The sequence below is a fragment of the Streptomyces olivaceoviridis genome (genome assembly GCF_014650115.1).
In the GTDB taxonomy this organism is placed as follows: Bacteria; Actinomycetota; Actinomycetes; order Streptomycetales; family Streptomycetaceae; genus Streptomyces; species Streptomyces olivaceoviridis.
Genome location: NZ_BMUI01000037.1, coordinates 1 through 57671 on the forward strand (window position 1 = coordinate 1; position 57671 = coordinate 57671).

34 protein-coding genes and 9 pseudogenes (1 of these 43 running past the window's edge) are annotated in these 57671 nt (G+C 72.5%); 32 read left to right on the top strand and 11 right to left on the bottom strand.

Annotation, left to right across the window (positions count from 1 at the left end; all coding sequences use genetic code 11):
- Window positions 1–421 precede the first annotated feature (421 nt).
- The 6 genes from IE273_RS38180 to IE273_RS38205 all read left to right on the top strand — a co-directional run bounded on the left by IE273_RS38180 (window position 422) and on the right by IE273_RS38205 (window position 10229).
- Entirely contained in the window at window positions 422–2026 is a 1605-nt protein-coding gene (locus tag IE273_RS38180) for an amino acid permease (RefSeq protein ID WP_189819730.1), read from the top strand.
- 100 nt (window positions 2027–2126) lie between these two features.
- Window positions 2127–3080, top strand: a complete 954-nt coding sequence (locus IE273_RS38185; protein WP_229887966.1) for an urea amidolyase associated protein UAAP1 — start codon at window positions 2127–2129, stop codon at window positions 3078–3080.
- A 1-nt stretch (window position 3081) separates the two neighbouring features.
- On the top strand, window positions 3082–4098 hold the full coding sequence (locus IE273_RS45010) for an urea amidolyase associated protein UAAP2 (protein WP_189819731.1): 1017 nt from the start codon (window positions 3082–3084) through the stop codon (window positions 4096–4098).
- Entirely contained in the window at window positions 4095–7811 is a 3717-nt protein-coding gene (gene uca / locus IE273_RS38195) for an urea carboxylase (RefSeq protein WP_189819732.1), read from the top strand. The genes IE273_RS45010 and uca overlap by 4 nt, the downstream gene beginning before the upstream one ends.
- A gap of 5 nt (window positions 7812–7816) precedes the next feature.
- Window positions 7817–9484: an allophanate hydrolase gene (locus IE273_RS38200; RefSeq protein WP_189819760.1), complete on the top strand. Its 1668-nt coding sequence runs from the start codon at window positions 7817–7819 to the stop codon at window positions 9482–9484.
- A gap of 61 nt (window positions 9485–9545) precedes the next feature.
- Window positions 9546–10229 carry a TetR/AcrR family transcriptional regulator gene (locus IE273_RS38205; protein WP_189819733.1) on the top strand — a complete coding sequence of 228 codons (684 nt, stop codon included), beginning with the start codon at window positions 9546–9548 and terminating at the stop codon, window positions 10227–10229.
- Window positions 10230–10778: 549 nt separating this feature from the next.
- Here IE273_RS38205 and IE273_RS38210 read toward each other — a convergent pair.
- Window positions 10779–11687 (bottom strand): annotated as a pseudogene (locus IE273_RS38210) (IS701 family transposase); the annotation flags it as partial.
- Between IE273_RS38210 and IE273_RS38215 the strand changes: the two are divergent.
- Window positions 11651–11995 (top strand): annotated as a pseudogene (locus tag IE273_RS38215) (transposase); the annotation flags it as partial. The pseudogenes IE273_RS38210 and IE273_RS38215 sit on opposite strands and share 37 nt — an antisense overlap.
- A gap of 314 nt (window positions 11996–12309) precedes the next feature.
- Here the strand turns inward: IE273_RS38215 and IE273_RS38220 are convergent.
- The 6 genes and pseudogenes from IE273_RS38220 to IE273_RS44180 form a co-directional block, all read right to left on the bottom strand.
- Window positions 12310–12787 (bottom strand): annotated as a pseudogene (locus tag IE273_RS38220) (IS5 family transposase); the annotation flags it as partial.
- Window positions 12788–13024: 237 nt separating this feature from the next.
- Window positions 13025–15304, bottom strand: a pseudogene (locus IE273_RS38225) (ABC transporter permease).
- Window positions 15205–15633, bottom strand: a complete 429-nt coding sequence (locus IE273_RS45555; protein WP_506005286.1) for an ATP-binding cassette domain-containing protein — start codon at window positions 15631–15633, stop codon at window positions 15205–15207. The pseudogene IE273_RS38225 and the gene IE273_RS45555 overlap by 100 nt, the downstream one beginning before the upstream one ends.
- Window positions 15537–16016, bottom strand: a complete 480-nt coding sequence (locus IE273_RS38230) for an ABC transporter ATP-binding protein (RefSeq protein ID WP_506005285.1) — start codon at window positions 16014–16016, stop codon at window positions 15537–15539. The genes IE273_RS45555 and IE273_RS38230 overlap by 97 nt, the downstream gene beginning before the upstream one ends.
- Window positions 16013–16537 (bottom strand): PadR family transcriptional regulator, encoded by a 525-nt coding sequence (locus tag IE273_RS38235; protein WP_189819735.1) that lies wholly within the window; start codon window positions 16535–16537, stop codon window positions 16013–16015. The genes IE273_RS38230 and IE273_RS38235 overlap by 4 nt, the downstream gene beginning before the upstream one ends.
- Before the next feature lie 633 nt (window positions 16538–17170).
- Window positions 17171–17287 (bottom strand): annotated as a pseudogene (locus tag IE273_RS44180) (DUF2267 domain-containing protein); the annotation flags it as partial.
- 152 nt (window positions 17288–17439) lie between these two features.
- On the opposite strand from IE273_RS44180, the gene IE273_RS38245 reads away from it, so the two are divergent.
- Window positions 17440–19038 carry a phytoene desaturase family protein gene (locus tag IE273_RS38245; RefSeq protein ID WP_189819737.1) on the top strand — a complete coding sequence of 533 codons (1599 nt, stop codon included), beginning with the start codon at window positions 17440–17442 and terminating at the stop codon, window positions 19036–19038.
- A gap of 661 nt (window positions 19039–19699) precedes the next feature.
- On the opposite strand, the gene IE273_RS38250 is transcribed toward IE273_RS38245, so the two are convergent.
- The gene (locus tag IE273_RS38250) at window positions 19700–20074 is read right to left on the bottom strand and encodes a hypothetical protein (protein WP_373309465.1); all 375 of its coding nucleotides are present in this window, start codon (window positions 20072–20074) and stop codon (window positions 19700–19702) included.
- Window positions 20075–20089: 15 nt separating this feature from the next.
- On the opposite strand from IE273_RS38250, the pseudogene IE273_RS38255 reads away from it, so the two are divergent.
- From IE273_RS38255 to IE273_RS44190, 3 genes and pseudogenes are all read left to right on the top strand, one after another.
- Window positions 20090–20430 (top strand): annotated as a pseudogene (locus tag IE273_RS38255) (helix-turn-helix domain-containing protein); the annotation flags it as partial.
- Entirely contained in the window at window positions 20426–20902 is a 477-nt protein-coding gene (locus IE273_RS44185) for a hypothetical protein (RefSeq protein ID WP_229887968.1), read from the top strand. The pseudogene IE273_RS38255 and the gene IE273_RS44185, both read left to right, overlap by 5 nt.
- A 517-nt stretch (window positions 20903–21419) precedes the next feature.
- Window positions 21420–21608: pseudogene (locus tag IE273_RS44190) on the top strand (DUF6207 family protein); the annotation flags it as partial.
- 228 nt (window positions 21609–21836) lie between these two features.
- Here IE273_RS44190 and IE273_RS44195 read toward each other — a convergent pair.
- On the bottom strand, window positions 21837–22037 hold the full coding sequence (locus IE273_RS44195) for a Ku family protein (protein ID WP_229887977.1): 201 nt from the start codon (window positions 22035–22037) through the stop codon (window positions 21837–21839).
- Between the two features lie 172 nt (window positions 22038–22209).
- Here IE273_RS44195 and IE273_RS38270 point away from each other — a divergent pair, with 172 nt between their 5' ends.
- The 15 genes and pseudogenes from IE273_RS38270 to IE273_RS38335 all read left to right on the top strand — a co-directional run bounded on the left by IE273_RS38270 (window position 22210) and on the right by IE273_RS38335 (window position 41119).
- On the top strand, window positions 22210–23556 hold the full coding sequence (locus IE273_RS38270) for an aminotransferase class I/II-fold pyridoxal phosphate-dependent enzyme (RefSeq protein WP_229887970.1): 1347 nt from the start codon (window positions 22210–22212) through the stop codon (window positions 23554–23556).
- A gap of 182 nt (window positions 23557–23738) precedes the next feature.
- Window positions 23739–24458 (top strand): glutamine amidotransferase-related protein, encoded by a 720-nt coding sequence (locus tag IE273_RS38275; RefSeq protein ID WP_189819739.1) that lies wholly within the window; start codon window positions 23739–23741, stop codon window positions 24456–24458.
- A gap of 97 nt (window positions 24459–24555) precedes the next feature.
- Window positions 24556–25353, top strand: coding sequence for an aldolase (locus IE273_RS38280; RefSeq protein WP_189819740.1), 798 nt, complete (start codon window positions 24556–24558; stop codon window positions 25351–25353).
- Entirely contained in the window at window positions 25353–26291 is a 939-nt protein-coding gene (locus tag IE273_RS38285) for a dihydrodipicolinate synthase family protein (protein ID WP_189819741.1), read from the top strand. Before IE273_RS38280 ends, IE273_RS38285 begins: the two co-directional genes overlap by 1 nt.
- Before the next feature lie 175 nt (window positions 26292–26466).
- A pseudogene (locus IE273_RS38290) lies at window positions 26467–26741 on the top strand (IS5/IS1182 family transposase); the annotation flags it as partial.
- 483 nt (window positions 26742–27224) lie between these two features.
- Window positions 27225–27618: pseudogene (locus IE273_RS44200) on the top strand (NACHT N-terminal Helical domain 1-containing protein); the annotation flags it as partial.
- A gap of 11 nt (window positions 27619–27629) precedes the next feature.
- A complete protein-coding gene (locus IE273_RS38295) occupies window positions 27630–27770 on the top strand; it encodes a hypothetical protein (RefSeq protein ID WP_189819742.1) in 141 nt (46 codons plus the stop codon).
- Window positions 27771–28317: 547 nt separating this feature from the next.
- Window positions 28318–28932 carry a DUF1326 domain-containing protein gene (locus tag IE273_RS38300; RefSeq protein ID WP_189819743.1) on the top strand — a complete coding sequence of 205 codons (615 nt, stop codon included), beginning with the start codon at window positions 28318–28320 and terminating at the stop codon, window positions 28930–28932.
- Window positions 28929–29696, top strand: a complete 768-nt coding sequence (locus IE273_RS38305) for a DUF2182 domain-containing protein (RefSeq protein WP_229887971.1) — start codon at window positions 28929–28931, stop codon at window positions 29694–29696. The genes IE273_RS38300 and IE273_RS38305 overlap by 4 nt, the downstream gene beginning before the upstream one ends.
- Before the next feature lie 1382 nt (window positions 29697–31078).
- Entirely contained in the window at window positions 31079–31684 is a 606-nt protein-coding gene (locus IE273_RS38310) for an ATP-binding cassette domain-containing protein (RefSeq protein WP_189819744.1), read from the top strand.
- Window positions 31681–32541, top strand: coding sequence for an ABC transporter permease (locus IE273_RS38315; RefSeq protein ID WP_189819745.1), 861 nt, complete (start codon window positions 31681–31683; stop codon window positions 32539–32541). The genes IE273_RS38310 and IE273_RS38315 overlap by 4 nt, the downstream gene beginning before the upstream one ends.
- A 116-nt stretch (window positions 32542–32657) precedes the next feature.
- Window positions 32658–33761, top strand: a complete 1104-nt coding sequence (locus tag IE273_RS38320; RefSeq protein WP_189819746.1) for a terpene synthase family protein — start codon at window positions 32658–32660, stop codon at window positions 33759–33761.
- Window positions 33762–33924: 163 nt separating this feature from the next.
- A complete protein-coding gene (locus IE273_RS38325; protein ID WP_189819747.1) occupies window positions 33925–34665 on the top strand; it encodes a Type 1 glutamine amidotransferase-like domain-containing protein in 741 nt (246 codons plus the stop codon).
- A 140-nt stretch (window positions 34666–34805) separates the two neighbouring features.
- Complete coding sequence (locus IE273_RS38330) at window positions 34806–37940, top strand: type 2 lanthipeptide synthetase LanM family protein (RefSeq protein WP_189819748.1); 3135 nt, start codon at window positions 34806–34808, stop codon at window positions 37938–37940.
- A gap of 263 nt (window positions 37941–38203) precedes the next feature.
- Window positions 38204–41119, top strand: a complete 2916-nt coding sequence (locus IE273_RS38335) for a helix-turn-helix transcriptional regulator (protein ID WP_189819749.1) — start codon at window positions 38204–38206, stop codon at window positions 41117–41119.
- 304 nt (window positions 41120–41423) lie between these two features.
- Here IE273_RS38335 and IE273_RS38340 read toward each other — a convergent pair whose 3' ends face one another.
- Window positions 41424–41630 (bottom strand): hypothetical protein, encoded by a 207-nt coding sequence (locus IE273_RS38340; RefSeq protein WP_189819750.1) that lies wholly within the window; start codon window positions 41628–41630, stop codon window positions 41424–41426.
- Window positions 41631–42481: 851 nt separating this feature from the next.
- On the opposite strand from IE273_RS38340, the gene IE273_RS38345 reads away from it, so the two are divergent.
- Window positions 42482–43477 carry a helix-turn-helix domain-containing protein gene (locus IE273_RS38345; RefSeq protein WP_229887973.1) on the top strand — a complete coding sequence of 332 codons (996 nt, stop codon included), beginning with the start codon at window positions 42482–42484 and terminating at the stop codon, window positions 43475–43477.
- Between the two features lie 92 nt (window positions 43478–43569).
- Here IE273_RS38345 and IE273_RS38350 read toward each other — a convergent pair whose 3' ends face one another.
- Window positions 43570–52407, bottom strand: a complete 8838-nt coding sequence (locus tag IE273_RS38350; RefSeq protein WP_189819751.1) for a non-ribosomal peptide synthetase — start codon at window positions 52405–52407, stop codon at window positions 43570–43572.
- 362 nt (window positions 52408–52769) lie between these two features.
- Between IE273_RS38350 and IE273_RS38355 the strand changes: the two genes are divergently transcribed.
- The 5 genes from IE273_RS38355 to sbnA all read left to right on the top strand — a co-directional run.
- On the top strand, window positions 52770–53249 hold the full coding sequence (locus tag IE273_RS38355; RefSeq protein WP_229887974.1) for a cobalamin B12-binding domain-containing protein: 480 nt from the start codon (window positions 52770–52772) through the stop codon (window positions 53247–53249).
- Entirely contained in the window at window positions 53236–54519 is a 1284-nt protein-coding gene (locus IE273_RS38360; RefSeq protein ID WP_189819753.1) for a methylaspartate mutase, read from the top strand. The genes IE273_RS38355 and IE273_RS38360 overlap by 14 nt, the downstream gene beginning before the upstream one ends.
- A 68-nt stretch (window positions 54520–54587) precedes the next feature.
- On the top strand, window positions 54588–55601 hold the full coding sequence (locus IE273_RS38365) for an asparagine synthetase A (protein WP_189819754.1): 1014 nt from the start codon (window positions 54588–54590) through the stop codon (window positions 55599–55601).
- Window positions 55598–56824, top strand: coding sequence for a glutamate synthase-related protein (locus IE273_RS38370; RefSeq protein WP_189819755.1), 1227 nt, complete (start codon window positions 55598–55600; stop codon window positions 56822–56824). The genes IE273_RS38365 and IE273_RS38370 overlap by 4 nt, the downstream gene beginning before the upstream one ends.
- A protein-coding gene (gene sbnA / locus IE273_RS38375) for a 2,3-diaminopropionate biosynthesis protein SbnA (RefSeq protein ID WP_189819756.1) crosses the window boundary here: on the top strand, window positions 56821–57671 show its 5' portion. Its footprint extends 97 nt past the window's final position; only the first 851 of its 948 coding nucleotides appear in the window; the start codon lies at window positions 56821–56823; its stop codon lies beyond the right edge, outside the window. Before IE273_RS38370 ends, sbnA begins: the two co-directional genes overlap by 4 nt.

A 57671-nucleotide genomic window follows, 5' to 3' on the forward strand; every position in this document is an offset into this window, starting at 1 on the left:
TCGGCGGCACCCCGCCGCTGCACCCGCGAGGGCCCACGCCGCTCCCCCGAGACGGCCCTGCCTGCCCCCCTGAGACCGGCCCTGCGGCCTCAAGCGACCTCTGCCTGCGCTGCCCGTGCCACTCCGCGGAGTGAGGCGTGGACTCACCAGGGGGATGTCGGCCCCGAGGACGAGGCCGGCCGGAAGGCCGTAACCCCTACCGGTGGCAAGGTCACGCGGCCGTGGTCATGACCTGCCTCAGCCGGCGAGCGGTACGCGCAGTGGCATGTGCGCCGGGTTCGCGGCGGGCTGACCGGGTCACGCCGTACCCGGCACCGGATACACGAAGTTAACGCCCGGGACTCGGGCGCGAGACCGGTGCGGTCGAGCATCGCCATACCTGTCAAACGACAGGTAACCGCAACCGATCGGAGGTGCGGCGATGAGCCGGCCCGAATTCGTCTCTCGGCAGCGCCCTGACGGTGACGTCACGACCAGTTCCGCCGACGCCGGCTACCAGCAGGAACTTCGCCGCGGAGTCGGCGGCTTCGCGTCCTTCGCCGCGGGCTTCTCCTTCGTGTCCATCCTCACCACCGTCTTCCAGCTCTTCGGCCTCGGCTACGGCCTCGGCGGCGCGGCCTTCTTCTGGACCTGGCCGCTGGTCTTCGCGGGCCAGTTGCTGGTCGCGCTCTGTTTCGCCGAGCTGGCGGCGCGCTGGCCCATATCCGGGGCGATCTACCAGTGGTCGAGCCGGCTCGCCGGCACCACGGCGGGCTGGTTCACCGGCTGGATCATGATCATCGGGCAGATCCTGACGGTCGCGGCGGCAGCGATCGCGGCGCAGGCGGTGCTGCCGGGCATCTGGTCCGGCTTCCAGCTCGTCGGCGGGCCGGGCGCCGATCCCTCGCTCGGCTCCCCGACCGGCGCGCGGAACGCGGTCCTGCTGGGCTGCCTGCTGCTGGTGGTCACCACCGTGGTGAACATCCTCGGCATCCGCCAGATGGCCGCCGCCACCAGCTTCGGCGTCACCGTCGAGATCATCGGCGTGGTCGTGCTGGTGCTGGTCCTCTTCTTCCTGCCCGAGCGGGGCCCGCAGGCCGTGCTCCACGACACCGGCTGGTCCGGCCACGGCGGCTACGCCGGTGCCTTCCTCGCCTCCTCGCTGATGGCCGCGTACGTCATGGTCGGCTTCGACTCGGCGGGCGAACTGGCGGAGGAGACCCACAGCCCGCGCCGGACCACCCCCCGGACCATCCTGCGGGCGCTGATCACCTCCGGTATCGGCGGGGCGCTGCTGATCCTCGCGGGGCTGCTGGCGGCGCCCAGCCTGACCGACGGCAAGCTCGCCGCCGGCGGCCTGTCCTGGGTGCTCACCGACCGGCTCGGCGGCGTCCTGGGCCGACTGCTGCTGTGCTGCGTCGCGGTGGCCGTGTTCGCCTGCACCCTGGCCGTGCAGAGCTCCGGCGCCCGGATGATGTACTCCATGGCGCGCGAGGGCGCCCTGCCGTTCCACCGGCACCTCGGCAAGATCTCCACCCGTACCGGCACACCGGTCGTCGCGTCGGTCGTCGTGGGCGTGGGCGCCGCGATCGCCCTGCTGGTCAACGTCCGCCAGTCGGCGATCTTCACCGCCCTCTCCAGCCTCTGCATCGCCATGCTGTATCTGGCCTATCTGGGCGTGACGCTGCCGCTGCTGATTACCCGGATCCGGCACCGGCGCACCGGCGGCCTCCCCCGCGGCGTCGACGAGACCGGCCGGCCGCTGTTCTCGCTGGGCCGCCGCGGGATCGCGGTCAACACGCTCGCCGTGCTCTACCAGACGGGCATGACGGTCAACCTGGCCTGGCCCCGCCCGGAGATCTACGACCTCACCGGCGGGACGTGGTGGCTGCGGTGGAGCGCCCCGCTGTTCATCGGGCTGAGCCTGGCCGCCGGCGCCGGCTACTTCCTCGCCCGCCGGCTGCACCGCCGTATCGAGCTGAGGCACGTACCCCACACGCACGTCGAGCCGCCGGCCGAGGCCCGGACCGTCACCGAGCCGGCGTGACCCCGACCGCCCACCGCCGACCGCCCGACCACCTGATCGCCCGACCACCTGATCGCCCGACGTACAGATGACTCACCGACGAGAGGATGACGGGACATCCATGAACACGGCCGAAGGGTCGACGGCCGGCGCGCCGCCGTACGACCAGCACCCCACCGCACCGCTCACCGCCCCGCTCTCCGGACAGCCGACCGAGGGGCGGGCCGCCGCCCGGGTCCGGGATCTGCACCTGACCGACAGTGTCCGCAGTGCCCGCGTCGACGCCCGCGCGCAGGGCGGGCAGGCCGGCACGTGGATGCCGTACCTGCCCGCGTCCGGCAGCCCGTGCTGCCCGCCGGGGGTGGACCCGGCCGCCCTCGTGTGGGCGGAGACGGTGGCACCCGGCGGCTACACCCACAAGGTCCTCGCCCGCGGCACCCGGCTGCGCTTCGACGACCCGACCGGTGACGCCTGTGCCCACCTGCTGCTCTTCAACGCGCTGGAGCCCGTCGAGCGGCTCAACGTCGCCGACACCCAGAAGATCCCGTGGCAGGCGTACCTGGGCGAGAACCACCCGTTGCTGTCCGGCGACGGCCGGGTCCTGGCCGTGGTCAGCGGTGACTCCTCCGGCCGGCACGACGCCTTCTGCGGTACGAGCACCGACGCGTGGAACGCGCACAAGTACGGTGACGCCCGCCCCGAGGGGCCGTCGCCGTCCGGCCGCGGACTCTTCCTCAAGGCAGCCGCCAAGCACGGTCTGAGCCGCCGCGATCTGCCGCCCGGCGTCTCCTTCTTCCAGGGCGTACGCGTCGAGGCGGACGGCACCCTCGCCTGGCAGGGCAGCGCCGGTCCGGGCACGTATGTCGAACTCGTCGCGGAACTGCCCCTGTTGGTGCTGGTCGCCAATGTCGCCCACCCGCTGGACCCGCGGCCCGGCTATGTCGTCGGGCCGCTGCGGGTGCACGCCTGGCGCGGCGAACCGACCGGCCCGCACGAACGGCGGTTCACCGCCACGCCGGAACTGCACCGGGCGTACCTCAACACCGCCGACTACTGCGAAGCCAGGGGGCTGTGACATGGCGACCACGACTCGGACCGAGAACACACCGACCACCCGTCCGACCGCCGCGGGCGGCACCCTCGCCTCCACCGTGCCGGTGGGCGCCGTGTACGCGGAGGGCTCCGCCCTGGACTGGGGAACGAGCCTGGTCGAGGGCGCCGTCGTCCTGGACGAGGTGGTGGCCCCCAACGCGCCGTGGTCGGCGGTGGTGGCGAAGGGACACGTCCTGACCATCGTCGACGTCGGCGGGAACCAGTCGGCCGACTGTCTGCTCTACAACGCCGCCGATCCCAGGGAGCGCTACAGCGTCCCTGACACCCTGGCCTGGCAGGGCAACGCCTACGTGCGCACGGGGACCGTGCTGCGCAGCGACGAGGGACGCCCGCTGATGACCGTCGTGGCCAACGAGATCGACCGCCAGGACACCATCGGCGGCGCCTGCGGCAAGGAGTCCAACACCCTGCGCTACGGCCACCACGTGATGTTCCAGCACGGCTGCCGCGAGAACTTCCTCGCCGAGGCCGGCCGGCGCGGCCTGGGGGTGCGCGACCTCGTCTCCAACCTCAACTGGTTCATGAACGTGCCCGTCGAGGCGGACGGCGCGCTGGGCATCGTGGACGGCATGTCCGCACCGGGCCGCCGGGTCGCGGTGCGCGCCGACATGGACGTCCTGGTGATCGTCTCCAACTGCCCCCAGATGAACAACCCGTGCAACGACTTCAACCCGACCCCGCTGCGCATGATCGTCACGGACCCGACGGGGGCCGACGAGCCGGGCGGCAGGGATGGGGGTGGGCCGACGGGGGGTGGTCCGGGTGAGGCTGGCCCAGATGGGGGTGGCCCGGTTGTCGGTGGCCCAGGTGGAACTGGCCCCGGTGGGGATGGCCCAGGTCGGGCTGGCCCAGCTGCGGGTGGTCCGGGCGGGGAAGGGCCGGTGGCCGGGGGCCCGGACCCGGCGGCCCCCGTTGACCTCGGCGTGTTTGCCCCACCCTGCCCGCACACCGCCCGCACCACCTCGGAGGACGCCGCGTGACCCGCCCCACCGTTGTTCTCGTCGCCAACCGCGGTGAGATCGCCCGACGTGTCATCCGTACCGCCCGGAAGATGGGCCTGGGCACCGTCGCCGTGTTCTCCGACGCCGACCGGGCCGCCCCGCACGTGCGCGAGGCCGACCATGCGGTCCGTCTGGGGCCGGCGCCGGCCCGCGAGTCGTATCTGCGCGGCGACGCGATCATCGAGGCCGCGCTCGCGCACGGCGCCGGCATCATCCACCCCGGCTACGGCTTCCTCTCCGAGAACACCGCCTTCGCCCGTGCCGTGGAGGAGACCGGACTGCGTTTCGCGGGACCGACCGCCGACCAGATCACCGCCTTCGGCGAGAAGCACACCGCCCGCACCCTGGCCAAGGCGGCCGGAGTCCCGCTGCTGGCCGGTACCGAGCTGCTCGCGACCGCGGAGGAGGCCGTCACCGCGGCCGGGTCGATCGGGCTGCCCGTGATGGTCAAGGCCACCGGCGGTGGCGGCGGCATCGGCATGCAGGCCTGCGCCACCGCGGACGAGGTGCGCGATGCCTTCGCCCGCGTCGCCGCCCTCGCCGAGTCCAACTTCGGGTCAGCCGGGGTATTCCTGGAGCGCCTGGTACGCCCCGCCCGCCACGTCGAGGTGCAGGTCTTCGGCGACGGCACCGGCCGGATCGCCGTCATCGGCGACCGCGACTGCTCGCTGCAACGCCGTAACCAGAAGGTGATCGAGGAGGCCCCGGCCCCGGCCCTGCCCGCCCATGTCCGCGCGCTGCTGCACGACTCCTCGCGGCGGCTGCTCGCCTCGGTCGGCTACCGCGGCGCGGGCACCGTGGAGTTCGTCTACGACCCCCTGCGCGAGGAGGCCGCGTTCCTGGAGGTCAACACCCGGCTCCAGGTCGAGCACCCGGTAACCGAGCAGGCGTACGGTGTCGACCTCGTCGAACTCATGCTCACCCTGGCCCGGGACGGCGCGGTCGACGACGCGGTGTTCACGAGGGAGTGGACGCCCACCGGGCACGCCGTGGAAGCGCGGGTCTATGCGGAGGACCCCGGCCGGGACTCACAGCCCTCCTCGGGCCTGATCACCCGGGCGGCCTTCCCCGGCCAGGGCGCCGACGGCATGCCCGGCGTCCGCGTCGACGGCTTCGCCGAGACCGGCCTGGAGGTCTCTCCGTACTACGACCCGATGCTCGCCAAGGTCATCGCCCAAGGCCCCACCCGCGACGCCGCGTTCGACGTCCTGGGCTCGGCTCTGGCCGCCAGCCGGGTCGACGGCGTCGTCACCAACCTGGGCCTGCTGCGCGCGCTGACCGTACGGGAGGAGGTGCGCGAGGCCGTGCACAGCACCAGCACCCTCGCCACCACCGCCGATCCCGATCCGCGCATCGACGTCCTGGTGCCGGGAGCGATGACCACCGTCCAGGACCTTCCCGGCCGACTCGGCTACTGGCACGTGGGCGTACCGCCGAGCGGCCCCTTCGACCCCGTCTCCTTCGCCGAGGCCAACCTGGCCGTCGGCAACCCGGCCGAGGCGCCCGCACTGGAGGTCACGGCGGGCGGGCTGACCCTGCGCTTCTCGGACGCCACCGTGGTCGCCGTCACCGGGGCGCCCGTCCCGGTCACCGTGGACGGCACCGCGGCGGCCCTGTGGGAGCCGGTGCCGGTCCCGGCCGGCGCCACCCTCGTCCTCGGCGCCTGCCACGGTCCCGGCCTGCGCAGCTATGTGGCCGTCCGGGGCGGCATCGACGTACCCGAATACCTGGGCAGCGCCTCGACCTTCACCCTCGGCGGCTTCGGCGGCCACGGCGGCCGGGCCCTGCTCGCCGGAGACGTCCTACGGCCCAGGGCCGACGCGGACGTAGACACCACCACTGGCTCCACCACCGACACGGCCGCCGGCACCACCACCGAAACGACCACCCGCGCGACCACCGACACGACCTACCGCGCGACCACCGACGCCATCGCCACCACCGGTGCCCCCACCCCACCCCACCGCCGCCCCGCGATCACCCCCCACTGGCAGATCGGTGTCACCGAAGGACCCCACGCCGCACCCGAGTTCTTCACCCGCGAGGACATCGACACCCTCTACGCCACCGACTACACGGTGCACCACAACTCGGCCCGCACCGGAATCCGGCTGATCGGGCCCAAACCCCGGTGGGCGCGTCAGGACGGCGGTGAGGCCGGACTGCACCCGTCCAACATCCACGACACGCCCTACGCGGTGGGCGCCCTGGACTTCACCGGTGACACGCCGATCATCCTGGGCCCCGACGGGCCGTCCCTCGGCGGATTCGTCTGCCCGGCGGTGGTCGCCAGCGGCGAGCTGTGGAAGCTGGGCCAGCTCCGCCCCGGCGACACCGTCCGCTTCGTACCGGTCAAGGAGGCCGAGGCCGCCGCCCTCGACGCCCGCCGTGCCTCACCCACGCTGATCAGCGGCGGCGGAGACGGCGACGACGGCGTACTCGGCCGCCTGGCGGCCACCGACGCCCGCCCGAGCGTCACCTACCGCCGGGACGGCGACGACAACGTCCTCGTCGAGTACGGCCCCATGGTGCTCGACCTCGGCCTGCGCATGCGGGTGCACGCCCTCCAGGAGACCCTCGCCGCGCACGCGCCCGCCGGCGTCCTCGACGTCACCCCGGGCATCCGCTCCCTGCAGATCCACACCGACGCCCGCCGGCTGAAGGCCCGCGACCTCGCCGTCCTGCTGCGCGAGCTGGAGGACGAGGTCCCGCCCAGCAACGAGCTGGTGGTTCCTTCCCGCACGGTCCGGCTGCCGCTCAGCTGGGACGATCCGGCGACCCGGCTGGCCATCGAGCGGTACATGGCGGGCGTGCGCGACGACGCCCCGTGGTGCCCGTGGAACATCGAGTTCATCCGCCGGGTCAACGGCCTGGAGAGTGCCGACGACGTCTACCGCACCGTCTTCGACGCCTCCTACCTCGTCCTCGGCCTCGGCGACGTCTACCTCGGCGCCCCCGTCGCCACCCCCCTCGACCCGCGGCACCGCCTGGTGACCACCAAGTACAATCCGGCGCGCACCTGGACCGCGGAGAACTCCGTCGGCATCGGCGGCGCCTACCTGTGCGTCTACGGCATGGAGGGCCCCGGCGGCTACCAGTTCGTCGGCCGCACCGTACAGATCTGGAACCGCTTCCGCACCGGCGGCCTCTTCCAGGACTCCCCGTGGGCGCTGCGCTTCTTCGACCGCATCGAGTGGTACCCCGTCACGGCGGAGGAACTGCTCGAACTGCGCGCCGAGACGGACGCCGGCCGCGGCGCCTTCCCGACCGAGGAGGGTACCTTCTCGATCGCCGAGTACGACGCCTTCCTGGCCGCCAACGCCGGCTCGATCTCCGCCTTCCGCGCCCGGCAGAGCGCCGCGTTCGAGGCCGAGCGGCAACGCTGGCGGGCCGCCGGCGAGTTCGACCGGAACGACGATCCCGAACCCGCCACGGCCACCGGCGAGGGCGCCGCCGCCGTCACCGTCCCGGACGGCGCCGTCCCGGTCACCGCGCCGTTCACCGCCACCGTCTGGCAGACCGTCGCCGAGCCCGGCGCCACCGTCGCCGAGGGCGACCCGATCCTCTCCCTGGAGGCGATGAAGATGGAGTCCAAGGTCAGCGCTCCCGCCACCGGAACGCTGCTGGAGATCTACGTGAGGCCCGGTCAGCAGGTCGCCCCCGGCCAGGTCCTGGCGGCGGTGCGGGCATGAGCGCCATGACACCGGCCGCACGCGCCGAGGCCGCCTACGACCGCATCCGCAGCGCCGGCCGGCCCGAGATCTGGATCCACCTCAGACCCCGCGACGAGGTGCTCGCCGAGGCCGCCGGGATCGATCCGGCGCTGCCGCTGGCCGGCCTGGTCGCGGCCGTCAAGGACAACATCGACGTCGCCGGCCTGCCCACGACCGCGGGCGCCCCGTCGTACGCCTACCGGCCCGCGGCCGACGCGCCCGCGGTGGCGCGGCTGCGCGCGGCCGGCGCGGTCGTCCTCGGCAAGACCAACCTGGACCAGTTCGCCACCGGCCTGGTCGGCACCCGCAGTCCCTACGGCGCCGTACGCAACGCCTGGGACACCACCCGCATCTCCGGCGGATCGTCCTCCGGTTCGGCCGTCGCGGTCGCCCTCGGCATCGCCGACCTCGCGCTCGGCACCGACACGGCCGGCTCCGGGCGGGTGCCCGCCGCCCTCAACGGCATCGTCGGGGTCAAGCCCACCAAGGGCCTGGTGCCGGTGACCGGCGTGGTCCCCGCCTGCTACACCCTCGACTGCGTCACCGTCTTCGCCCGCGACCTGCGGCTCGCCCGCACCGCCGCCGAGATCGTCGAGGGCCCCGACCCGGCCGACCCGCTCTCCCGCACCGGCACCCAGCTCCCGCCGCCGCCCGCGCGCCCCAGGATCGCCGTCCCGGCCCCGGAGCACCTGGACGGCATGGCCGACGGCTGGCGCGAGGCCTTCGGCGCCACGGTCGCCCGCCTGGCGGCCACCGGCGCGGACATCGTGGAGACCGACGTCACCCCGCTGCTCCGGGCCGCGGAACTGCTGTACGGCGGTGCGTTCGTCGCCGAACGGTACGCCGCCGTGGGCGGACACGTGGACAAGCACCGGGACCTGATCGGTACGGATCTCGACGCCACCGTCGCCTCCATCGTGCTGGCCGGCCGGGAGAAGACCGCCGCCGACTGGGCCGCCGACACCGCCCGGCTCGCCGCGCTCGGCGCCGCCGGACGCGCGGCCCTCGACGGCTGCGCGGCGCTGCTCACCCCTACGACCACCTGGCACCCCACCCTTGAGCAGGTGGCGGCCGACCCCGTCGCCGCCAACGCCCGGATGGGCCGCTTCACCAACTTCGCCAACCTGCTGGACTACGCCTCGCTCGCCATCCCCGCCGGATGCGTGGACGGTCTCCCCTTCGGCGTGATGCTCACCGGCCCGGCGTTCTCCGACCGCGCCCTGGCCGCCTTGGCCGAACGCCTCGCCGCCCCGCAGCTCGACCTCTTCGTGGCCGGCGCCCACCTGACGGGACAGCCGCTCAACATCCAACTGGTGCAGGCGGGCGGCACCCTGGCGGGCCCCGCCCGCACCGCCACCGGCTACCGCCTGTATGCCCTGCCCACCGACCCGCCCAAGCCCGGCCTGGTACGGGTCGCCGACGGCGGGACGGGCCAGGGTCCCGGAGGGGGCATCGAGGGCGAGATCTGGCGTCTGCCGGCCGCTGGGTTCGGAGCGTTCGTCGCGGCCGTTCCCGCACCGATGGCCATCGGCACCGTCGAACTGGCCGACGGACGGCGGGTCAGCGGCTTCCTGGTGGAGCCGTACGCCGTCCGGGGCGCGCCCGACATCACCCGCTTCGGCGGCTGGCGGGCCTATACGGGGTCCGCATGACGGCACCGTACGAGCGGACCACCCGAGGGGAGGGGACGCGGCGGGATGGCAGCATGGCACCATGACCGTGACGCGTCCCCGCCAAGGCAGGCCCCGGCACACGCCCCCGTCCGACCCGGGCACTTCCGCCCGGGAACAAATCCTCGACGCCGCCGGAGCGCTCTTCGTCGAACGCGGGATCGCCGGTACCAGCACCCGGATGATCGCCGAACGGGTGGGCATCAGACAGGCCTCGCTCTACTACCACTTCGCCACCAAGGAGGAGATCCTCGCCGAGCTGCTGGCCACGTCCGTGCGGCCCAGCCTGCGGATGGTGGAGCAGATCCGGGCGCTGGTGCCCGAGCGGGCGCATCCGGCCGCGGCGCTCTACGCGGTGGCCGCGATGGACGTACGCACCCTCTCCAGCACCCCGTACAACATCGGCACGCTCTATCTCCTGCCGGAGCTGCGGGCCGAGCGGTTCGACGCCTTCCGCGCCGAACGAGGCCGGCTCCAGGCGAGTTACGGCGCCCTCGGCACCCTGGCGGCGGCCGAGGCCGTCACCCGCGGCATGAGCACCGAGCACCTCGGCGAACTGCTGATCCAGCTGGTCGAGGTCGTCATCCAGATACGGCGCTCCCGTGAGCCGGAAGCGGCCGACGCCGACGCCATCGCCTCCTCCTGCCTGCGCCTGTGCGGCCTCACCGAGCCCGCCGTGACCGTCGCCAGATCCGAAGCGCGGACCCTGCTGGACCTCTTGACGTGACCTCTTACGACGCTCGCATGAAGCGGTGCTTGTCCGAAGCTCCCGCGGACATAACGGACTCCGTCCATCAGCTGCACAGAGGTCACGGAAGTCGCTGTGAAACATTCCCGCTTCGTTGGTCCGGCCGTCGTCGCGGCCCTCGCAGTAGGCGCCGGAGTCGCCTTCGCCCAGCCGGACGCGTCCGGCTCCACAACCGCCCGGAAGGCCGTCACGCACGTAGTGGCGGGTGGATCCGCGGCACCCGGACAGACCGGGGGCGCCATCACCCGTGACTGTCCGGCGGGCACGCTGATCACCGGCGGCGGCAACCTGGCCACCTCGGACAGCACCTTCGTCATGAGCCACAGGGGCCCCGCTTCCCCTATGACGGCCGACCCCTGCAATGGCTGGTCGCGGGCAAGAACACGGGCACCGAACCGGTGGACGTCGTGGCCCTCGGCCTGTGCTCGGAGAGCACGCTCGCCCCCTCGGCCAAGGACATGTGCTGTCTTGGCCGGATGACGGCCGGTGCGGTTACTGAGGTTTTCGTGGTGGGGTCGGTGGTGCGAGGTTCAGGCCGCACTCCTGCTTGGCGGTCTGGAAGCATTCCTCGACAGCCCAGCGGCTGCCCGCGATGCGTATGACTTCGTCCAGTGTGGTGTCGGCCGGGCAGTAGGCGATGTAGTAGGAGATCTCCTCGGGTCGGCTGACGCTGCGGCGTGCGAGGACCCAGTGCCGGCGGTCTTCGCGGTGCCAGGGCCTGACCTCGACGCGGGCCCAGTCGTAGATCCGCCGACCGTGTGCCCCCTCGCCGCAGGAGCGACGCTTCCACTTCTGCCGCGGCAGGCCAGGGAACAGGTCGTGGACGGGGTGGTCGAGTGCCCAGCGGGTGACGACGGTGTCGTGCCGGGTGGTGGCCATGACATGGAAGACACCGGCCTGCTCGAGCTCGAAGCGCCAGCCCTTGCTGAAGCCGTAGGCGGCATCCGCCGTCACCCAGGCGAACGGGACCCGGTCCGCGATGGCTTTGCGGACCATCGCCTTGGCCATGGCCACCTTCGTCTCGAAGGCGACCTCGTCGCCGATGCCGGCCCGACGACAGCGTTCCCGGTCGTCCGTCCACGACGTGGGCAGATACAGCCGCCGGTCGATCAGCGTGCGGCCGCGGCCGGTGGCGTAGGCGAGGAACACACCGATCTGGCAGTTCTCGGTCCGGCCGGCGGTTCCGGAGTACTGCCTTCGCACCCCGGCCGACCGCAGGCCCTTCTTCAGGAAGCCGGTGTCGTCGACGATCAGCACGGCGTCTCGGTCGCCGAGGTGTTCCACGACGTAGTCGCGCACGTCGTCCAGGACCTCGTCGACGTCCCACTCGATCCGGTTCAGCAACCGGTGGATGCGATCGGGACCCTCGTGCCCGGCTTCCTCCGCCAGCGTCCAGCCGGTGGGACGGCGTGCTGCCCCAGGTGCGACTGCTGGCCGAATGGCCCGACGGCGAGGACGAACCGACCCGGTTCTGGCTGTCCGACCAGCCCGACGACAGCCCGATCGCCGTCGCCGACCTGGTCCGCCTGGCAAAGATCCGCTGGCGCATCGAGCACGACTACCGGGAACTCAAGCACGGCCTGGGACTGGACAACTTCGAAGGCCGCTCCTGGCCGGGCTGGCACCACCACACCACCCTGGTCACCGCCGCCCATGCCTTCCTCACCGAGCAGCGGCTGGCCCCAAAAGCCGACACAACGCACTCACCCTCTACCAGATCCTCGACGCCCTCCAGGACCTGCTGAACTGCTGGACCGGCATCTGCACCACCTGCCACCAACCCCTGTCCCGCAGGACCACACCAAGATCAAGACAGACCTAACGGAGTCCTACTAGCCGAACTCGACTCGAACGTCGTACCGATGACCACCCGCCAGGCCACCGACGGAACGTCCACACCGATCACGAATATCCTGGAAACGCCCCCCTGGGCCAGGGCGACCCCACAGGGACGCTCCCAGGCAGAGAGCAGCAGGACCGCCGACCGCGAGGTGCGCACCACCCCCACGCGGACGACACCACCACAGGTGTCCGCCGTCTCTGTTCCTCCGCCTCGTAGAGTGACGTCGTTGCGCTTCCCACCGGTCAGCGACACCGCGAGCGGGATGCCCTGTCCGTCGACGAGGACGTGGTGCTTGCTGCCCGGCCGTGCTCGGTCGACCGGGCTCGGCCCGCTTTTGGGCCCCGGCGGGCCGCCCGCCGGGGGAGGAGTCGATCACCGCCCTCGACCAGTCCAGTTTCTTCGCCGACCGCAGCTTCCCCAGCAGCACCAGATGCAGTTCCTCCCACACACCGGCTTGGTTCCGCTCGGCCAGGCGCCGCCAGCAGGTCATCCCGGAGCCGAAGCCCAGTTCCTGGGGCAGGTACTCCCACTGGATCCCGGTATGCAGCACGAACAGGATCCCGCACAACGCCTGCCGGTCCGGCACTCGCGGCCGGCCCGCGACCAGCTTCGGCCCCGGCTCGGGCAGCAACGGCTCGATGAGCGACCACAGTTCGTCCGACACGGTCCACGGCCGCGACTGACGCTTCCCCACGATCCGACCGACGAGCAGACAAGCCGATGGTTACTTGATCAACAACTTCTGTTAGGACCTCTCAGACTTCCACGTCATGCCGCGGGAGCGATACACGCTCGCTGCCGCGGGACAACGTTTGGCCAACGTCCGGATGCTGTTCGCCCAGTCCGGCGAGTGGTCAAGGAGTACAGCCTCTGAATGTGGGGGGCGGGGAGGAGAAGAGGGGCCCCGGATCTTCGGGGCCCCTCTCGCTCGCTACTCCGTCCGCAGCCCGTCCGACCGCATCAGCCGCAGCAGCGGCGGCAGGCTGAGCAGGGTCACCGCGAGGACGACCCCCACTCCGGCGCCCGTCATCGACAGCACGCTTCGCCAGTCCACCTGGACCGGCGCGGCCGCCATCCGCATCAGGACCGCGCCCAGTGTGAGCCCCACCACCGACGCCAGTAGCAGCCCGAGCCCGACCGGGACCGCCGTCTGCCACAGCACCGAGAGGGCCAGCGTGTCCCGCCGGGTGCCGAAGGCGACCAGTGAGGACAACAGTTTCCTGCGGTCGCGCAACTGCTCCAGCTGGGAGACCAGCAGGCTGGCGCCAATCAGGATCAGCACACACAGGGCGCCGATGAACAGGCCGGTCCGGATGGAGGCATAGCGGTGGTTGAGCTCGGCGGGGGCCCACTCCCGGGGCTCGCGGTAGGGGTAGATCGCCGCAGCCTTGGTGCGGGCGTGCTCGCGTACGTCGGGCACGGACTCGTCGATCCGCAGGCTGAGGTGCCCGGTGGTCGCCGCCGCGGCCCGCGCGGGCACGGCCCCCGGCGTCAGCAGGAACCCTTCCCGTTCATATCCGTGCGAGTCCGGCACCGGCTCGGCTCGCTTCAGGTCCCCCGGCACGGTCCAGGAGGGGGGCTCGGCCATGTCCTGGAACCAGAGCGTGCGCCCCGCCTTCACCAGCCCCGGCGCGTCCTCGAACGTGGAGCTGGGGAGACGGAAGGCATCGCCGTCCCGGCACGAGGGCAGCTTCGCGATCTCGCGCAGCGACGCGCAGTCCGCGATGGTCACCTCCGCGGCGTTCCGGGCCTCCGTGCGACGGTCGGCGAGAAAGGCCGATGACAGGGTGGCGGTCACCTCGACCCCCCGGATCCGTTCGAACCTCTCCCGTGCCGCGCCGAGCGACTGCCCCGGGGGCACGTCCCCGATCATCTCCGTTTGTGACAAGTCCGGGGCGGTCTGCCGGGTGTACTCGCCGTCGACCCCGGTGAACAGCATCTGCAGGGCGATCGCGCCGGCCACCGCCACGGCGATGCCGTTGACCGTGCGCGCCGCCGTACCGCTGCCCAACTGGAGTCTGCGGACTGCCAGTTGCCAGGGGACCGGACCGGCTCCGAGCCGGACGACGACCGCCTCGACGGCCCAGGGCAGCAGCGCCGTCACTCCGACGAGGACGCACAGCGTGCCGCCGATGACGAGGTACTGGTTGAAGTTCCCGCCGTCGGCGCCCTGGCCGATCATCGGGGCCAGCAGCGCAAGGCCTGCCAGAGGCAGCGTCAGCCGCCACCACAGCCGACGCCGCGAGGGCTTCGCCGTACGCACCACGCCCAGCGGCTCGATCACCGCGGAACGCATCGCGAACTGCGTGACCAGGACAGCGGCCAGCGGCACCGCCACACAGATGAGCAGTGCCAGCATGGGCGAGGGGGCGAGATATTCCGGGAACACGCTCACGTCGAAGACCTTGACGGAGTTAGCGAACTGACGGTCCGCCAGGAAGAACGCCGTGCCGAACACCAGGCCGAGCACCGCTACCACCAGGGCCTCGCCCGCCGCGATCCGCCGGGTCATCCGGGAGTCGGAGCCCACCAGCCGCAGTGCCGCCAGCCGGCGGTCGCGGCGCTCGCCGCCGAAGCGCACGGCGGCGGCGATGAACACCGCGACCGGTGTCAGCAGGGCCACCAGCACGACGAGGACGAGCAGCAGCAGGACCGGGTCCAGTGACTCCTCGGTGCGGTTCGTGTCGCCGAAGTGGTCGATCCGGTCCACCGCACCGCCGTCGATGTCCGAAGCGAGACCCGTGGCGCCCCGGTAGAAGGCGAGTTCGGCCGGGCCGATCAGTCCGCTCTGCCCGATGGTCCCCACGATCCGGTCCGGCAGCCGCTCCCGCAGCACCTTTCACCTGTCGGAGTCCAGCAGACTCCTCAGGGCCGGGGAGACCACCATCTCGCCCGGTGCCGGGAACCGGGTGACTCCGGGCGGCAGCGGCGCGTCGGCCCCCTCGGGCTCCAGTGCACGCCCCCGGAGACTCTTACCGTGGTAGGTCGAGTCGACGTCGGCAATGACGAGCGTGTCATCGCCCTTCTCCAGCGTGGTCCAGCCGTACGACATGTCCGAACGGGCGCTCTCCCGCTCCTGCCGTTCCGACAGCGCGTGCGGCAGCGCGGTCGTCAGGAGCAGCAGCGCCACCCCGAGCCCGACCCCCACGCCCGCGAGCAGCACCCGGATCCAGCCCCCACGTCCGCCCGCGAACGCGAACCGGGCCCCCATGCCCAGATCCTTGGCCCACCGCCTCGTACGACCCGCTCCATGTCCCGGGACCTTCCGTCTCGTACGACGACCTCGCGGTCGGAGTAGGCCGCCACCCGGGCCTCGTGCGTGACCAGCACGACGGCGGCGTTCGTCGACCTGGCGGCGTCGGTGAGCATCTCCATCACACGCTCGCCGTTGAGCGAGTCGAGCGCGCCGGTCGGTTCGTCGGCGAACAGCACGCGCGGGCCGGTCACCAACGCCCTTGCCACGGCGACCCGTTGTCCCTCACCGCCGGAGATCTCACCCGGCCGCTTCCGGCGCAGGCCGTCGACCTGAAGGCGTTCCAGCCAGCCGAGGGCCGCGCGCTCCGCGTCCTTGCGGGGGGGGTGCCGTTCAGCCGTAGGGGCAGTGCCACGTTCTCGATACAGGTCAACTCCGGTACGAGCTGTCCGAACTGGAACACGAACCCGAACTCCGAGCGCCGCAGTCGGCTGCGCTCTGCGTCGCCCATGGTGGCCATCTCGCGGCCGGCGTACAGGATCGAGCCAGAGTCGGGCGGCGCGATTCCGGCGAGACAGTGCAACAGTGTCGACTTGCCGGACCCGGAGGGGCCCATCACGGCGACGATCTCACCGGGATGGATGGAGAACTCGGCGCTGTCGAGCGCGACGGTGGGCCCGTAGGCCTTGCGCAGTCGCTCGGCAACGAGCAGGGAGCCGGCGGGAGTCACTTCGCCACCACCTCCGCCAGCTTGTCGAGCCGCGCCGCGGTCAGTTCCAGCCAGCGCAGGTCGGCCTCCAGATGGAACAGGGCGTGATCGCAGATCAGTTGGTCAGCGAGGTCTCCCTTGCGCTTGCGCTCGGTGAGGACGCGCATCATCCGCAGGTGCTCGGAGCGCTGGGTGTCGAGGATGTCGCCCGCGTCGCGCCGCGTCAGCAGGGCGAGGACGACCTTCGTGTACAGGGTGGACTGGAGATAGGGCTCGGGCTTCTCGGGCGTCGCGAGCCACTGATCCACGTCGGTGACGCCAGTGTCAGTGATCGCGTATCGCTTGCGCTCGGGACCGCCTCCGGGTTCGATGCCGTCGACCTCCACGAGACCGTTCTTCAACAGTCGGGACATGGTCGAGTAGACCTGGCCGTAGTGCAGCGGCCGGTCTTGGCCGAACTTCTCGTCGAACGCGCGCTTCAGGTCGTAGCCGTGGCGCGGGCCTGACTCCAGGAGCCCCAGGAGGGTGTGACCGATGGACATACCGAGGACAGTACACGGGGTGTATACCTGCCATGTATACACACGGTGTGTAGATTGCGGTGAGGGCGGTGGACGATCGGCGACGGCCCAGATAGAGGCCGCGGTGGGCCTTGGTGGGGCCTTGGTGGGGCCGATTGTCACGGTTCTACTACACACGCTGGACCGTGCGCCGCCTGGACCGGGGCAACCCTTCGGCCTGCTCATCGGGCGGTCCCATGGGAACGGGTGCTGATTCTCACGTCCGGAAAAGAGCGGATCGGCGGCCCTTCGCCACATCTCCCGGTGTGAACTTGCTGAGCCGACTTGACCAGCGAACCTGTGCGACACGTGCGCACACGTGAGCGAAGCAGAGTGGAACAGGCCCATGGGACGGCCGGAAGAGAGAGGAGCGTGCCAGCGCGGCGGTCATCGTGCCGAGTCCAGGAGCCGTTCGTCGCTGGCGGTGTCCGGCAAGCCTTCCGGCAAGAGCCTCATACACAGGCTGTTCACCTGCAAGAAGACCCTCGGCCCGTTCCTGGGCTTCTCCTGCTCAGCATCGGCGCCTTCATCGTCCTGTACATGGTCGCGGACGTGCCCCAGGGCAACGCCGACGCGCAGGTCCAGAGCAACGTCTTCAAGAAGGGCCCGGCTCGTTTACGCGGCCGGGGTGAGCGCGGCACGGCCGAACAGCAGGGCGTAGCCGGTGGGGAGCTGGTGCAGGATCCGGTTGATCAGGTCGGGGCCGGCGTGGGCGGCGACGGCAACCCCGACACGCGCCTACGGGTGGGCTGCTCCCTTTGAGGTGCCCGGTTTCCGGGAGGAAGGTGGGTGGGAGGCAGGGCCGCGCCCCACCCGCCGGCCGAGTGACCGGCTCCCGCGGGACCTCCCGCGGCCACGGTCCAGGGATCGAGGAGGCTGATGAGATGACAGGTACGGTCGACGCTGTCGTCGTCGGTTCCGGTGTGAACGGCCTGGTCGCCGCCGCCGAGCTGGCCAAGGGCGGCTGGTCGGTGGCGCTCGTCGAAGGGAGCCGTCGGCTGGGCGGCTTCATCGCCACCGAGGAGCGGACCCTGCCCGGCTACCTGCACGACACCTACTCCTCGTGGCACCCGCTGTTCGTGTCCGGCCGGGCCTATGCCGCGCTCGGCGAGGACCTGCACCGCCACGGTCTGGAGTACCGCAACACCGACGGCCTGGTGACGGGCACCGTCACCGACGACGGCCGCGTGGTCCTCGCCCACCGCGACCCCGCGACCACTGCGGAGTCGTTCGGCCACGCAGAGGACCGGGCCGCCTACCTCGCCATGCTGCAGCGGTTCCTCGACAACATCGACGCCGTGGGCGGCATCCTGGGCGACGAGCTGCGCTCGCCGCGCGTGCTCCGCCACATCGTGCGACTGCTGCGCCGCGAGCGCTTCAGCGGTACCGAGGCATGGCTGCGGGCCACCGTCACCAGCGGCCGCTCGTATTGCCGCAGCGCGTTCCGCGGCGACGAGCCGGATGCGCTGTGGGCGCCGTGGCTGCTGCACGCCGGCCTGTCCCCGGACCACGCCTCGGGCGGCCTGATGCTGCCCGCCATCGCCGCCGCGCTGCACGGTTTCGGCGTCCCTGTCGTGGCGGGCGGCGCCCACCTCTTCGTCCGCGCCTTCGAGAGGCTGCTCGGCGAACTCGGGGTGGACATCCGCACCGGGCAGCCGGTGGAGCGGCTGCTCCTCACGGACGGCAGGGTCACGGGCGTGGTCGCCGGCGGCGGGAGCATCCGGGCCCGCCACGCCGTCCTGGCCTCCGTGACCCCGACCGCGCTGTACGGCCGGCTGCTGCCGCCGGACGCCCCGGTCCCGCCCGCTGTCCGCGACCGGGCCCGGTACTACCGCTACGGACGCTCCGCGATGCAGCTCCACATCGCCCTCTCCGCCCCGCTGCGCTGGCACGACGAGCGCCTGGCCGGCGTACCCCTGCTCCACCTGAGCGACGGGTCGGCGAGCACCGCGATCGCGTGCGCGGAGGCCGAGGCGGGCCTGCTGCCGCGCAGGCCCACGGTGGTCGTCGGCCAGCAGTACGTCCTCGACCCGCCGCGCGTGCCGGAAGGCGCGGCCGCCCTGTGGATCCAGCTCCAGGAACTGCCGTACGAGCCGATCGGCGACGCGGCGGGCCAGTTGGACGCGACAGGCCGCTGGACCGGGGAACTGACCGAGGGATACGTCCGCCGGGTTCTCGAACGCATCGCCCGCCATGCCCCGGATCTGCCGGACAAGGTGCTCGCCTGGGACGCCGTCACACCGCCGGACCTGGCCGCGTACAACCCGAACGCGGTGGCCGGCGACCCGTACGGCGGCTCGGCCGAACTCGACCAGAACCTGCTGTGGCGCCCGGTGCCCGGCGCCTCCCGGCACGCCACGCCCGTGCCCGGCCTGTGGCACATCGGCGCCTCCACCCACCCCGGACCCGGGCTCGGCGGCGGCTCGGGACACCTGGTGGCACAACAGCTCGTCCGCGGCACGCGCCGCAGCACCCGCCGCTGACCCAGACCCCGCGGATGAGGCGGGCACGCGGCCACCGCGTTGTCATGACAAGACCCGGTTCGACCGGTGCTCTGCGGAGCCCCAACGACTCTGACTCCGCCGGGCCGGCCGATCCGTGGCCGCCAAGTCCGCCGAGGGACCGGGTGGGGGGGGGTGGCGTCCAGACCAATCAGACGCGGACCATCAGTGCCACGTCAGGGTCCGCAACTGTGGAGTGTCGTCATGCGTGGCGGCAGGCAGTGCGGGGCGGTTGCGGGTACGGGGTGCAGTTCTGGGGTCGGCCGGTTGGCGGATGCTGCGGGCGGCGGGCGGCAGCCAGGAGCGCGGTGACCCGTGCAGGGTCGGTGCCGGTGATGGTGGCGATGCGGTCGATGCTCAGGCGGAGGTCGTCATGGAGGAGCGCGGTGTCCTCGGCGGGGGTAGGGGTGCGGCCGGCGCGATGGGCGACGGCCCGGGTGTGCTTCTCCCAGGCCCAGGCGGTGGGGCCGACACCGTGATCAAGGAGCGGTCGTCGCCGAGGGCGCACGATCTGCTGCAGCTTCTGCCCTTCTCGGTCAGTCAACCTACGGACACGGACAGGCTCAGTCACCGCACCCCGGCTAAAGGCTGTCCCGTAACCACGGCCATCCCCTCAACGACGGGTTGCTCCGCGCTTCCGGGGTTAGCCGAAGATGAGCTCAACGTCCTTGTCCACGCAGAACCGAAGGACGGTGATCAACTGTCTGACGTCTTCGATGCGCCGTCGAAGGGCGGGGTCGCTGTCGTCAGGCTGAAGTTGATCGAGAATCGCTTCCAGCCGGGGCAACATGACCGCGCATTGAGCGGGTGCGAGGTCGGGGCCATCGTCGTCTGGATGGTTGAGCAGTGGCGCCAGCGTGGTGGAGACGCTGCACCACTGGCGCTCTCCGCCGAAGCCGTCCATCTCGGTGAGGGTGATCCCCTCGGCCTGGGTCAGCCACTTCCTGAACATGCTGAAGCCGGTGTAGGACCAGGAGATGTCCGGGCTCGCCACGTCGTCGTCGCCTGGAAAGAGCATCAGTCCCACCTTGTCCCGTGGAGGCTGCCGCTGGCGGACCGTGTGCTGCTGGTCGCCGCGTACTGGCGGACCAATCTGACGCTACGGCAACTGGCGCCACTATTCGGCGTGTCGAAGTCCGCGGCCAGTCGCGTCATTGAGCACCTCGGCCCGAGGCTCGCGCTCAAGCCGCGCAAGCAGTTCGCGAAGGACGCAGTGCTGATCGTGGACGGCACCCTGGTACCCACCCGTGACCGCAGCATCGCCGAGCAGTCCAAGAACTATCGGTACGCCACCGCCCACCAGGTCGTCATCGACGCCGACACACCCGCGTGGTCGTGGTGGTCGGCCGGCCCGTACCCGGCAACCGTCATGACTTCCGTGGTGCAGTACCACCAGTTCCAGATCAGCGACGAGGACGGCCCCGCCGGCCCCGATCTGCCTCGCGAGCACAACGGCCTGGTCGAGGTGCAGGACGGCATCGCCACCGTCCACACCGGCATCCACACCGGGGACGTCGACGTCACCGTCACCTGCCACACCCAAGCCCCGCAGCCCGGGGGCGAAGTGTGGGAGGAGATCGTCGAGGTGTCCCTGCACTCGGTGTCGGGAGAGCTGATGGTGCGAGGACTGATGGACGACCTGGACGAGGAGCTGCCGGTACTCTCCTTCGCCGGCCCCGGCGACTACCGGCTGCGCGTCCATGCCCGCGGCCGGGACACCGCCATCGACCTCGCCCCGGAGGAGGTCACCGAGTGGTACCTCATCCAGGTATGGCCGGCACCGGCACAGGACGTGGCCGTACTGCGCCAGACCGCCACCTACGGAGCCTCCGTCCGAGCGCGCTGAGGGCGTCGCTCTCGCCCGTCCCCTGCCTTGGCGACCGGCGGACCTTCTCGACAGCTGTACGAGCCGGTCGTGTACCGACGGCCGGGCATTTCACCGGGGCCGTAGCCGACCAGCGGCGGCCGTGCAGCCGTTCGTACACGGCCGGCCGGGCACGGACCTCGGCATCGGAGACTGAAGCGCAAAGCCCCGGCCAGGCATGCCGGCCGGGGCTGAACCCGCAAAGGGGTGTGATCGTGAAGGGGCGGTCGCCTACGCGGCGAAAGGCAATGCGAGGCTTCAGCCGAACGATCGTCCTCGCATGCGATGGATGAGGCCCGGGGACACTGTTCCCTTCACCATCACGCCCTGTTCAACGACACCTGCCCGATGAACATTCCCGCGCGCGTCTGCAGGTTCTCGAAGCTCCCCCAGACGCGGCTGGCACCGCCTCCGTAGTCGCCATGAGCCGGCCCTACTCGGTCCGGTGAACAGACCGCGAGGGGAGAACTGCGCCCGGCGCCGGCGCGTGATGCCCGGTATGGAACCGATCAGCGAAGTGCATGTGGCGGAACCGGGCCTGGCCGTCGTCGAGGTCGCGGCCTGTGATGACGAGACGGCATTCGCGGTCCAGGAGCTGCTCGCCGGACGGTCGGCGACCGCGACCGCAGACACCACAAGCCGGGCACCCGGCGAGCCCGGTGTCCGGCTGCGCTGCTACCTGGACGTGCGCCAAGAGCTCGGCTCGCAGCGTCACAGAACTCACAGCCGAAGTTGCGCGGGACGGCCGTCACGCTCTGCGCGGGCGACGAGGCGCCTTCTGCCCGTCTGTCTTCTTGGCCGCGGCCTTCTGGGCCGGCTGCTTCTTCGCGGCCGTCTTCTTCGGCTGCTGCAGCTCGTGCACCTGCGCAGGGCCTGCGCCCCCGGTACGGGAGGCCTGGGCCTTCTGCACCGACTCCTACAGCGGGGTCATCAGGTCGAGCACGGCGGCCGGCTGCTCCGGCTCCGGTGCCTCGGGCAGCGGCTTGGCCTCCCGTTTCGCCTCGGTGATCTGCGCAAGCGCCTCGGTGTAACGGTCGGTGAAGTCCGGGCCTTCGAGCGAGTCCGTGGCCATGGTGTCCATGAGCGCCAGTGCGCCCTCGATCTCCGCCTCGGACACCTCGGTCGGCGGCGGGAGCAGCTCGGGGGGCGCGGATCGCGTCGGGCCAGCGCATGGCGTGCAGGTTATGAACAGGTTTTCAGGCTGTCCGTTGTCCGTCTCTGCTCAGCGAGCAAGCGCACGAGCCTTCCTTTGACCTATGACATATTTTCTATGTCCTAGGATCAATGCTATGGTCGGTTCTCAGGAGGTGGACAGCATGCAGATCAGCGGGACAACCGCGGCGGAGATCGCCGGCAGTGTGCGGGACCTGATCGCGTCGGGCGAGCTGGCACCGCAGGACCTGCTGCCGCCGGTGCGTACACTCGCGGAAGAGCTGGGCGTGAACCGGAACACGGTGGCGTCGGCCTACCGGCAGCTGGTGGCCGCGGGTGAGGCCGAGACGCGTGGGCGTGGCGGGACGGTGGTGGCCGGGGTACCGCAACTGGCCAGTGAGGGGGCCTGGTTCGGCGGCCGGCTGACTGACCTCGCCAGCGGCAACCCGGACCCGCAGCTGCTGCCCGACGCACTTCAGGCCCTCCACGGTGGCGGGTACCGGCCGGCGTTGTACGGTGCGCCGCCGGTCGATGAACGGCTGGCCGAGTGGGCGGCCGAACAGTTCGCGCCGGACGTCGGGGGCAGCGGTTTCCAGCTCGTGGTCACGCACGGCGCGGTCGATGCGACGGAGCGGCTGCTGAACGCCTACCTGACCCGCGGGGACGCGGTGGCGGTCGAGGACCCGTGCTTCCTGGCGAGCATCGGCACGCTGCGGCTGAACGGTTTTCGGACCGTGGCGGTGGCGGTCGACGGGCAGGGGATGCGCCCGGATGCCCTCCGCGCGGCCCTGGAGAGCGGGGTGCGAGCGGTGGTGTGCACGCCCCGCGCGCACAACCCGACCGGCGTGAGCATCACCCAGGAGCGCGCCGCCGAACTCCGCACGGTCCTCGCCGATCACCCCCAAGCGCTGGTCATCGAGGACGACCACTTCTGGGCGGTCTCCCGAGCCTCCTACCACCGGGTCACGGCACCGGGAGTCTCGCGATGGGCGCTGGTGCGGTCGGTGTCGAAGTTCCTCGGCCCGGACCTGCGCCTGGCCCTGGTCGCCTGCGACCAGGAGACCGCGACCCGCCTTGAGACCCGGCTCAACACGGGCACTACGTGGGTGAGCGGGCTGCTCCAGCACGCCGCCCACGCCCTGCTCACAGACCCGGACGTCACCGCCCTGACCGCCCGGGCACGCGAAACCTACGTACAACGCAGCACCCTGCTCCTGGCGCGACTCGGTGAGCACGGGATCGGCTTCCCGGACGGTTACCGGCCGGACGGGCTGAACGTTTGGATCCCGCTGAAGACGCCCGCGCGCCCGGTCACGGACGCCCTGGCGCGGCGCGGCTGGGCCGTGCAGCCCGGCGGCCTGTTCACCTCGGGACCGTCCGAAGCTCAGGCTGTGCGGGTGACGACCTCCATGCTCACCGAGGAGCAGGCCGCGCAGTTCGCCGACGACGTCGCCGACACGCTGCACCGTCCCGGCCGGTACTGACCGGCCACGCGTACGGCTTCGCCTGTGCGACCGTGTGCCGCAGGTGCCGCACCCCGCCTCCCCTGCGGTGCCGGCACCGGCGCCCCCTTCCCTCTTCGTCTGCTCTCCCCGGCCTGGTGCGGCATGTAGTGCCCGGCGCGGGAGAGCAGGACGCATCGTCATACAGAATGGCTGGCTCTGCCATGCGTACACACTTCGTCGTCCACGAGGCGTTCGAGGCCCCGGGGGCCTACGAGGACTGGGCCCGCGCCCGGGGCCACGAGATCGGCTACTCCCGTATTCACGAGGGCGACGCGCTGCCCGCGAGTGTGGACGGCATCGACCTGCTGATTGTGATGGGCGGCCCCCAGCAGCCCAGCACGACCACCGAGGAGTACCCGTACTTCGACGCCGCCGCGGAGAAGGCCCTCATCGCCGCCTGCATCGAGGCGGGCAAGGCGGTCATCGGGGTCTGCCTGGGCGCCCAACTCGTCGGAGAGGCACTCGGCGCCGCCTTCGACTCCAGCCCGCACACCGAGATCGGAGCCTTCCCCGTCGCCCTCACCCTCGCGGGCCGCCGGCACCCCTTCCTGGCCGGCCTCGGGGACACCTTCGACACCGGCCACTGGCACAACGACATGCCGGGACTGACCAACGACGCCACCGTGCTGGCCACCAGCGCGGGCTGCCCGCGCCAGATCGTCGCCTACAGCCGGTACGTGTACGGCTTCCAGTGCCACATGGAGTTCACCCCGGCCTGCATCGACGCCCTGATCGAACACTCCGAGAAGGAACTCGCCGAACTCATCGACCGCCCCTACGTCCAGCAGCCCGACCAGCTGCGGGCCAGCGACTACACCGAGATGAACGCCAAGCTCATGACGTTCCTCGACCGCCTCGCCGCGGACTACGCCAGCCGCTGATCCGCACTCCTGGCCACCGCTCAGCACCTTCTCCCCCCTTGACCCCGGACAGAGTGCCCGCCGACTCGGGCGGGCCCTGGGAACTGGAGCAGAGAACATGGCAACCACCCTGCACGACTCCAAAGACGTCCTCGTCGGACGTGCCGAACAGCAGATGCACGAGCACTTCACCGACTCCGAACTGACCGTACGGCAGAAGCTGGCCCTCACCTGTCGCATCGCCTTCGACGGCGGCCACGACTCAGGACTCGCCGGCCAGATCAGCGCCCGCGGCCAGGAGGCCGGCACCTACTACACCCAGCGCCTGGGCCTCGGCTTCGACGAGATCACCGAGGACAACCTCCTCCTCGTCGACGAGGACCTGACGGTTCTGGAGGGCAGCGGCATGCCCAACCCCGCCAACCGCTTCCACTCCTGGATCTACCGGGCACGCGAAGACGTCAACTGCATCATCCACACCCACTCGCTGCACACCGCCGCGCTCGCCATGCTCGAAGTCCCCCTGATCGTCTCGCAGATGGACACCACCCCCCTCTACGACGACTGCGCCTTCCTCAAGGACTGGCCCGGCGTCCCCGTCGGCAACGAGGAAGGCGAGATCATCTCGCGTGCCCTCGGCGACAAGCGCGCCATCCTCCTCGCCCACCACGGCCAGCTCGTCACCGGCGCCACCATCGAAGAAGCCTGCACCCTGGCCATACTCATCGAACGCGCCGCCCGCCTGCAGCTGCTCGCCATGGCCGCGGGAACCATCCAGCCGCTCGACCCAGACCTCGCCCGGGAGGCCCACGACTGGACCTCCACCGACCGCCGCAGCAAGGCCAACTTCGCCTACTACGCCCGCAAGGCGCTGCGCAACCACTCCGACTGCCTCACCAGCGAGGTGAACCTCTGATGGCCAGCGCGCCCTTAAAGGGAGTCATCGCCTACCCCATCACCCCCTTCGACCCCGACACCGGCGCGGTCGACCACACCGCGCTGCACCACCTCACCGACCGCCTGGTGACCTCGGGAAGCCACGCCGTCGCCCCACTGGGCAGCACCGGCGAAAGCGCCTACCTCAGCGAAGCCGAGTGGGACGCCGTCTGCGGGACCGTCCTGAACACCGTGAACGGACGCGTCCCGACCCTGGTCGGCGTCGCGCACCTGACCACAGAAGGCACCGTCCGCCGTGCCCGCGTCGCCGCCCGGCACGGAGCCAGCGCCATCATGGTGCTCCCGCAGGTGTACTGGAAACTCACCGAGGCCGAACTCGCCCGGCACTACGCCGAAGTAGCCGCCGCCACCGACCTGCCGATCATGCTCTACAACAACCCCGGCACCAGCGGCATCGATCTCCTGCCCGAGACCATCGTCGAGCTCGCCCGGAAAATCCCCAACCTCACCATGGTCAAGGAGAGTTCCGGCGACGTCGCCCGCTTCACCGCCCTGCGGGAACTGTCCGAGGGCACTCTCTCGGTCTACAACGGCAGCAACCCCGTCGCCCTCGACGCCTTCCGCGCCGGAGCCGTCGGCTGGTGCACCGCCGCCCCGTGCCTCGTCCCCGACTGGACGCTCCAGCTCTACACCGCAGTGATCTGCGGACGCGATGAACGGGCCGACGCAATCCTGGCCGAACTCCTGCCGTTCCTGGAGTTCATCGTCGGCCACGGCCTGCCCCGCGCCATCAAGGCAGGACTTCAGCTCCACAACCGCCCGGCCGGACCGCCCCGCGCACCCCTGCTGCCCCTGCCCGACAAGGAGACCCAGCAACTCCGGGACATCCTCGACCGGCTCGAATCCAGCCCCCACCTGGACGGCGAGCCACTGACAGCGACACCACACATGCCCTGACCCAACCGGCGGGGAAGCGTTCCGTACAGAAAGAGGCATTTGCACCGGAGCTGGACAGCACCTTGCCTCCAGCCGCGCCGTCCGAGAAGCCGCCGAAACCACCGCTGCTTCCCGGACGGCGCGTTCGCTTGGCTCAGGCGACAGCAGCTCCTCGGCATGGGCTTCGGCTTCGGCTGACTGGAGCATGGCGAATGTCGATTCGACGTCCTGCCGTGCTCACCAGCACGCCGCTGGCGCCCGTAGGAAGGCTCCGCGGACACCGAAAGAAGATCAACTCCTCGGCAGCACCGCCCCGACGAGGGGCTCGGAAGGTCCCGGGGCGGACTGACAAGCAAGATCCACCTCGCGAGCGACGGCGGCTGCAGACCACTCGCCCTGCTGGTCACTCCCGGCCAGTGGGGCGACGCTCCACAGATGGTCCCGGTCCTCGAACGCATCCGCGTGCCCCGCACCGGAGAAGCGGTCACCGCATCGGTGAGGACACCGAGGACACTGCTGCTGGGCCGCTACGACACCGCCGGCCGCCTGCAGTACACCGGTCGCACGACGACGCTCCGCCAGGCGGCCGCCCGCAGCGTTGCCGTTCTCCTGGCCCCGTCCAGAGGCGAGCACCCGTGGACGGGCTGGACCTTCTCCGCCGGACGGGGCAGCCGGGGAGTCCTGGACGTCACCCTGGTGCGGCCCGAGCTGGTCGTGGAAGTCGGTGTCGATGTCGCCCGCGACAGCGCCGGCCGGTGGCGGCACCCGGCACGATGGCGCCGTCCGCGCCCCGCCCCCTCTCGGCGACGTCGCACCCTTCGGCAGCCCTGGCTGGACCGGCCAAGCGGGAGAGCCGGCTGGCGGCCGTCCGCGCGGCCAGTCCCAGGGGTTCTGCCCCCGGTAGGTCCCACCGCTCCAGGCTCTGTCCGTACCCAGAATGCACGGGGGTGTCGGATGGAGCCTGTGGTACTCGGCGGCAAACTCACCTCCAGCTTGGTCGGCTCACTGATCAAAAACTGTTCGTGGCGGAGGGGCCTGGCGCTGGCCTGGTCGACAGACCTGTGCGGATGAAGAACCTGGTCTCCTTCCGGGGCGAGAAGCGCACGCTGGGCGAAAAGGACGTGCACAAGCTCGCGGAGTACCTGGTTCAGCAGGCCATCGACTCACCGGGCGAGCGACCTTTCCGGCCCCTGGAGCGAGTCGCTGTGGTAGATGCGCTGGCCCGAAGGCTGCTTGCGCTTGGTGACCTGGACGTGGACGACGTCCAGGCCGTGCGGCTCGGTCACCGGGAACTGGCACGAAGGCTGCGTTCCCAGGGCCCGCGCCGGATGGGCTGTCGACCGACGCAGGAGGCAGGCCGTGACGCGCTACGCTGCCGCGCTCGCAAGCACTCCGGACCATTGGGCGGACGAACGGACCGTCCGCGAACAGCTTGTGCGCCACAAGCTGACCGGCGACCGGTTCTTCACCACCTACTCCGAGCCCGTACAGACCCGCTGACCACGGCTAGTGCCGCGAAGTTGCACGGCCTGCCAGGCTGACCAGCAGGCCGTGGCCGGTCGACGCGGCCCGCGGACGCCCCCGAGGGGCCGTCCGCGCTGGGTGAGACCGGGTGGCCCGAGGGCGGCTACGACCAGGTGCTGAACGGCACGCCGTATGTGATCGCTGGACTGGGGCCGAAGGGCGTTCCGCCGACCATCGGGCACGCCATCGACGTCTGCCTGGGAGGCCGTACGACGGGGCTGCTGTTCAGCGCGTCGGATGGCGTGAAGGCACCGGGGGTCTCCTCGCCGGGCGCGGCGCCGCGACGCGTGACGAGCGGGGTGCTGGGGCGCGTACTAGCCTGGACAGCAGTCGGGCGGCCGTGTCGGCCGAGAGGTCATCCCGACACCGATCCTGCGGCCGGCGGACGCGTGGCGGTGTCCGCGGCCCCGAATTCCCCTGAGCGCGAGCGCCGCACCAGGCCGACGCCCGCGCCGGGCCTCGCGCCCCGTCGGGTGGGCGTCACTTCGTACCGCCGGCGGGTGGACCAGGCGGGAGTACGGAGATGGCGTGGAACGTGACCGGTACCTACTTCGAAAGCTGCAACTGCGACACCGTCTGCCCCTGCACCACCTCGGGCCTGACCGCCCCTGCCGACAACGAGCGCTGTCAGGTGACGTTCGCGTTCCACGTCGCACAGGGTGAGGTCGACGGCGTGGACGTGTCCGACCGCAACGTGGTCGTCTTCGCCGACGCGCCGCGCGTGATGGCCGACGGCGGCTGGCAGGTGGCGCTGTACGTCGACGCCTCGGCCGACGACGGCCAGGCGGAGGCGCTGGGCAAGGTCTTCTCCGGGCAGGCGGGCGGACCGATGGCGGCGCTCGCGCCCCTCGTCGCCGAGGTGCTCGGCGTCGAACGCGTACCCATCGACTTCCACGACGACGGCCGCCGGCACACCGTGCGGGTGGCGGACGCCATCCACATCGAGATCGAGGACCAGGTCGCCCCGCAGTTCGGCGGCGCCGGTCCCGTGATGAAACTGTCCGGCATGTTCCACCCGGCGAACAGCACGCTGACCGTCGCCAGGTCGACACGGGCCGTCGGCCACGGCGTGCACGGCCGCTCCTGGGACTTCACCGGACACAACGCCCACTCGGCGCCCTTCTCGTGGTCGGCGTGACGCGGCCCGCGACGGCGGCCCGCCGCCCCACGGCCCGCACCGGAGCGGTCGTCCTCACGGCGGCCGCGGCCGCGGCCTGGACGTGGACGGCACTGCGCCGGGGCGACATGGGAGCGGGGACCGCGGCCGGCGAGCTGCCCGCCTTCCTGGGCGCGTGGACGATCATGATGGCCGCGATGATGCTGCCGGCCACGGCACCGGTCGCCTCGCTGTACGCGCGGACCGCACCCGCGCACCGGACGCCGCGCCTGATCGCGTTCACCGCCGGCTACCTGCTGGTCTGGGCGACCGCCGGACTGCCGGCGTACGCCCTGGCCGCCGGGGCGGCACGGGTGGCGACCGCCTATCCCACCGTGGGGACGGCGGTGGCCGCCGCCGTCTTCGCCCTCAGCGGTGCCTACCAGCTCACCCCCCTCAAGGACGTCTGCCTCACCCGGTGCCGCTCACCGGTCGGTTCGCTGCTGCACTACGCGTCGTACCGCGGCCCCGCCCGCCACCTGCGTGCCGGGGCCCATCACGGAGCGTTCTGCCTGGGCTGCTGCTGGTCCTTGATGCTGCTGCTCACCGCGTTCGGGGTGATGAACCTCTGGGCCACGGTGGGCCTGGCCGCCGTCATCACCGCCGAGAAACGCCTGCCACGGGGCCGTCTCCTCGCCCGCGCCGTGGGACTCGCCTCGCTCGCCCTCGCGATCGGCGTCTTCTGGCTGCCCCTGCTGGCGCCCAACCTCACGGGCGGCGGCATGACGGACATGGGCCTGCGATGACCGTGGCCCCGGTCACCGCGTCGCCCGCCTGCGGGGCGCCGGGATGCAGTGCGTGAGCGCGTCCGTACGGTCGGTTGCAGGGCCGGGAGGTGCCCGGCGGCGCACAGCCGTGCGTCTGCGGTGGGTGACCGGCCGAGCGCCGTACGCGCCCGGGAGCGGCAGAAGGCCGGCCAGGAGCTGGAAGGGTCGGCGTGCACCCGGGCCCTCCTGCACGGTTCCGAGCCTGGCAGGCTGCGCGGTCCCGGCTGCCGGCCGGGCGGCTGACGCGCCCGGTGCGGGCCGGGCGGGGAAGCGCCGCGCGCCGTGGCCGCGGTCGAAGGTGCGTGGAACGGATGGCCTGGCGTGCCGGCGAGGGCGGATACGGCCTTGGAAACGGCGGCGCCCGCCCGGGCCGGCCGGATACATCAGGGGGCCCGGGCGGGCGCTGAAGGAAGTCGCCGCGGCTGCTACGGCCGCGCGAAGGGCCGCGCGGCGAAGTCCTCGCCCGCGCGGACGGTAGCCGGACGGCAGGCGCACGGACGGGACTTGAGCGGGCTCAGGTTCAGCGAAGGCCGCTCGAAGAAGACGGTGAAGCATCGGTTGGGCAGAGGTGATCTCAGCAGGAGCCAACCGCCACCACCAGAGACAAAAGCGGCTGAAATCCACTAATTCCGGTGTGTTGGAGAGGAGTTGGCGCAGCGCTCTGAGGGGTGGGAGGAATCCGGCCTCATGCCGCCGGCCCGGTCCGTCCGGCGGACCGTTGACGGCGGGAGGACACGATGCCTGTTCTGCACTGGCTCACCGCCTGCTCCGCGTCTGCCACGCATGTGGTCGAGGGCCGCAGCCGGACGAAGGGGCGGGATCTGGCATACCGGGTCGAGGGATGTGCGAGCCATCGATGGCTCGCCGGGCACTGGCCGGGCCGGCACACGAGACGGAGGTTTCGACGGCACCGCCGTGCTGTCGCCCCGTAGAGTGATCAGTCCGCTGTGCCCTGGCAAGCCGCCTCCGTAGGGTTCCCGCATGACGCCTGAGAGTGAGCGGGCCGTGCAGGCGGCCATCGACAGGGAGACGCGGCTTCTTGATCCCGAGGTGCGTGCCTGTCCGGACCGTGTCCTTGAGCTTCTGGATCCGGACTTCACCGAGATCGGGGCTTCGGGCCGCCGGTGGGATGTCGAGACGGTCCTCACGGTGACGAGTGGCGGCTCGGTGTCGGGAACGAACTGCGACGTTCAAAGCCGCTCTCCACGCGAGTGCAGTCCTGTGTCAATCGAACGGCGGGGGCCTCCGTTTCACCGTATTGGGCGGTTTGAGGCCAAGGTCGTGGATCTAATGGTTTCCGTGTCATCGAATCGGCGGATGACATGGCGACATTACTTACTGGATTGGCTGGGGGCGGTGCAGTGGAGGTAAGGGGGGTCTATCACGCCTATCGTCGGCGGGTGGTCCTGCGGGGTGTCGACTTCGGCCTCGGGCCCGGTGTACTGGCAGGGATCGTCGGCGAGAACGGCGCGGGCAAGACGACCCTCTTGAAGATCCTCGCCGGTGAACTGCGGGCGGATCGCGGCATGGTGCATCACCGCGGACGTTTCGGTTACTGCCCGCAGGAGGTGGTCCTCAACGACGCCCTGACCGTCCGGCAGCACCTGGAGTTCTTCAAGGCGGCCTTCGCGCTGGCCGACCTGCGTCACGCCGAGAAGGTCATGGAGACCCTGCGGTTCTCCCAGTACGCCGATGTGCGCGCCGGGGCGCTCAGCGGCGGGACCCGGCAGAAGCTGAACCTCACGCTCGCGCTCATGCACGATCCGCAGGTTCTGCTGCTGGACGAGCCCTACCAGGGGTTCGACTGGGACACTTACCAGCGGTTCTGGGAACTGGCCGCCCGGCTGCGCGACGCCGGCCGTTCCGTCCTGGTGGTCTCCCACCTGGCCTACGACGGCGAACGCCTCGACGAGCTGTGGCGCTTGGAGGCGGGCACGCTGCGCCGGGAAACGGCGGGAGCAGCATGAGGAGACACCTGAGCCTGTTCGCCACAGCCACCTGGTACGACCTGATCGAGCATGGCCGTAACCGGTTCGCCATGCTGCTGGTCGTCTTCTTCATTCCCACCTGGGTCGGCTTGGTCTACCTCACCATCCCCGACAGGGCGACCCCGTTCCAACTGGCCGCCACCGGCGAGAGGCTGGCGCCGGCCGGCAACGAGCTGACGCAGATCACCGGTGCCCTCAACGCCGTCACCCTGGTCACCGGGTTCATGATGTTCGCCGCCACCTTCACCGGCGGGCGCTTCGACCGGCGTCTGGCCATGGCCGGTTACCCCCGCACCGATCTCGTCCTGGCCAAGGCCGCCTCGTTGATCCTGGCGTCCGCGCTCCTGGCGGCTTACGCCACCGCAGCCATGTGCATCGCCTGGGCACCGAAGCAGCCCTACCTGCTCGCCGCCGCGCTGTTCTGCGCCGCGCTGACCTACGGAGCCATGGGCGTGGTCATGGGATCCCTGCTGCACCGCGAGGTCGAAGGCATGTTCGCCCTGGTGATGACCAGCGTCATCGACATCGCCCTGCAGAACCCCGTGGTGAGCGCCGGCGCCGACAACCCGCTGACCCGCTTGCTGCCCACCTACGGCTCCGTCCAAGCCGCCACCGCGGCCGGCTTCTCCACCACCCCGGTGCCCGCCTACCTCTCGCTCCAGCTGCTGTGGTTCGCCGCCACCGCACTCCTGGGCCTCCTGGCCTTCCACCACCGCACCCGCAACGCCCTGCCCCGGCCAGGTCGCCCCGTAACCGCGGAATCACGCGACGCTGCGGCCCTCGAAACTCAGCGGGCACCAGCTGCCGGCCAGAACTCCTCGCCAAGCTCCCCGTAACCGACGGCGTTCCGCCGCGATCACCCCCCAGCCGGAATCAGCACTCGCCGGCCGATCGCGGGGGACACACCTTCAGGCCATCACCCTCACCTCTTCGCACCGACGAAGGAGCCTGCATGAGCAACACGCCGGAAGTGGGCCAGACGGCGATTCCAGCACAGCGGGGAAGCACGCCGCGCTTCCATTACCCCCTGCCGATGCCAGAACCCTCCCACGTTCCCACGGACGTCATGGCCGAGGTCCGAGCGTGGAAGGAGTCGTACGGGTGGACCGAACCGAGCGCCGGATCCCACCACATTCCCGGGACGGTCATGGCCTGGTGCCTTGGAAGGTTCTCCACCCCGGAAACCAGCAAGAGAGTGCTCCGCGGCATCGGCTGCCTGGCGGAGTGGGGACTCGTCGTCGACGACGATGTGCTCGATCACGCCGAGGCCTCCGGCCGGATCAGTGAAATCATCCGATTCGTGGGCCGGCTCACGCATGTGTCGGAGTCGCCGGGATATCGAGTACCGAAGAACGCAAGTCCCCTCATCACCGCATTGCACGACGCGATGGAGCAACTGCGCGCGGAGTGCACACCCACCCAGGTGGCCCGTGTGAGCGCCGGGCTCAGGCACACGCTGACCAGCGGCGTTCACAAGCTGCACATGGACGAACCCAACGAAGACGAATATCTCGCCCTGCGCATTCACGACATCGGCGGTTACACGTACGCTGCGGAGATCGCACTGTGCGGTCCTGCGCCCATCCCGGATGAGGAATGGCACGCGCCGGCGGTCCGGGCTCTGATCGAGTGCACAACTCTGCTCGTCGGAGTGGAAAACGATGTCTTCTCCTACCGTAAGGAAAAGGCAGAGGGCCAGACGTCCCCGAACATCCTGGGCATCCTGCAAGCGGCTCGCGGGCTCTCCTTCGACCAGGCCGTGGCCACGGCGGTCGAGTTGCGTGACCGCCTGATGCTCCTCATCCTCCGTCTGCGCGAGCGCCTGATGCCCTCGGCCGAGCCGCCCCTGCGCTACCTCATCGAGGGACTCGCTCATTTCATCATCGCCAACACCGAGGTGTCGCTGTGCGCGCCGCGCTACGTTCCGTCAGCCGCACACCGCATGGCTCTGGAAGACGTCGCCAAGACCCCCGCCTGCTGGGCACCTTCGCTGTCGACCACGGACACCAGCCCGCTGCCCTACCCGAGCATCTCCTGGTGGTGGGACCACTGCTGACGCCCGCTGCCCACACGAGCCCCCGCATCCCTGGCCGCCATGGAGGCCGCGGCGGCTACGTCGAGGCACGGAAGCGGTCGCCGCCCACGAGACACAGGAAGCGCAGACGTTCGTCTTCCGGGGTCGGGACACCCGCGCCGGTCCCGGCGCTACGATCACCCGTGTGACCGCTGCGGAACCGACCATCCTCGCCACGTCCGGAGGGCACCGTGCCGGCACGCGCACCCGGCTGCTCTTCGACGCACTGGTCCACCATGCGGTCGACCTCTCCGGCGTGCACGGCAGGCGCCCCCGCATCCTGTACGTCGGCACGGCGACCGGTGACGCCGAGCACGTGACGGCGCGGGTGACGGAGGCGGCCCGGGTGGCGGGGTACGACCTCACTCCGCTGCAACTGTTCCCCATGCCGAACGTCGAGGACGTCGAGGGCACCGTCCTCGCGCACGACGTGGTCTGGGTGATGGGCGGTTCGGTGGCCAACCTGCTCGCCGTGTGGCGGGTGCACGGCCTGGACGTGATCATGCGGCGCGCGTGGCGGGCGGGCGTGGTGCTCGCCGGAATCAGCGCGGGTTCCCTCTGCTGGTTCGAGGGCGGCGCGACGGACTCCTTCGGCCCCGGGTTGCGCCCGGTCACCGACGGGCTGGGCCTGCTGCCGTACGGCAACGGCGTGCACTACGACTCCGACGCGGGCCGGCGTCCGCTGATCCACCGGCTGGTCGCCGAGGGCGCCTTCCGGACGGCCCACTGCACCGACGACGGGGTGGGTCTGGTCTACCGGGGCACCGAGCTGGTCGAGGCCGTGGCGGAACTGCCGGGCAGGGGTGCCTACGTGGTCGGCCGCGCGGGCACCGAGACGGTGGAGGAGCGGATCGAACCACGGCTGCTGCCCACGCCCCGGTTCTGAACAGCCGTTCCCGTCGTCACGGGACGTCCACGCGGTGACCGCTCCCGATCGGTGCGGCACGCGCGGGAACACGGGGTGCCCAGGAATATGGGGGTCACTTCCCCATGTGGGGGTCACGGAGGTCTGGCACCTTCTTCCCCGTGACTGACACCGCCGACCTCCCGGCTCCCCGGACCGCCAGCCTTCCGGCCCCGCTCAGCGCCGGCCCGCCCCACGCCTGGTGGGCCCCGGCGCTGACCCTCGCGGAACGGCTCGCCGCACCCGGCCTCCCGGCTGCGCCCGCCGGTGCCGCCGCCGGGCGGGCCCCGTGGAACCTCGGGGACGGCGAGGGCTTCGCCCTGCGACTGGCCCACCTCGGGGTGGACGGGGCCACCGCGGCGGCCCTCGCCGCGGAAACCGCCGAGTGCCTCGCCGCCCGCGCGGCCAAGCCCCACTGGGCCGGTTACGCGGAGGCGGCGCTGGCCGCCGCCCCCGAGAGCGTCGACGTGCCGACCGGGGACGGCACGGGTCCCGGGGTCTTCGCCGCCGTCGTGCGGCCGCTCGTCACCCCGACCGCAGACCTGCTGGCCCGCCGCACGGCGGACGTGTCCGCGGCCGAACAGGTCGTGTGGCGGGAGGCGTTCGAGCGGCGGCTGACCGAGCAGCTGACCCGGCAGGCGGCCAGGACCCTGGTCCACGAGCTGTCCGAGGCCCGACGCGCCCGGCGGCTCGCCGGCGCGGACCCGCGGGAGCGGTTCGCCTCGTTCGTCACCGCCACCGGCAGTCGGCGGGGCCTGTCCGAACTGTTCGCGTCCTACCCGGTGCTGGCCCGGATGCTCGCGCAGACCGCGCTGGACGCGGCGGACGCCGCGGTGGAGCTGGTGACGCGGTTCCAGGCCGACCGGGAGGACCTGGCCGGCGAGCTCCTCGACGGGCGTGGGCCCGGTGCGCTGGCCGGGGTGGACCTGGGTCTGGGCGACGCCCACCAGGGCAACCGGGCGGTCGCTGTCCTGCGCTTCGCCGGCGGCGGCCGGCTCGTGTACAAGCCCCGGCCGCTCGATCAGCACGGCCTGCTGGACGACCTGGCGGCCTGGCTCGGCGCCAAGGTGCCCGGCCTCGCTCTGCGCACGCCACGCAGTGTGCGCCGGCCGGGCTACGGCTGGCTGGAGTTCGTGGAGCACCGCTGGTGCCAATCGGGCACCGAGACCGATGCCTTCTATCGGCGTCAAGGCGCGCTGCTGGCCCTGTTGTACGCGGTGGACGGCGCCGACATGCACTACGAGAACGTCATCGCCTGTGGCGACCAGCCGGTCCTGGTCGACGCGGAGACCCTGCTGCACACCGGCCTTCCGCAGGCCATGACGGCCGGCGCCGACCCTGCCGCGGACGCCCTGCATGCCTCCGTGCACCGCACCTGTCTGCTGCCCCACCTGCTGATCGGCGAGCACGGCGCGCTGGACATCTCCGCGCTGGGCCGGGACGCCGAGGGCACCTTCCCGAGCGAGGGCCTGCACTGGGAGGACAGCGGCGAGGACACGATGCGGGCGGTACGGGGGGCGGTGCTCAGCCCGGCCGCGCAGAACCAGCCGCTCCCCACCGGGGTGCCCCTGGAATGGGCGGACCACCGGGCGGCCCTGCTGGAGGGGTTCCGCACCGGCTACGCGGCGCTGGCCGCGCACGGTCGTGACCTGCTCGCCCCGGGCGGGCCGTTGACGCTGCACGCGGACAGCCCCGCGCGCCTCATCGTGCGTTCCACCCGTCTGTACGCCACGCTGCTGGAGGAGTCCGCCCACCCTTCGCTGCTCGGCGACGCCCTGGCTCGGGAGGGCGTGTTCGCGGTGCTGTGGACCGAGTCCGAGTACGACGAGGCCCGCCGGCGCCTGATCGAGCACGAGACCGCGGAGCTGTGGCGCGGTGACGTCCCCCTGTTCGTGCATCGGCCGTCCGGTACAGGGGTCCGGACGGCCGATGGCACCTGGTTGCCGGACGTGCTGCCGGTGGCCGCCCTGACCGCGGTCGGCGCGAAGCTGGCCCGGATGGACGAGGTCGACTGCCACGACCAGGAGTGGATCATCTCGGCGACGCTGGCGGCACGCGGCAGCGGTTCGCCCCTGGCGCGGCGCTCCGAACTCGCCCTCGCCCCGCTCCCGGCGGTCGTGCCGGACGCCTCGCGGCTGCTGGCCGCCGCGTGCGGCATCGCCGACGAGATCGCCGCCCGCGCGGTACGCGGCGGCGGTCGGACCAACTGGCTGGGCCTGGAGCAGGTGTCGGGACCGCACTGGGCCGTGCTGCCGATGGGTGCCGGGCTGGGGCAGGGGTACTGCGGGGTGGCGCTGTTCCTGGCGCAGGCGGACGCGCTGACCGGGGCCGGCCGATATGCCGCGCTGGCCCGGGAGGCGGTCCGGCCACTGCCCGCCCTGATGAAGGCGCTGGCCGCCGATCCGGAACTGAGCGCGGCGGCCGGACCCGGCGCCTACACCGGGCTCGCCGGTGTCGTCCACGCGCTGGTGAGGCTGTCCGTGCTGCTGGGTGAGGACCTGACGGGCTGTCTGCCTGAGGCGCTCACCGCGCTCGGGCACGCCGTGGCCGCCTGTTCCGACCCGGGGCTGGCCGGTGGCGCGGCCGGGGCGCTGACCGCCGCCGTCGCCGCGCACGAGGCGACCGGGATGCCCGAGGCCCTGCGGCTGGCCGACGCGGTGGCGGACCTGCTGCTGGCCACGGTGCGCGGACCGGACCGGCCGGGCCGGCCCGCGGACGCCGCGGTCGTCGGTGGCGAGCCCGGGTTCGCGGACGGCGCGGCCGGGATCGGCTGGGCTCTGCGGCGCTACGCCGGCTGTCGCCCGGAGCGGGCCGCCGCGCACTCCGGCGCCGCCGACGCGCTGCTGCGTGCCGCGGTCCGCACGGTACGGACCGCGCCCGCGGACCTCTCCTGGGTCTCCGGGCTCGCCGGCGTGGCCGCCGCCGCGCCGCTGAGCGCCGTCGGCGCGCTGACCCCCTTCCTGGCTGACGCCGAGGTGCGTCCTGGTCTGAGTCTCGGGCTGGGCACGCTGGGCACGCTGGAGGCGCTGACCACGCTCGCCGGGCGGGGTGACACGGTGGCCGCCGGGGCGCTGTCCCGGTGTTCCGGACAGGTGCTCGCGCTGGTCGAGGCGCAGAGCCATCGTTGCGCCACTCCCGACCACGTCCCCTCCCCCGGGCTGCTGACGGGCCTGTCCGGCATCGGCTACGGGCTCCTCCGTCTCGCCCGCCCCGAGACCGTGCCGTCGCTGCTGCTCCTGGAAGAGCCCGGTTTCTGACCGCTCGCCTGCCCGCTGCGGCGCACCACGCCCGCGGGCCGCGACCGGGCTCGCGCTCTCGACCGTGTCCCGGCCGCCGTGGTGCTCACCTGCCGCGTCGTCAGCACACTCGGCACCTCGCTCCCGAGCCGCGGTGGCACCGGGACTGTTGCCGTGGACGTGTTGGCGAGGGCCCGCGCCCGGCGCGCCGCGGGGGGAGGTGGAACCAGTACCCGGCTGCGCGACCTGCCGCGGTAGCCGATGTCCGATTACTATCTGCGCTCATGCGTTCCCATGCGCCTTCTCTGGTCGGACGGGATTCCCAACTGGTCCTGTTAGAACGTGCTCTGGCAGACACGTGCCAGAGTCGCGGCGGTGTCGTGTTCCTCGTGGGAGAGGCCGGTGTCGGCAAGTCGCGGGTCGCCGCGGAGGCCGTCGGCGGAGGTCTGGGCGCCGGGATGCGGGTGCTGCGGGGCCGCAGCAGCACCACGGGACCGGCCGTACCGTTCCGACCGCTCACCGAGGCCCTGATGCCGCTCTTCCGCGGTGGCGACCCCGTCGACGACCTGGCCCTCGGTCCTTACCGGCCGGTTCTCGGGCGGCTGATCCCGGACTGGGACACCGGCGAACGGGACAGCAGTTCCATGGTGATCCTGGGCGAGGCCGTACTGCGGCTGCTCATCGCCGCCGGGCGCGGGCAGGGCCTGTTGCTGCTGCTTGAGGATCTGCACGACGCCGACCCGGAAACGCTCGGCGTTCTCGAATACCTGGTGGACAACCTGGAGTACTCGCCCGTCCTGCTGCTCGCCACGGTCCGGACGGATTTCAGCGACGCCCTCGATCTCGCGCAGTCCGCCCGTCGGCGCGGCGCGGCCACCCTGGTGGAACTGCCACCGCTGACCCGGCCCCAAACGCACGAGATGATCGCTGCGCAACTTGGAGCCGACGGTCCGGAGCAGGTACCCGCGGCGGTGCTGGAGCGGCTGTGGGAGGACAGTTCGGGGAGCCCGTACCTGGTCGAGGAACTGCTCCAGTCGATGATCGGAGCCGGCGCCCTGGTGCGGGGGCCGGAGGGCTGGCGGGCCGTCGGCAACCTCCGCAGCGACGTCTCCTCGTCGCTGGCCCGTGGCATCGTGCGGCGTATCGACCGACTCGGTGCACAGGGCCTGACCCTGCTGTCGGCCGCCGCCGTGCTCGGCCGGCGCTTCCCGCTCACGGTTCTCCAGCGCATGACCGGCGTCGACGACCGGGCCTTGCTCAGCCATCTGCACGCCGGGGTGGCCGCGCGGCTGGTGGTTCCCGACGAACCCGCGCCGGACTGGTACTCCTTCCGTCACTCGCTCACCGTGGAGGCCCTGTTCACGCAGATGACCCCTGGCCTGCGCGCGGAGTTGGCCCGGCGGGGCGCGGAGGCGGTCGAGGAACTGCATCCGGACCTGGCCGGTGACTGGTGCGCGCTCGCGGCCGGGCTGCGCAGCACAGCGGGCGACAAGGTGGAGGCCGGCCTGCTCTTCGCGGACGCGGGCGGGCGGGCGCTGGCGGCCGGGGCCCTTGGCTCCGCCGTCACCCTGCTGAGCCGGTCCGAGGCCCTGCTGGCCGACGCGGGCGATCCGCAGTCGCGGGCCATGGTGCTGGAGAACCTGCTGCCGGCCCTCGCGGAGGCCGGCGACTTCGCCCGCGCCCTCGACCTCGCCGAGGACCTGCACGCGCTGGACGGCTCGGGGTTGAGCCCCGTCCGTCTGGCCACGCTGCACACCCGGCTGGCCAAAGTCGCCCATACGGCGGGCCGGTGGAGTGACGGCAACCGGCAGATAGTGCGGGCCCGTGAGGTGCTGGCCGTGGCACCGGACGAGTCGGTCGCCGCGGCCGTCGACGTCACGGCTGCCTACCTGGCCCTCGACACGCCGGGGCCCGACCGCACCCAGCACGCGGAGAAACTGGCCCGGTCCGCCGCCGACACCGCCGAACGGCACGGTCTGCCCGTCGTCGCCTGCCAGGCCCTGGAACTGCTCGCGACGGTGGCCCGTGAGCGGGACCCCGAGGAGTCGGCGGCGATGCTCGGACAGGCACTGGCCACGGCGGAGCGCCACCGTCTCCCTCTCCAGCGCATGTACGCGGCCACCCGGCTCGGTGGCAACGCCTGGCTGGCCGACAGCGGCACCGCGGGCCTGCTGGCGGTCCGCGAGGAGGCACTGCGGCTCGGCTCCGTGAACATCGTGCACACCGTGGACGGCATCCTCGTGCTGGACGCCGTGCTGCGCGGCCACTACGACGCCGCCCGGTCGGCCGCCGCCGAGTGCATGGCCGTCGTGCGGAGGCTGCGTCTCGCGCCCGTCGTGCGGTACGTCCTGATGGCCCAGGCCGTCCTGGCGGCCCACCACGCCGACCGGGAGGCGATGGAGCGGTCGCTGGCGGCTTTCGCCGAGTGGGACGGCGCCGGTTCGCAGGAGGAAGCGCTCGGCCGCGGTCTGGCCCGGGCGTTCTGCGCTCTGCTGGAGGAGAACCGCGGCCTCGCCCGGGAGGAGCTGCGGCAGGTGCTGGCGCTGGAGGCGGGCAACCCCTCGACCTACCATCTCGGCGGCACCCACGGCCTGGTCCTGCTGCTGGACGTGCTCGCCGGGGACGCGGACCGGGCCCGGCACAAGGAGATCACCGCCACCGCCGTCGCCCGGATGCGCTGGAACCGTCAGTTCGTGCTGCTGAGCGATGCCGTGCTGCTGGGCCGCGAGCGCGCGGGTGAGCGGGCGGCGGCCACGGTGGAGGCCGCGCTGGCGGTGGCCGAGCCGTACCCGCTGGCCCGGCATCTCGGGCTGCGACTCATCGCGGACGCGGCGCACCAGGACGGCTGGGGCGATCCGGTGGGCTGGCTGCGGCGGGCGGAACACTACTTCCACGAGCGGGACGTCCAGGCCGTCGCGGGCGCCTGCCGGGCGGGGCTGCGCCGGCTCGGCGCCTCCGTGCACCAGCACCGCACCGGCACCAGCGGCATCCCCGACCGGCTGCGCGCCCAAGGCGTCACGGTGCGGGAGTTCGAGGTGTTCCGGCTTCTGGCGGAGCGGCTGAGCAACAAGGACATCGCCGACCGGCTGTTCATCTCACCGCGCACGGCGGAGAAGCACATCGCGAGTCTGGTCACGAAGACGGGGGCGGCGAACCGCGCGGACCTGTGCGCACAATCGGCCGCCCTGCGGGACGTCTGAGGCCTGTCTGACGATCGCCGCGGCGGAGGGGAGTCGCCGGGCGGGCCCCGGGACTCGGCGGCCGGCCCCGGCGAGCGGGGTCCGGCCGGCCGCGTGGGACCGGTATCCGGCGCGGCACGGGGTCGAAGCCCTGCGTGCCGGCCGCACCGAGTCCGTGAGGGGCCGTGCCCGGTCGGTCGGGGCAGCTCGGCTTCCCAGCCGCGGTTCGTTCCCGCCGGTCCGGTGGTGTGCGCCGGCCGGTATCGGCGGGGACGGGGTGCGGCCGGGCCGGCTGCCGCCGGCGCCCCGGCGCGGGGCGGGCGGCTCAGTGCGGGGCCGAGACCGAGGTGTCGATCGAGGTCAGGGTGATGACGAGACCGCTGGTGAGGACCATGCCGGCCAGGACGCGGGCTCGGGCGCAGGCGCGGTTGCGGCCGGACAGGGTGATGCCGCCGGCGGCGTCCGAGTCGGCGTCCGGACGGGCGGGGAGGTCGGCGGGGGCGGAGGAGGCATCGCGACGGAGCTCGGCCATGGTGGGAACCTCGTGTCTGTGAGGGCGGGTACGGGAAGGTGAGCGAGCGGCGTCGGCAGATCCGCCCGATGGCTCTCAGCGTGCGGAGGGCCGGCCGGTACAGCGACGTTCGGCGATCGCCGTGGTCGGGGCGGGAGCGCCGGGGCGGAGCGGTTCGCGGCCGGCGCCGGCCGTGAGGATCGTGGCGGCCCGTCGGACGGGGGCCGGGGGGTTCGCGCCGCGGGGAGTCGCGGGTGCGGCTGATTCGGTCACGAGAACAAGGTCACAGATGTGGTGGGGGCCCGCATGGGGAACTGTCCCCCATATTTCCCGGCAGCCCTTGCCCGGTGCCGTCGGCCGATGGGGGGCCGCGGGGCGCGGGGCGTCGGGCCCGTGCCGCCTGGCTGGGTGAGAAGCGCAGGCCGGCGACGTACGGGCGGCTGACGACGCGGCCAGGTGCCGCGTGGCCGAGCGGTGTACGGGGCGGGTGGTCGGCCGTGGGGTGTTCGGGGCGCGCACGACCCGACGAGCACGCCCTTCGTGCGTACGGGGTGACGCGTCGGCGGCCGGGGAGGGGGCCGGTGTGCGCGGTGGTGTCCGGTCGGCCCTCCGAGCGCGGTGGGCGCGAGCGCCGGTGAGCCGGCGTCCGGACGGGAGCGCCGCCCGTGGTGGTGCGCTCGCCCGACCCGGGCGCGGTTGTCCACGAGGAACTTGGGGGTTCGGCCCGCATCCGCCGTCGCGGCGGTTCCCGTTCTACTGGTGTCCGGCCGGCGGCCCCGCGGTCGTGTCCCGGGGATCGCCGTCGGCCCGATCTCGACCCGTGTCCCACAGCCAACAGGTGCCGTACGACAAGACTTACAGGAGTGGACGACATGCGGACCTCTCTGGGTATCGACTCCGTTGCGCGGAGCGTGTACATCGCGATGGTCGACCGACCCGGCGCGAAGGTGTCCGAGCTGGCCGAGCATCTGGAGGAGACCGAGGAAGCGGTCCAAAGGGGGCTGGAGCGGCTGTCCGCCCTGCTGCTCGTCGTCCCGGCGGACTCCGCGAGCGGCTGGCGTCCGGTCGATCCGGAGGTCGGACTGGCGGCGATGCTCGCCCGGCAGCAGGACGAACTCGCCCGCCACCGCCTCCAGGTGGAGGGCAGCCGGCTGGAGGTGACGCGGCTGCTGTCGGAGCGTGGGCGGCGCGGCTGTGCGAGCGTTCCGGACGTCGAGTGGCTGGCCGGCGCGGACGCCGTGTGGCGGCACATCACCTCCCTCGCCGAGGAGTGCGCGATCGAATGGCTGAGCGTCGGACCGGCCGAGCGGCTGGACGCGGCGGTCCTCGACGCGGGCCGACCGGTGGACGAGGTCCTGCGGCGGCGCGGTACTCCCGCACGCTCCATCGTGCTGGAGAGCGTCCGCAACGACCCCGGGGCGACGGAGCGGTTGCGCCGCACGGAGGAGTGCGGCGGTGCCGTCCGCACCCTGCCGTCGCTGCCGGTGTGGATGATCCTCTCCGACCGGAGGCACGTCGTGGTGCCGGTCGTCGGCGGGCGCAGCGTGGTCGGCGCGATGGCGTGCGGCGTCGAGTCGGTCACGGAAGCGTTCGCGACCCTGTTCGCCCGGCTGTGGAAGGAAGCCCTGCCGCTCGCGGAGGCGCGTCCTCGTACCCGTGGCAACCTCTCCCTCCAGGAGCAGCATGTGCTCCGGCTGTGGGCGCAAGGGCTCACGGACGCGGCGGCGGCCCGCAGGATGGACGTCTCCCTGCGCACGGTGCGCCGGCTGTCGGAGAAGCTGACCGACCGGTTCGGTGCCCAGAGCCGGTTCCAGCTCGGCGCCCTGGCGCTCGCCAGCGGCGGCATTCGCGCCGAGGACGTGGCCTGACCGCCTCGCACCCGGCGTGACCGGCGCACCGTGGAGGGGCCGGACCTCGTGGCCGAGGTCCGGCCCCTCCACGGCGTGGCACCGGGGTGCCGTCATCCGGCCGGCGCGAACTGCGCCGTGATCGCCGCCATCATCAGGTCGGCGATGCCCTGGGCGAGTCCGGCCGGGGTGGGAGAGTCGAACACGGCCCGCACCGGCACCTCGATCCGCAGCGCCTTCCGCAGCCGGGAGGCCACCTGCGTGGCGAGCAGCGAATGCCCGCCCAGTTGGAAGAAGTTGTCGTGCACGCCGACGCGCTCGATGCCCAGCAGCTCCTGCCACACGACGGTGACGGTCCGCTCGACGGCGTTGCGTGGCGCCGTGTACTCCGTCCCCAGGTCCGGCCGCTGGTGGTCCGGCACCGGCAGGGCCGCCCGGTCCACCTTGCCGTTGGCGGTCAGCGGCAGCCGGTCCAGCGTGACGAACGCCGCCGGGATCATGTAGTCGGGCAGGAACCGACCCAGGTGGGCGTGGAGTTCCGCGGTGCTCGGCGTGTCCGCGCCGGTGGCCACGAGATACGCCACGAGCCGCTTGTCGCCGGGTGTGTCCTCGCGGACGACCACGCTGACCTCGCCGATGCCGGGGTGGGTCAGCACAGTGGCCTCGATCTCGCCGAGCTCGATGCGGTTGCCGCGGATCTTGACCTGGTTGTCGATCCGCCGCAGGAACTCCAGCTGCCCGTCGGCCCGCCACCGCACCAGGTCACCGGTGCGGTAGACCCTGGTGCTCAGCCCTTCGGCCTCATACGCGGTGAACCTCTCCGCGGTCAGCTCCGGCCTGCCCCGGTAACCGCGGGCCACCGGCACGCCCCCGACGAGGAGTTCGCCGGGCACCCCGACCGGCACCGGCCGGCCGTGCTGGTCCACCACGAACGCCAGGACATTGGGGATGGGCCGGCCGATCGGCGGGACCGCGTCGCCGGGTTCGACCACCGTCGAGGTGACGATGATCGTGGTCTCGGTGGGTCCGTAGTTGTTGATCACGCGGAACGGCAGCCGGGCCCGTGCCGGCATCCGCAGCCGGTCACCGCCGGTCAGCACGTACCTGAGGGTGCTCTGGGCCGGCCACTCCACCGCCACCAGCGCCTCCAGCATGGGCGTGGACAGGAACGTGGCGTGGACGCGCTGCTCGCACAGCCAGTCCCGCAGCAGGTGCGGGGTGAGCCTGACGGTCTCCGTGGTGACGCAGCAGGTCGCGCCCCGGGTCAGGCCGAGCCACAGCTCCCATGCCGCCGCGTCGAAGCCGATCCCGGCCAGCAGCGCGATCCGCTGCCCGGGCTCCAGCCCGTGCTCCCGCGCCGTCCAGTGCACCAGATTGACCACGCTGCGGTGTTCGACCTGCACGCCCTTGGGGCGGCCGGTGGATCCGCTGGTGTAGATCAGGTAGGCGAGGTGGTGCGCCGCGGTGACCGGCTCGGGGTCGGTGTCCGGCTCGCCGGCCAGCGTCACGGCGCCCTCGTCGAGCAGCAGCAGTGGTACGTCCGAGGGCAGCCGGCCGGTGTGCGCGGTGCGGGTGAGGACGACCGGGGTCGCGGTGTCCCGGACCATGTACGCCAGGCGCTCGGCCGGATAGTCGGGGTCCAGCGGCACGTACGGTGCCCCCGCCTTCAGGACCCCGAGTACGGCCGTCACCAGATCCGGACCGCGCTCCAGGCACACCGCGACCGGCATGTCCGGCCGCACTCCGTACCGGGTGCGCAGGTGGTGGGCGATCCGGTTGGCGCGCGCGTTCAGCTCCCCGTAGGTCAGCGTGCCCTGCGGCCACTCGACGGCCACGGTGTCCGGTTGCCGTGCCGCCCGTTCCTCGAACAGGCCGTGCAGCGTGGCGGTGTCCGGGAAGGCGGTGGCGGTGTCGTTCCACTCGACCACCGTCCGCAGCCGCTCCTCCGGGGTGAGCAGGCAGAGCCGGGACAGCCGTACCGCGGGGTCGCTCGCCACCGTCTCCAGCACCGTGCCCAGGTGGCCGGCCAGCCGGGCGACCGTGTCCCGTTCGAAGAGGTCCGTCCGGTACTCCAGGACGCCGCGCAGACCGCCGTCCGCGTCCTCGGACATCATCAGGGTGAGGTCGAACTTGGCGTCCGGCAGCGTGACCGTGAACGGCTGCACGTCCAGCCCCGGAAGGCTCCAGCCGTGCTGGTCCGGCGTGTTCTGGAGCACGAACATCGTCTGGAACAGGGGATTGCGGGACGGGTCGCGGTCGGGGGCGAGTTCCTCCACGAGGCGTTCGAAGGGCAGGTCCTGGTGGTCGTAGGCGCCGAGGGCGGTGTCCTTGACCCGGTCGAGGAGTTCGGTGAACGTCGGGTCGCCGGACAGGTCGGTGCGCAGGACGAGGGTGTTGACGAAGAAGCCGATCAGGTCCTCGGTCTCGGCGCGGTTGCGGCCGGCGACCGGGCTGCCGACGGTCACGTCGTCCTGGCGGCCGTACTTGGACAGCAACACCTGGAAGGCCGCCAGCAGCACCATGTACAGGCTCGCGGAGCCGCTCCTCGCCGCCTTCCGCAGTCCGGCGGCCACCGCCGCGCCCACCTCGAACGTCACGGTGTCGCCGCCTCCGGGCGGTCCCGCCGGACGGCGGTGGTCGGTCGGCAGTTCCAGCGGTTCCACACCGGCGAGCCGCTCCCGCCAGTACGCCAGCTGTCCTGCCAGGACGGCACCGGTGAGCCTCCGTCGCTGCCACACGGCGAAGTCCGCGTACTGTACCGGCAGTTCCGTGTCCTCGGACGGGGTGGCGGTCGTCGCCGCCCGGTAGCCCTCCCGCAGTTCCCGCGCCATGAGCGGCTCCGACCAGCCGTCGCAGGCGATGTGGTGCACCGTCAGCAGCAGGTGCGCCTCCTCGTCGGCCAGCCGCACCAGGTGCGCGCGCAGCAGCGGTCCCGCCGCCAGGTCGAACGGGCGGGCGGCCTCCGCCCGGGCGAAGCGCCGTGCCGCCTCCTGCCGTTCCCCGGGATCGGCGATGTGCCGCAGGTCGTGGACGGCCGTGCGCACCGGGGCCGGCGGATCGACGACCTGCGCCGGCTCTCCGTCCTCGTCGGCGACGAACCGAGTCCGCAGGATCTCGTGCCGCGCCAGCACGCGGGTCAGCGCCGCGTCGAGGGCGGCGGTGTCCAGCGGGCCGTCGACGCGCAGCGCGAAGGGTACGGCGTACTCCGCGCGTCCGGGCTCCAGTTGGTCGAGGAACCACAGCCGCTGCTGGGCGAAGCTCAGCGGCAGCGGCCCGCCGGTCCGGTCGGCCGGCACGATCCGCCCGGCGCCGGCCGCCGCGTCCGGTGCCGGCTCCGCGACGGCCGCGGCCAGCCCGGCGACGGTGGGTGCCGCGAACAGGGCCCGCACGGGCACCTCCACCCCGAGCACGTCCCGCAGCCGTGACGTCACCTGGGTGGCGAGCAGGGAGTGGCCGCCGAGTTCGAAGAAGTTGTCGTCCACGCCGGTGATCTCGGTGCCCAGCACTTCGGACCAGGCCGCCGCGATCGCGCGCTCGACCGGAGTACGGGGGGCCGGACCGCCGGCCGCGGACGCGCGGGGCCGCGGCGCGGGCAGCGCCCGCCGGTCCACCTTGCCGTTCGGGGTGAGCGGCAGCCGCTCCAGCGTCACGAACGCGGACGGCACCATGAAGTCGGGCAGTTCCCGGCGCAGCCGCCCGCGCAGGGCCTCGCTGGTCACCGTACCGCCCGCCGCCGGGACGACGTAGGCGACCAGCCGCCTGTCGCCGGGGGTGTCCTCGCGGACGACGACGGTGGCCGCGGCGACGTCGGGGCCGGCCAGCAGCACCGCCTCGATCTCACCGGGCTCGATACGGTGCCCGCGCAGCTTGACCTGCTCGTCCAGCCGTCCCAGGAACTCCAGTTGTCCGTCGGCCAGCCAGCGCACCCGGTCCCCGGTGCGGTAGACCCGGCGCGGCGTGCCGTCCACGTGGACGGTCACGAACCGTTCCGCCGTTTGCTCCGGCTGCCCCCGGTAGCCGCGGGCCAGCCCGGTCCCGCCGACGAGGAGTTCGCCCGGCACTCCGGTGGGCACCGGCCGGCCGTGCCGGTCCACGACGTACACGAAGGTGCCGCGCACCGGCCGGCCGATCGGTGGCACGGCCGTGCCGGGGACGACCTCGGCCGAGGTCGTCACCACCGTCGACTCGGTCGGGCCGTAGTTGTTGACGACGCGGAAGGGCAGGCGCAGCCCGGCGGGCAGGCGCAGTGCGTCCCCACCGGTCAGCACGTACTCGAGGGAGGTCGGCTCCGACCAGTCGAGGGCCGCCAGTGCCTCCAGCACAGGTGTCGAGACGAAGGTGCCCGTGACGCGCTGCTCGGTCAGCCAGCGCTGGAGCAGCGCCGGCGTGAGCCGCACCGTGTCGTCGGGTACGCACACGGTGGCACCGGTCGCCAGCGCGGGCCACAGCTCCCAGGCCGACGCGTCGAACCCGATCCCCGCCAGCAACGCCACACGCCGTCCCGGGGCCGCGCCGAAGGTGTCGGCCGTCCAGCGGACCAGGCCGGCCAGGCTGCGGTGTTCGATCTCCACGCCCTTGGGCCGGCCGGTGGAGCCGCTGGTGTAGATCACGTAGGCGAGGTCGCCGGGGGCCGCCGTCGGCTCCGGGTCGTGCGCCGGCAGGTCCGCGAGGGACGGCCAGTCCCGGTCGGTGAGGAACCGGCCGGGCTCCTCGGGCAGCCGTGCGGCCCCGGCGCCGTCGGTGACGACGAGCGCGGCCCGCGCGTCCGTGATCATGTAGGCGAGCCGGTCGGACGGGTGCTCGGGATCCAGCGGCACGTAGGCGGCGCCGGACTTGAGGACCGCGAGCAGTGCGGTGATCTGCTCGGGGCCGCGCTCCAGGCACACGGCGACCGCGGCCCCGGGGCCGGCTCCGCGGGAACGCAGGTGCCGGGCGAGCCGGTTGGCCCGCGCGTTCAGCTCCCGGTAGGTCAGGTCCCCGGCGGCCGAGAGTACCGCCGTGGTGTCCGGCCGCAGGGCGGCGCACTCCTCGACGAGCCGGTGCGCCGTAGCCCCCGCACCGGCTTCGGCCCCGGTGTCCGCGGCGGCCTCCGTCCCGCTCCAGTCGGCCAGCACCCGGCGCCGCTCGGCACCGGCCAGCACCTCCAGCTCCGACAGCCGGCGCTCCGGGCCGGTGACGGCCGCGCGCAGCAGGGTGGTGAAGTGCCCGGACAGCCGCTCGGCCGTGTCCGGCGCGAACAGGTCGAGGGCGAACACCAGATCGCCGTCGAGCGAGCCGTCGGGCCGCTCGGTGAGGAACAGGGTCAGGTCGAACTTGGCCTCCTCCCCACGGACCGCGAACGGCTCCACCACCGTTCCGGGCAGTCGCCAGGCGTGGCCGTCCGGAGTGTTCTGGAGCACGAACATCGTCTGGAACAGCGGGTTGCGGGACAGGTCGCGGTCGGGGGCGAGTTCCTCCACGAGGCGTTCGAAGGGCAGGTCCTGGTGGTCGTAGGCGCCGAGCGCGGTGTCCTTGACCCGGTCGAGGAGTTCCGTGAACGTCGGGTCGCCGGACAGGTCGGTGCGCAGGACGAGGGTGTTGACGAAGAAGCCGATCAGGTCCTCGGTCTCGGCACGGTTGCGGCCGGCGACCGGGGTGCCCACCGCGATGTCCTCCTGGCCGCTGTACTTCGCCATCAGCAGCTGGAACACCGCCAGCAGGGACATGAACAGGCTCGCTCCCTGTCCCGCCGCCAGCCGCCGGGCCGCGCCGGCCACGTCGGCGGGCACCGCGAAGGACACCGTACCGCCCCGGCCCGACCGCTCGGCCGGCCGCCGGTGGTCGGCCGGCAGCTCCAGCGGCTGCACTCCGGCGAGCCGCTCCCGCCAGTACGCGGACTGCCCCGCCAGTACCGGGCCGTCCAGTGCCGCGCGCTGCCAGCTCGCGAAGTCCGCGTACTGCAGGCCGAGGGGAGCCCGGGTGTCGGGCCGGCCGGCCACCGCCGCGCCGTACAGCTCACCCAGCTCCCGCGCCAGGATGCCCTCCGACCAGCCGTCGGAGACGATGTGGTGCACGACGAGCAGCAGGAGCCACTCCGCGTCGGCCACCCGTACCGCCACCGCGCGCAGCAGCGGCCCCGCGGCCAGGTCGAACGGCCGTCCCGCCGCCTCGTGCAGGATCTCCCGCGCGGCGCCGTGCCCGAGGTGCCGGGCGTCGTGGACGTCCACCGGCACCTCCCGCACGGTGTCGACGACCTGGTACGGGCGTCCCGTGCCGTCCGCGAGGAACCGGGTCCGCAGGATCTCGTGCCGGGCGGCCAGCGCCGTCAGCGCGGTGCCGAACGCGTCCGGCGCGAAGTCGCCCTCCACGCGTAGCCCCACCGGGATCGCGTACTCGGCCCGGCCCGGCGCCAACTGGTCCAGGAACCACAGGCGTTGCTGTGCGAAGGACAGCGGCAGGGCACCTGCCGAGCGGTCCGCCCGCGGGATCGCGGCGGAGGTGCCCGGCCCCAGGGTGTCCACGGCAGCCGCCAGCAGCGCCGGGGTCGGCGCGTCGAACAGCGTCCGGTGGGGCACGTCCACCCCCAGGTCCCGGCGCAGCCGGGAGGCGACCCGGGCGGCCAGCAGGGAATGCCCGCCCAGTTCGAGGAAGTCGTCGTCCGCGCCGACCGCGTCGACCCCCAGCAGCTCGGCCCAGATGCCGGCGACCACCCGCTCCGTGGGCGTGCGCGGCGCGGTGAACGCGGCGGAGACGTCCGGGCGGTGGCCCTCGGGCGCGGGCAGGGCCCGCCGGTCCACCTTGCCGTTCGGGGTGAGCGGCAGCCGCTCCAGTACGACGTACCGGGCGGGCACCATGTGCGCGGGCAACTCCCGCGCCAGCGCCGCTCGCAGCCCGGCCGCGGCCAGGGTAGCGCCGCCGGCCGGCACCAGGTACGCCACCAGCCGCTTGTCACCGGGGACGTCCTCGCGGACCACGACCGTGGCCGCCGCGACGTCCGGCCGGGACAGCAGGGCGTTCTCGATCTCTCCGAGTTCCACCCGGTGCCCGCGCAGCTTTACCTGGTCGTCCATCCGGCCCAGGTAGACCAGGCGCCCGTCCGGCAGCCACTTCACCAGGTCGCCGGTGCGGTACACCCGGGCCTCGGGATCGGCCGAGAAGGGGTGCGGCACGAACCGCCGCGCCGTCAGCTCGGGTCGCCCCAGATAGCCGAGGGCCACGTTGACACCGCCGATGAGCAGCTCCCCGGGGACTCCGGCCGGCTGGACCTCACCGTGCGCCCCGACCACGTAGACCTCGGTGTTGTCGATCGCCCGGCCCATCGGCACGTGGTCCGCCGCCGGGTCCACCGACACCGTCCGGCTGACCACGTTGCCGACGGTCGCCTCGGTCGGCCCGTACTCGTTGACGATCGCCGTGTCCCCGGTGCCCAGGTCCAGCACCCGGTGCGCCAGCGCCGGCGTCAGGTCCTCGCCGCCGGCGACCACCGTGGCGATGCGGTGCCGGACGCCGTCCTGCTCCAGCCGGGCGGTCAGCAGCTCCAGGTGCGAGGGCGTCGCCTTCAGGAAGCTGATCGGTACCCCGGACGCGACGACGTCCACGGCCGCGTCGAACACCGTGCGGCCCGGCGCCGGCCGCGGCACCACCAGGCACAGCCCCTGCACCAGTGGCAGGAACAGCGCGGTCACGGTCAGGTCGAACGCCGCCGACGAGCACAGCAGCGAACCTATCCGCGCGTCGGGCGCCGGGGGATAGTTCCGGTCGCACCAGTGCAGGTAGTTGACGACGCCCCGGTGCCCGACCCGCACACCCTTGGGGCGGCCCGTGGAACCCGAGGTGTAGATGACGTACGCCACGTCGTCCGGGCCCACGGCGACGGCCGGGGCGGTGCCGGTGCCGGCCGGCCACTCCCGGTCGGCCAGCAGCAGCGCGGTGCCCGGCGCGAACAGGCCCGTGTGCGCGGACTGTGTCACCACCACCGGGGCGGCGCTGTCCTCGACCATGTACCGCAGCCGCTCGGCCGGGTAAGCCGGGTCCAACGGCACGTACGCGGCCCCCGACTTGAGCACGCCGAGCAGCGCGCACACCAGGTCCGGGCCGTGGTCCAGGCACACCGCGACCAGCGTGCCGGGGCCGACGCCCCGCTCCGCCAGGTACCGCGCCAGCCCCTCGGCCCGCTCGTCCAGCTCCCGGTAGGTCAGCCGCCGCCCGCCGTGTTCCAGGGCCACTGCGTCGGGTTGGCGGGCCGTCCGCTCCTCCACCAGCCGGTGCACGGTCGTGTCCGGGAACGCGGACCGCGGCCCGTTCCACTGGTTGAGGATCCGGTGCCGCTCGGGCTCCGTCAGCATCTCCAGCGCGCTGAGCGGCTCCCCGGGCGTGTCGGCGGCGGACGACGCGAGTGTCGCGAAGTGCCCCGCCATCCGCTCCGCCGTGGCCCGCTCGAACAGATCGGTCCGGTAGCCGAGGACACCGCTCAGCCCGCCGCCGTCCGCGACGACCTCCAGGGTGAGGTGCGCGTCCGGCGGGAACACGGCGGCCTCCCGGGCGGCCGTGCGCGACGCGAACCACGCCACCGCGCCCGCCGGCACCGTGAGCGGCACCGGCCCCCGGCCGGTGGCGTCCGCCATGCCCCGCGCGACCTGCGCCACGGCCTCGGTGAACGCCGGGTCGCCGTCCGCGCCCCGTACCACGATCGCCGTGTCCGGGACGTCCGCCGGTACCGCCACCGGGACGTCGCCCCGGCCGGCGTACCGCCCCAGCAGCGTGTGGAACACCGTCAGCAGGACCGCGGGGAGTTCCACGCCGGCGTCGCGGGCCAGTGCGGCCAGCGCGTCGGCGGTCCGGGCGGGCACGTCGAACGGAACCCGGTCCGCGGGGCCCGGGCCGTCGTCCGACGGCCGTCGGTCCGTCGGCAGTTCCAGCGGTTCCGGGCCCGCCGACTCGTGCCTCCACTCCCCCAGCTGGTGATCAGCCACCGTTCACTCCCCATCGTCAGGACATCGTCAGCGGTACAAGCGGTTCACGGGCGGCACGTCGTACGACGGGCGGAGGGGTGGGCGGGGCACCCCGGGCGGGCCGGGAGCCGCGCCACCGGCACGACCACGACCCCGGCGGAACGTCCGCGACAAGCACGCTAGGGCGCGCGGGCGGCGGGCTCCCAGTGGGCACAAATGACGCCCCGCTGGGTGGTCACAACTGCCCAGTGCCGCCCGCGATCACCGCTGGCCACCATGGACGGCGTCACTAGTGGACAGCCCGTACGCGCCGATTCAGGGCGCGTTCACGGGCACCCGGCCCGATCGCAGCGGTCGCGGCCCCATCACGGTGTCGAGAGGAAATGCCGGTCGTGTACCCGCATCACCAGCCCCCGGACAGCCCGCGCCACGCGGTCCTGACCACCATCGCCTCGGACTCACACACCTGGAACCTGCTCTTCCTGCAACTGCTGCTTGAGGAACAGGGCTGGGAGGTCACCAATCTCGGCGCGTGCGTCCCGGTCGACGTCCTGGTCGAGGAGGCCGCGGCCCGCACGCCCGACCTCATCGTCGTCAGCACGGTCAACGGACACGGCGCCGAAGAGGCCCCGGGCCTGGCCCGGGCGGTGCGCGCCGTGCCCGCGCTGGCCGAGGTGCCGCTCGTCGTCGGAGGCAAGCTGGACACCTCGGGCAGCACCGGCCCGGACGTCCACGCCGCGCTCACCGACGCCGGCTTCGACGCCGTCCTGACCGGCGCGAGCGCCGTCCCCGGGCTGCTCGCCCTGCTGGACGGCCTGCCCGAGCACCGGCACGGAAGGTCCCACGCCGATGCCGTCCGCTGAACCCGCCCCCGCCGCCGGCGCCTTCCACCGATTCATGGCGGACGCCGCCCGCGTCGGCGCCCTCGTCGTGCAGCCCCGCATGGGCTTCGCCGACCCCGCCCGGATGCGTGCGGGCCTGATCGCCACCCGGGCCGCCGACGCCACCACCGTCGGCACCCTCACCCTGGACAGCTTCACCCGCGTCGGCGACTACGCCGCCGCCGCCCGCGCCGCCGCCCAGGGCCACCACCTCAACGGCTATCCGCTGGTCAGCATGGACCGCGAAACCACCACCGGTCTCCTCGACGGCGTCCACGGGCCCGGCTTCCCCGTGCAGGTGCGGCACGGATCCGCCCGGCCCGGCCGGATCGTCGAGGCCCTCATCGCCGCCGGACTCGACGCCACCGAGGGCGGCCCCGTCTCCTACTGCCTGCCCTACGGCCGCACCCCGCTGGCCACCTCGGTCCGTGCCTGGGCCGAAGCGTGTCGCAGCCTCGCCGCCCTGCGCGAGGCCGGCACCGAACCGCACCTGGAGACCTTCGGCGGCTGCATGCTGGGCCAGCTCTGCCCGCCCGCCCTGCTCGTCGCCCTCTCCGTCCTGGAAGCCAAGTTCTTCCGCCGGCACGGCCTGCGCAGCGTCTCCCTCAGCTACGCCCAGCAGATCAGTCCCGAACAGGACGAGGAGGCCGTCCACGCACTGCGCGCCCTGGCCGCCGACCACCTTCCGGACACCTCCTGGCACGTGGTCCTCTACACGTACATGGGCGTCTACCCGGAGACCCGGGTGGGTGCGCTGCGGCTGGTCGCGGACGCCGCCCGGCTCGCCGTACGCACCGGGGCCGCCCGTCTCATCGTCAAGACACCGGCGGAGTCGGCCCGCATCCCCTCCGTCGAGGAGAACGTCACCGCGCTGGAGACCGCCGCCGCTGCCGCCCGCACCGCGCGGCCGGCCGCACCGCCGCCGTCCACCGGTATCGAGGCCGAGGCCCGCTCCCTCGTCGAGGCCGTCCTGCACCTGCACGACGACCTCGGCCAGGCCCTGGTCCGTGCCTTCGCGCACGGCTACCTGGACGTGCCCTTCTGCCTGCACCCCGACAACGCGGGGCGCACCCGCAGCTTCATCTCCGACCGCGGCCGGCTGGAGTGGTCCCGCACGGGATCGCTGCCGCTCGGCCGGTCCACCGCGGCAACACCGTCCCGGCGGCTGACCTCGTCCGGACTGCTGCACGCGCTCAACCACGTCAGGAACCGCTACGACGACCCCGCCGCCCTCCTCGGCAGGGCGGGCTGACCCCCCGCTCACGGATCCCCTCCGCCACCGGTGGCCGCTCGCCCCGGTAACGACAGGACAGGACGAACATGACACTCCAGATGGATCTCCCGCCCGCACCCGAGGCTCCCGTGCTGCCCTCGCCGCTGGAGCACCTGCGCGACCCGCGCACCCGCGCGGCCCTGCGCGTCCAGCAGGCACTCGTGTCCGGTGCCCGCGCCTTCCTGCGCTCCGACGGCGCCGTGGAGATGGCCCACCCGGTCATCGGTCCCGTCACCGACCCGGGCTCGCGCGGCGCCAAGCAGGTCGACGTCGACTACTACGGCCACCGCTACAAGCTGATGACCAGCGCCATCCTCTACAAGCAGGCCTCGCTGCTGGCCTTCGACCGCATCTTCCTCATCGCGCCCAACGTCCGCCTCGAACCCGTCGAGACCAGCAGCACCCAGCGCCACCTCGCCGAGTTCCGGCAGATCGACGTCGAGTACGCGGGCGTCACCCGTGACGTCGCCATGGACGTCGCCGAGGAGCTGGTCCGCCGCGCCGTGACCACCGCCGTCGAGGAGTGCGGCGCCGACCTCGCAGTCCTCGGCCGCGACCCCGATACCCTGCGCCGCCACGTGGCCCGGCCGTTCGCCCGCGTCCCGCACGGCGAGGTCGTCGACGGCCTGCGCCGCGACGGCTACCCGCAGGCCGCCGGAACCGAGATCGAATGGGAGGCCGAGGAGCGCATCTCCCGCCAGGCCGACGCCCCGTTCTTCATCGTCGGCTACCCCAAGGGCTCCCGCGGCTTCTACGACAAGGAGAGCCCGGCCACGCCCGGTACCCTGCTCAACTTCGACCTCATCGCCCCCGAGGGCTGCGGCGAACTGTGCAGCGGCAGCGAACGCGAGTACGACTACGCGGCCCTGGTCACCCGGATGCGTGAAACCGGGGAGAACCCCTCCAAGTACGCCTGGTACCTCGACGTCGCCCGGCACGGCATCCCCAGCAGCGCCGGCTTCGGCATCGGCCTGGAGCGCCTGACCCGCTGGGTCACCGGCCTGGACTCCGCCTGGCGGACCACCGCCTTCCCGAAGATCGCGGGGGTGGTGTCGCCGTGACCCCGCTGACCGCACCCGGCCTGCCCGAGGACGCCGTCCGCGCCCGGGCCCGCGAGGGCGCCGCCGCCGTCTTCCCGCCCCTGGACAGTTACGGCACCGCCGTCTTCGGCGCATCGCCCGCACCCGACGGCGACGAGATCGACGCGCTGCGCCTGGTCCCGCCCGTCTTCATGCCGGGCCGCCTCGCCAGACTCATCGACCTCGGCCGCGAACCCCTCTACTCGGACGTCCTCCTCGACACCGACCTCGGCGGCTTCACCGTCCCACTGCCGGTGTACCTGTCGGCGCTCGGCTCCACCCGCGTCGCCGGCACCAGCCTCGCGCTCAGCCGCCAGGCCGGACGGCTCGGCATCCCCATGGTCATCGGCGAGAACGTCGCTCCCATGAACGGCTTCCGGGCCGGCGGCGACGACCATCGCAAGGGCCTGCTGGAACGCATCCAGGCGTACTGCGAGGAACTCCCCGACGGTGTCGGCGGCGTCTGCGTCCAGCAGAGCACCGAGGACGCCGACTCCGAGGTCTGGAACCACGTCTACAGCGATCCGGCCGTCACCGGTCTCCTCACCTCCGGCCGCCTCGGCTTCGAACTCAAGGTCGGCCAGGGTGCCAAGCCCGGCCTCGGCGGTCTCACCATGATCAGCGAAGCGGTCGCGTCCGACCTCGCCGGGCAGTACGCCGTGGAACGGCTCGGCCCCGGCTCCTCGTCGATCCTGCGCTGTGCGAGCCCCGGCACCTTCACCGACGAGATCTTCCGCCGGCAGATCCAGCTCATGCGCAACAACTACCCGCGCGCCCGCTGCTGGGTGAAGCTGTTCCCCGGCCGCGACGTCGGCCACGCCGCCGCCGTCGCCTGGGACGCCGGCGCCCACGCCGTCGCCGTCGACGGCGCCGAGGGCGGCACCGGCTGGGCCCCTACCGGCTTCCTCGGCCACGTCGGACTGCCCCTCGCCGAAGCCTTGCGCCGCGTCGACCCCGCCGGCCGCACCCTGCTCGCCAGCGGACGCGTCTGGGACGGCATGCGCGCCGTGAAGTTGCTCGCCCTCGGCGCCCGCGCCGTCGGCCTCGGCCGTGCCGCCCTGATCGCCGCCGACGAGGACCCCGAGCACGGACTGGAGCGCCTGCTGGACGCCATGGCTCTGGAACTGCGCATGGCCATCAGCGCGCTGGGCCGCTACACGGCGCGGGAGACCGGCCCCGAGGACCTGTGGGAGCCCAGGTCATGATCTACGAGCACGCCTATGAGCTCGTCACCGACGACCTCTTCATCCTGCTGCCCCGGATGGTGCCCGGCTCGGACGTCTTCCTGAAGATCGAGGGCCTCAACCCGGCGGGCTCCGTCAAGCTGAAGACCGCGCTGAGCCTCGTCGAGGACGCCGAGCACCGCGGCGTCCTCGCGCCGGGCGCCCGAGTGATCGAGTCCTCCTCCGGCAACCTCGGCATCGCCCTCAGCTCCATCTGCGCCGCCAAGGGGTACCGCTTCACCTGCGTCGTCGACCCGAACACCAACGCCACCAGCATCGATCACATGCGCGCCCTGGGTGCCGAGGTGGTCGTCGTCGACACCGTCGACGCCAACGGCGGTTTCCTCCAGTCACGCATCGCCCACATCCGGCGCCACGTCGAAGCGGACCCGACCGTGGTCTGGCTCAACCAGTACGCCAACCCTGCCAACCCGCGCGCCCATTACGAACAGACCGCGCGCACCCTGCTGAAGGAGGTCCAGCACCTCGACTACCTGTTCATCGGCGTCGGCTCCACGGGCACCTTCGTCGGCTGCGCGCGGTACCTGCGCGAATTCTCGCCCCACACCCGGATCGTCGCCGTGGACGCCCTCGGCTCCGTCATCCTCGGCGCCGCACCCGGTCCGCGCCGCATCCCCGGACTGGGCGCCAGCCGCATTCCCGAACTGTTCGAACCCGGCCTCGCCGACGACGTCGTACTGGTCGCCGAGGAGGATGCCGTGCGGGAGTGCCGGCTGCTCGCCCGCACCCACGGCCTCCTCACCGGCGGCTCCACCGGCTCGGTGCTGGCCGCCGTCCGCCGCCGGGCCGGCACCCTGCCGGCCGGCTC

What these genes read in the sequence shown, in the direction of transcription:
- IE273_RS38180 (WP_189819730.1), top strand. Translation starts at nt 422, where the DNA reads ATGAGCCGGCCCGAATTCGTCTCTCGGCAGCGCCCTGACGGTGACGTC.
- IE273_RS38185 (WP_229887966.1), top strand. Translation starts at nt 2,127, where the DNA reads ATGAACACGGCCGAAGGGTCGACGGCCGGCGCGCCGCCGTACGACCAG.
- IE273_RS45010 (WP_189819731.1), top strand. Translation starts at nt 3,082, where the DNA reads ATGGCGACCACGACTCGGACCGAGAACACACCGACCACCCGTCCGACC.
- IE273_RS38200 (WP_189819760.1), top strand. Translation starts at nt 7,817, where the DNA reads ATGACACCGGCCGCACGCGCCGAGGCCGCCTACGACCGCATCCGCAGC.
- IE273_RS38205 (WP_189819733.1), top strand. Translation starts at nt 9,546, where the DNA reads ATGACCGTGACGCGTCCCCGCCAAGGCAGGCCCCGGCACACGCCCCCG.
- IE273_RS38235 (WP_189819735.1), bottom strand. Translation starts at nt 16,537, where the DNA reads ATGTCCATCGGTCACACCCTCCTGGGGCTCCTGGAGTCAGGCCCGCGC.
- IE273_RS38245 (WP_189819737.1), top strand. Translation starts at nt 17,440, where the DNA reads ATGACAGGTACGGTCGACGCTGTCGTCGTCGGTTCCGGTGTGAACGGC.
- IE273_RS38250 (WP_373309465.1), bottom strand. Translation starts at nt 20,074, where the DNA reads ATGCTCTTTCCAGGCGACGACGACGTGGCGAGCCCGGACATCTCCTGG.
- IE273_RS44185 (WP_229887968.1), top strand. Translation starts at nt 20,426, where the DNA reads ATGACTTCCGTGGTGCAGTACCACCAGTTCCAGATCAGCGACGAGGAC.
- IE273_RS38270 (WP_229887970.1), top strand. Translation starts at nt 22,210, where the DNA reads ATGGTCGGTTCTCAGGAGGTGGACAGCATGCAGATCAGCGGGACAACC.
- IE273_RS38275 (WP_189819739.1), top strand. Translation starts at nt 23,739, where the DNA reads ATGCGTACACACTTCGTCGTCCACGAGGCGTTCGAGGCCCCGGGGGCC.
- IE273_RS38280 (WP_189819740.1), top strand. Translation starts at nt 24,556, where the DNA reads ATGGCAACCACCCTGCACGACTCCAAAGACGTCCTCGTCGGACGTGCC.
- IE273_RS38285 (WP_189819741.1), top strand. Translation starts at nt 25,353, where the DNA reads ATGGCCAGCGCGCCCTTAAAGGGAGTCATCGCCTACCCCATCACCCCC.
- IE273_RS38300 (WP_189819743.1), top strand. Translation starts at nt 28,318, where the DNA reads ATGGCGTGGAACGTGACCGGTACCTACTTCGAAAGCTGCAACTGCGAC.
- IE273_RS38315 (WP_189819745.1), top strand. Translation starts at nt 31,681, where the DNA reads ATGAGGAGACACCTGAGCCTGTTCGCCACAGCCACCTGGTACGACCTG.
- IE273_RS38320 (WP_189819746.1), top strand. Translation starts at nt 32,658, where the DNA reads ATGAGCAACACGCCGGAAGTGGGCCAGACGGCGATTCCAGCACAGCGG.
- IE273_RS38335 (WP_189819749.1), top strand. Translation starts at nt 38,204, where the DNA reads ATGCGTTCCCATGCGCCTTCTCTGGTCGGACGGGATTCCCAACTGGTC.
- IE273_RS38340 (WP_189819750.1), bottom strand. Translation starts at nt 41,630, where the DNA reads ATGGCCGAGCTCCGTCGCGATGCCTCCTCCGCCCCCGCCGACCTCCCC.
- IE273_RS38345 (WP_229887973.1), top strand. Translation starts at nt 42,482, where the DNA reads ATGCGGACCTCTCTGGGTATCGACTCCGTTGCGCGGAGCGTGTACATC.
- IE273_RS38355 (WP_229887974.1), top strand. Translation starts at nt 52,770, where the DNA reads ATGCCGGTCGTGTACCCGCATCACCAGCCCCCGGACAGCCCGCGCCAC.
- IE273_RS38360 (WP_189819753.1), top strand. Translation starts at nt 53,236, where the DNA reads ATGCCGTCCGCTGAACCCGCCCCCGCCGCCGGCGCCTTCCACCGATTC.
- IE273_RS38365 (WP_189819754.1), top strand. Translation starts at nt 54,588, where the DNA reads ATGACACTCCAGATGGATCTCCCGCCCGCACCCGAGGCTCCCGTGCTG.